At 62.4% G+C, this 57671-nt stretch carries 47 protein-coding genes (1 of these 47 running past the window's edge); 24 read left to right on the forward strand and 23 right to left on the reverse strand.

The window, feature by feature from the left end; translation table 11 throughout:
* Nucleotides 1-2585, reverse strand: a 2585-nt coding sequence (locus VKV28_03045) for an exodeoxyribonuclease V subunit gamma (protein HLH75762.1), incomplete at its 3' end; no start/stop codon positions are given.
* Nucleotides 2586-2809: 224 nt separating this feature from the next.
* On the opposite strand from VKV28_03045, the gene VKV28_03050 reads away from it, so the two are divergent.
* Together VKV28_03050 and VKV28_03055 are read left to right on the forward strand one after the other, a co-directional pair.
* Nucleotides 2810-3391 (forward strand): hypothetical protein, encoded by a 582-nt coding sequence (locus VKV28_03050; protein HLH75763.1) that lies wholly within the window; start codon nucleotides 2810-2812, stop codon nucleotides 3389-3391.
* Between the two features lie 100 nt (nucleotides 3392-3491).
* Nucleotides 3492-4994, forward strand: coding sequence for an acyl--CoA ligase (locus VKV28_03055; GenBank protein ID HLH75764.1), 1503 nt, complete (start codon nucleotides 3492-3494; stop codon nucleotides 4992-4994).
* A gap of 166 nt (nucleotides 4995-5160) precedes the next feature.
* On the opposite strand, the gene VKV28_03060 is transcribed toward VKV28_03055, so the two are convergent.
* The gene (locus tag VKV28_03060) at nucleotides 5161-5589 is read right to left on the reverse strand and encodes a hypothetical protein (GenBank protein ID HLH75765.1); all 429 of its coding nucleotides are present in this window, start codon (nucleotides 5587-5589) and stop codon (nucleotides 5161-5163) included.
* Between the two features lie 291 nt (nucleotides 5590-5880).
* Here VKV28_03060 and VKV28_03065 point away from each other — a divergent pair, with 291 nt between their 5' ends.
* On the forward strand, nucleotides 5881-8109 hold the full coding sequence (locus VKV28_03065; GenBank protein ID HLH75766.1) for a hypothetical protein: 2229 nt from the start codon (nucleotides 5881-5883) through the stop codon (nucleotides 8107-8109).
* Between the two features lie 47 nt (nucleotides 8110-8156).
* On the opposite strand, the gene VKV28_03070 is transcribed toward VKV28_03065, so the two are convergent.
* Nucleotides 8157-9293, reverse strand: a complete 1137-nt coding sequence (locus VKV28_03070; GenBank protein HLH75767.1) for a cobalamin-independent methionine synthase II family protein — start codon at nucleotides 9291-9293, stop codon at nucleotides 8157-8159.
* A gap of 17 nt (nucleotides 9294-9310) precedes the next feature.
* Complete coding sequence (locus VKV28_03075) at nucleotides 9311-10081, reverse strand: SDR family oxidoreductase (protein HLH75768.1); 771 nt, start codon at nucleotides 10079-10081, stop codon at nucleotides 9311-9313.
* A 181-nt stretch (nucleotides 10082-10262) separates the two neighbouring features.
* Here VKV28_03075 and VKV28_03080 point away from each other — a divergent pair, with 181 nt between their 5' ends.
* On the forward strand, nucleotides 10263-11516 hold the full coding sequence (locus VKV28_03080) for a Rieske 2Fe-2S domain-containing protein (GenBank protein ID HLH75769.1): 1254 nt from the start codon (nucleotides 10263-10265) through the stop codon (nucleotides 11514-11516).
* A gap of 338 nt (nucleotides 11517-11854) precedes the next feature.
* Here the strand turns inward: VKV28_03080 and VKV28_03085 are convergent, their stop codons facing one another.
* Complete coding sequence (locus tag VKV28_03085) at nucleotides 11855-12424, reverse strand: cupredoxin domain-containing protein (protein ID HLH75770.1); 570 nt, start codon at nucleotides 12422-12424, stop codon at nucleotides 11855-11857.
* Nucleotides 12425-12662: 238 nt separating this feature from the next.
* Between VKV28_03085 and hisS the strand changes: the two genes are divergently transcribed.
* From hisS to VKV28_03100, 3 genes are read left to right on the forward strand one after another with little or no spacing between them, the layout of a single operon-like run.
* Complete coding sequence (gene hisS, locus VKV28_03090) at nucleotides 12663-13916, forward strand: histidine--tRNA ligase (protein ID HLH75771.1); 1254 nt, start codon at nucleotides 12663-12665, stop codon at nucleotides 13914-13916.
* A 38-nt stretch (nucleotides 13917-13954) separates the two neighbouring features.
* A complete protein-coding gene (gene aspS / locus VKV28_03095; protein ID HLH75772.1) occupies nucleotides 13955-15748 on the forward strand; it encodes an aspartate--tRNA ligase in 1794 nt (597 codons plus the stop codon).
* A complete protein-coding gene (locus VKV28_03100) occupies nucleotides 15745-16461 on the forward strand; it encodes a hypothetical protein (protein ID HLH75773.1) in 717 nt (238 codons plus the stop codon). Before aspS ends, VKV28_03100 begins: the two co-directional genes overlap by 4 nt.
* Before the next feature lie 25 nt (nucleotides 16462-16486).
* On the opposite strand, the gene VKV28_03105 is transcribed toward VKV28_03100, so the two are convergent.
* Together VKV28_03105 and VKV28_03110 are read right to left on the reverse strand one after the other, a co-directional pair.
* The gene (locus tag VKV28_03105; GenBank protein ID HLH75774.1) at nucleotides 16487-17743 is read right to left on the reverse strand and encodes a cation:proton antiporter; all 1257 of its coding nucleotides are present in this window, start codon (nucleotides 17741-17743) and stop codon (nucleotides 16487-16489) included.
* Nucleotides 17744-17878: 135 nt separating this feature from the next.
* Complete coding sequence (locus VKV28_03110) at nucleotides 17879-18784, reverse strand: alpha/beta hydrolase (protein HLH75775.1); 906 nt, start codon at nucleotides 18782-18784, stop codon at nucleotides 17879-17881.
* Nucleotides 18785-19061: 277 nt separating this feature from the next.
* Between VKV28_03110 and VKV28_03115 the strand changes: the two genes are divergently transcribed.
* Nucleotides 19062-19517, forward strand: coding sequence for a KGG domain-containing protein (locus tag VKV28_03115; GenBank protein ID HLH75776.1), 456 nt, complete (start codon nucleotides 19062-19064; stop codon nucleotides 19515-19517).
* 291 nt (nucleotides 19518-19808) lie between these two features.
* Nucleotides 19809-20933, forward strand: a complete 1125-nt coding sequence (locus tag VKV28_03120; protein ID HLH75777.1) for a VWA domain-containing protein — start codon at nucleotides 19809-19811, stop codon at nucleotides 20931-20933.
* Here the strand turns inward: VKV28_03120 and VKV28_03125 are convergent.
* A complete protein-coding gene (locus tag VKV28_03125; GenBank protein ID HLH75778.1) occupies nucleotides 20884-22194 on the reverse strand; it encodes a cbb3-type cytochrome c oxidase subunit I in 1311 nt (436 codons plus the stop codon). The genes VKV28_03120 and VKV28_03125 overlap by 50 nt on opposite strands.
* Nucleotides 22195-22310: 116 nt before the next feature.
* On the opposite strand from VKV28_03125, the gene VKV28_03130 reads away from it, so the two are divergent.
* The 8 genes from VKV28_03130 to VKV28_03165 all read left to right on the forward strand — a co-directional run bounded on the left by VKV28_03130 (nucleotide 22311) and on the right by VKV28_03165 (nucleotide 31238).
* Complete coding sequence (locus tag VKV28_03130) at nucleotides 22311-22937, forward strand: hypothetical protein (protein ID HLH75779.1); 627 nt, start codon at nucleotides 22311-22313, stop codon at nucleotides 22935-22937.
* A 310-nt stretch (nucleotides 22938-23247) separates the two neighbouring features.
* Entirely contained in the window at nucleotides 23248-26220 is a 2973-nt protein-coding gene (glnE, locus tag VKV28_03135) for a bifunctional [glutamate--ammonia ligase]-adenylyl-L-tyrosine phosphorylase/[glutamate--ammonia-ligase] adenylyltransferase (GenBank protein HLH75780.1), read from the forward strand.
* Nucleotides 26221-26289: 69 nt separating this feature from the next.
* Nucleotides 26290-26829: a bifunctional adenosylcobinamide kinase/adenosylcobinamide-phosphate guanylyltransferase gene (gene cobU, locus VKV28_03140; GenBank protein ID HLH75781.1), complete on the forward strand. Its 540-nt coding sequence runs from the start codon at nucleotides 26290-26292 to the stop codon at nucleotides 26827-26829.
* 150 nt (nucleotides 26830-26979) lie between these two features.
* Entirely contained in the window at nucleotides 26980-27375 is a 396-nt protein-coding gene (locus tag VKV28_03145; protein ID HLH75782.1) for a hypothetical protein, read from the forward strand.
* A gap of 276 nt (nucleotides 27376-27651) precedes the next feature.
* Complete coding sequence (locus VKV28_03150) at nucleotides 27652-29331, forward strand: ABC transporter ATP-binding protein/permease (GenBank protein ID HLH75783.1); 1680 nt, start codon at nucleotides 27652-27654, stop codon at nucleotides 29329-29331.
* Between the two features lie 130 nt (nucleotides 29332-29461).
* Entirely contained in the window at nucleotides 29462-29806 is a 345-nt protein-coding gene (locus VKV28_03155) for a hypothetical protein (GenBank protein ID HLH75784.1), read from the forward strand.
* 426 nt (nucleotides 29807-30232) lie between these two features.
* Nucleotides 30233-30940 carry a DUF2848 domain-containing protein gene (locus VKV28_03160; GenBank protein HLH75785.1) on the forward strand — a complete coding sequence of 236 codons (708 nt, stop codon included), beginning with the start codon at nucleotides 30233-30235 and terminating at the stop codon, nucleotides 30938-30940.
* Nucleotides 30941-30971: 31 nt separating this feature from the next.
* The gene (locus VKV28_03165) at nucleotides 30972-31238 is read left to right on the forward strand and encodes a MoaD/ThiS family protein (GenBank protein HLH75786.1); all 267 of its coding nucleotides are present in this window, start codon (nucleotides 30972-30974) and stop codon (nucleotides 31236-31238) included.
* Between the two features lie 734 nt (nucleotides 31239-31972).
* Here VKV28_03165 and VKV28_03170 read toward each other — a convergent pair.
* Entirely contained in the window at nucleotides 31973-32290 is a 318-nt protein-coding gene (locus tag VKV28_03170; GenBank protein HLH75787.1) for an RNA-binding protein, read from the reverse strand.
* Nucleotides 32291-33163: 873 nt separating this feature from the next.
* Here VKV28_03170 and VKV28_03175 point away from each other — a divergent pair.
* Both VKV28_03175 and mtnA read left to right on the forward strand, forming a co-directional pair.
* Nucleotides 33164-33556 carry a hypothetical protein gene (locus tag VKV28_03175; protein ID HLH75788.1) on the forward strand — a complete coding sequence of 131 codons (393 nt, stop codon included), beginning with the start codon at nucleotides 33164-33166 and terminating at the stop codon, nucleotides 33554-33556.
* 91 nt (nucleotides 33557-33647) lie between these two features.
* The gene (gene mtnA / locus VKV28_03180) at nucleotides 33648-34730 is read left to right on the forward strand and encodes an S-methyl-5-thioribose-1-phosphate isomerase (GenBank protein HLH75789.1); all 1083 of its coding nucleotides are present in this window, start codon (nucleotides 33648-33650) and stop codon (nucleotides 34728-34730) included.
* Between the two features lie 190 nt (nucleotides 34731-34920).
* Here mtnA and VKV28_03185 read toward each other — a convergent pair whose 3' ends face one another.
* The 10 genes from VKV28_03185 to yihA all read right to left on the reverse strand — a co-directional run bounded on the left by VKV28_03185 (nucleotide 34921) and on the right by yihA (nucleotide 44779).
* Complete coding sequence (locus VKV28_03185) at nucleotides 34921-35757, reverse strand: class I SAM-dependent methyltransferase (GenBank protein HLH75790.1); 837 nt, start codon at nucleotides 35755-35757, stop codon at nucleotides 34921-34923.
* Between the two features lie 144 nt (nucleotides 35758-35901).
* Entirely contained in the window at nucleotides 35902-36333 is a 432-nt protein-coding gene (locus VKV28_03190) for a hypothetical protein (GenBank protein HLH75791.1), read from the reverse strand.
* 109 nt (nucleotides 36334-36442) lie between these two features.
* Nucleotides 36443-36748, reverse strand: coding sequence for a Rieske 2Fe-2S domain-containing protein (locus VKV28_03195; GenBank protein HLH75792.1), 306 nt, complete (start codon nucleotides 36746-36748; stop codon nucleotides 36443-36445).
* Nucleotides 36749-36771: 23 nt separating this feature from the next.
* Nucleotides 36772-37959, reverse strand: a complete 1188-nt coding sequence (argJ, locus tag VKV28_03200; GenBank protein ID HLH75793.1) for a bifunctional glutamate N-acetyltransferase/amino-acid acetyltransferase ArgJ — start codon at nucleotides 37957-37959, stop codon at nucleotides 36772-36774.
* A gap of 57 nt (nucleotides 37960-38016) precedes the next feature.
* A complete protein-coding gene (secA, locus tag VKV28_03205) occupies nucleotides 38017-40695 on the reverse strand; it encodes a preprotein translocase subunit SecA (protein ID HLH75794.1) in 2679 nt (892 codons plus the stop codon).
* A gap of 67 nt (nucleotides 40696-40762) precedes the next feature.
* Nucleotides 40763-41614, reverse strand: a complete 852-nt coding sequence (gene murI / locus VKV28_03210; GenBank protein ID HLH75795.1) for a glutamate racemase — start codon at nucleotides 41612-41614, stop codon at nucleotides 40763-40765.
* The gene (locus VKV28_03215; GenBank protein ID HLH75796.1) at nucleotides 41614-42708 is read right to left on the reverse strand and encodes a hypothetical protein; all 1095 of its coding nucleotides are present in this window, start codon (nucleotides 42706-42708) and stop codon (nucleotides 41614-41616) included. Before VKV28_03215 ends, murI begins: the two co-directional genes overlap by 1 nt.
* Entirely contained in the window at nucleotides 42698-43243 is a 546-nt protein-coding gene (locus VKV28_03220) for a hypothetical protein (protein HLH75797.1), read from the reverse strand. Before VKV28_03220 ends, VKV28_03215 begins: the two co-directional genes overlap by 11 nt.
* Entirely contained in the window at nucleotides 43233-44174 is a 942-nt protein-coding gene (locus VKV28_03225; GenBank protein HLH75798.1) for a glycosyltransferase family 2 protein, read from the reverse strand. Before VKV28_03225 ends, VKV28_03220 begins: the two co-directional genes overlap by 11 nt.
* Entirely contained in the window at nucleotides 44174-44779 is a 606-nt protein-coding gene (yihA, locus tag VKV28_03230; GenBank protein HLH75799.1) for a ribosome biogenesis GTP-binding protein YihA/YsxC, read from the reverse strand. The genes VKV28_03225 and yihA overlap by 1 nt, the downstream gene beginning before the upstream one ends.
* Nucleotides 44780-45502: 723 nt before the next feature.
* Between yihA and VKV28_03235 the strand changes: the two genes are divergently transcribed.
* From VKV28_03235 to VKV28_03245, 3 genes are read left to right on the forward strand one after another with little or no spacing between them, the layout of a single operon-like run.
* Nucleotides 45503-46732 (forward strand): TolC family protein, encoded by a 1230-nt coding sequence (locus VKV28_03235; GenBank protein ID HLH75800.1) that lies wholly within the window; start codon nucleotides 45503-45505, stop codon nucleotides 46730-46732.
* Nucleotides 46729-48225 (forward strand): FixH family protein, encoded by a 1497-nt coding sequence (locus VKV28_03240; GenBank protein HLH75801.1) that lies wholly within the window; start codon nucleotides 46729-46731, stop codon nucleotides 48223-48225. Before VKV28_03235 ends, VKV28_03240 begins: the two co-directional genes overlap by 4 nt.
* Before the next feature lie 10 nt (nucleotides 48226-48235).
* Nucleotides 48236-51415, forward strand: coding sequence for a CusA/CzcA family heavy metal efflux RND transporter (locus VKV28_03245; GenBank protein HLH75802.1), 3180 nt, complete (start codon nucleotides 48236-48238; stop codon nucleotides 51413-51415).
* Nucleotides 51416-51466: 51 nt separating this feature from the next.
* Here the strand turns inward: VKV28_03245 and VKV28_03250 are convergent, their stop codons facing one another.
* From VKV28_03250 to VKV28_03260, 3 genes are all read right to left on the reverse strand, one after another.
* Nucleotides 51467-51778 (reverse strand): HPF/RaiA family ribosome-associated protein, encoded by a 312-nt coding sequence (locus tag VKV28_03250; protein ID HLH75803.1) that lies wholly within the window; start codon nucleotides 51776-51778, stop codon nucleotides 51467-51469.
* Between the two features lie 322 nt (nucleotides 51779-52100).
* Entirely contained in the window at nucleotides 52101-52334 is a 234-nt protein-coding gene (locus VKV28_03255) for a hypothetical protein (protein ID HLH75804.1), read from the reverse strand.
* A 90-nt stretch (nucleotides 52335-52424) separates the two neighbouring features.
* The gene (locus VKV28_03260; GenBank protein HLH75805.1) at nucleotides 52425-52985 is read right to left on the reverse strand and encodes a hypothetical protein; all 561 of its coding nucleotides are present in this window, start codon (nucleotides 52983-52985) and stop codon (nucleotides 52425-52427) included.
* Nucleotides 52986-53172: 187 nt separating this feature from the next.
* Between VKV28_03260 and gabD the strand changes: the two genes are divergently transcribed.
* Nucleotides 53173-54624, forward strand: a complete 1452-nt coding sequence (gabD, locus tag VKV28_03265) for an NADP-dependent succinate-semialdehyde dehydrogenase (protein HLH75806.1) — start codon at nucleotides 53173-53175, stop codon at nucleotides 54622-54624.
* A 39-nt stretch (nucleotides 54625-54663) separates the two neighbouring features.
* A complete protein-coding gene (locus tag VKV28_03270) occupies nucleotides 54664-55722 on the forward strand; it encodes an alcohol dehydrogenase (GenBank protein HLH75807.1) in 1059 nt (352 codons plus the stop codon).
* 282 nt (nucleotides 55723-56004) lie between these two features.
* Here VKV28_03270 and katG read toward each other — a convergent pair whose 3' ends face one another.
* Nucleotides 56005-57671, reverse strand: partial view of a catalase/peroxidase HPI gene (gene katG, locus VKV28_03275; GenBank protein ID HLH75808.1) — the 3' portion only. 532 nt of this gene lie beyond the right edge of the window; the window shows 1667 of its 2199 coding nt (coding positions 533-2199); its start codon lies off the right edge, out of view; the stop codon is at nucleotides 56005-56007.

Here is a 57671-nt window from a genome sequence, read left to right on the forward strand (position 1 = left end):
AACAGGTAAGCGCGCAAAGCAGAGAGCGGCAGTTCAAAGGCGTTTTCGCCAGGGGCGTTTGCCTGCCGGCGCGTGATCTCAAGCAGTTCTTCCATCTTGGCCCGGACGTGCGGCGCCATAGCGTCCAGCAACCTCGGGAGGGGGCCGAGCAATTGTCCGCCGCAGTGCGCGCGCAAGTGATCACGCAAAGCGGCCAGGCGGGCGGCGCGGCGGGCGGCGAAGCTATGGCTGGCGCTCTCGCGCACGCCGGACCCACCTAGGTCGGGAAAATAAGCCCGATCGTAATTGGTGGGGGGATGTTCGATCGTAATCGCGGATAAGCCCTGCTCGCCCAGCTCTTCGCCCAGCACGAAACCCAGTTCGCTTACCAGCGGACTGGGTTGAATCGTGACTCCGGTAATTTCTTCGCGGGCGACGTAAGACAGAATCAGCCGCTCACGCGCCGCCAGCAATGCCTCCAAGAACAGGTAGCGGTCACGTTGATTTGGGCTGACATCGCCCACTTGCCGATGGGTTGCGCGCAAATCGAAGGGGTCGGAGCTCTCGCACGCGGGAAAGCGTCCCTCGCTCATCCCGGCTACGAACAGAATTCGAAATGGCAACGAACGCAGCGCGCTCATCGAGCCCAGCGCGACGCCGCCCCGTGCGAAACCGCCCGCTTCGGCCTGGACTTGCGCTACTGCCTGCAGGGCCAATTCGCGTGCGGTCGGATAACCCACCGGCTCGCCCTGGGGTTGAGACCCGGCCATGGTGGCGATCGCGGCCAAGGAAGCGGCCAGAGTGCGCGCGCCCTCAGGTTCCTTGGAAGAAAGAAAGCTTGCGAGCAGGCGGCGCAGGACCTGTGCCCATTGCGTCAGCGGCAGACGAGTCCGGCGTATTTCCGAGGCCGCCGCCAGCAGGGCGCGCGCCCGACCAATCATGTTGGCCGCGCCCTCGATCTGGTCCTGTTCGATCGCCAGCGCGGCGAACGCCCCCTGATCGGGAGTATTGAACACTTGTTCGTTGTCTGGCGTCTTGGCGCTCAAAAAAGCGCCCAAGGCCAGCCGCCGCAGCCCCTGGTCCCAATGGTAACTTCCGGGCGGAATGAAAGTGCCCGCCATGTCCCGTTCATCGGCCCCCCAGTGAATCCCCAGTGCTTCGCACCACTCCTGCACCACCTCGCTACTGATGCCTTCCGTGCCACCTAGTGCGGGATGAGTCAGCAAACGGAGGACTTCGTCGCGGCCGCAAGAACCCAACGGCAAGCGCAGCAGCAACTCGATCGCTTCTACCATCGGCTCGGTACCGCGCACCGAGTCGGTCAAGTAAAGCGGTATCGCATGCAGTTCGGCAAACACCGCTTGGAACAGGGGTAGGTAGCTGGCGAGCGCGTGCTCGGGGAGCAGAATACCGATTTCGTGGAAGCGCAGCGGTGGCTGAAAGCCGTGCTCGCCAAGTAGCGACCAGATGGTGTTGGCGATACTTTCGACCTCGCCGCGGATGTCGGGACAGGCGAGCAGGCGCAGGCTGCGATCCTCGACCGGCGCCGAGGGGGGGTAGGGAAGCGTGCGCTGGCGGCGCAAAATCGCTTGCTGCAAGCGGGGTAACAGGCCCTGCTGCGTCTCCGACACGGGAGATCTGAAATGGGGCTGGAAGTCGCCCTCGGTCAGTTCGTTGAGCAGGCGCAGGTATTCGCGTCCAGGCCGGCTCCATAGCACCAGTGCGGGATTTTCGGCCGCCTCGATCTCGAAGGGGTCTTCCTCCTCCAGGGCGCCGGGAGCCAGCCGCGCCCGGCGCGAGACCAGGCGCTGGTCAGGTGCGCTTAACATCCCGGCCGGAACGTCCTCCCAGAATTCCAGGCAAGGGTTGAGACAGTACAGATGCAGCTCGGTGAGCCGGCCCAGGCGGGCGAAGATCCGCACAAACTCGGGCGCGGCGTAAGCCAAGCCGAACAGATGCAGGCAGCGTGGTAGCGCCGCGGCTAGGCGGCGGTCGTCAATCGCGGCCAGTGCATCGGGCAGAAACATCGCGCGCGAAGGCCCCTGCTTGCCATGTTCCTGCCGTAAGCATCCGGTCTCGTCGAACAGCGCCCGACAGATGGCGCGCTGCGCGTTTTGGAGGTCTCGGTCGACGTGAGACAATTCCACTCCTCGCCGCCATTGCCGCATCATCGCCAGGCGGGAGGTCGAATACTCGCGCAACAGGCGGGCAAGTCGACCGCTGAGCTGGAAATAAGCCAGCTCGCGTTGGTCCTCGTCGGCGTTCGCCGCATAGGCTGCAAGTGGCTCCAGCGCGGGTTCCCGCCTCGATGCTCCGCGCAGCCATTCGAACAGGGTCACTTGCAACTCGTCGGCCTCTAAGACGTGCGATTCCAGATCTGCGGCGGCCACCAGTTCGGCCAGATAGCGGCGCAGAAAAGGAAAATTCAAGTTGGCTGCGATCCCACTGGTCTCGGCCAGCCGCAATTTGAGAAATTGCGCATAGGCGCGGTTAGGAATCACGATCAGGCCAGGTTCGAACGGATCGTGCGCGCGGGCCTGGGCCAGCTCAGCTGCGAGCGGTTCGATCAATTCTTCCAGCCGATTGGAGTAATGCAGCGTAATCATTTGCCAGGCGCGCGCATCGGACAGGGTTAACTGTTAGAGAGATGGCGCGTTTGCAAGGAGGCGGCAAGAGTGGATGCTCGCGTCGGGATTTTTCGCCGCGCGGCGCGATGCTATGCTGCCCCCGAGGCTGGCGCGGGCGAGCTCGCCAAGCGTCCCGGGATTGGGCGTGCGGCAACCACCGCCTAACCCTTCAAGCTGGGTGATTCTCAGGCACGCGGGTGAGCATGGAGACCGAAAACATCGCGATTACTAGCGCCGGTGGCGGGTTGCCGGCCGATCAAACGATTCTGACCGCCAAGGGTATCACCGCGGTGGGTACGTTGGGCGTCGGGAACAGCGCCGCGGTGCTCAGTTACGATCCGCCGCGCCGGCGCTTTGTTGGGCTTAACGCTGAGCTGGTGGCGGCGGGCCTGAAAGCTATCGTCAAGGTGCATACCGATAAAGGGCCGTTTTCGGTCGCCGCCGGGCAACAGGTGATGTTGGAGGACGGTAGTTGGATAGCGGCAGCCGAGTTGGAGCCGGGGATGCGCCTGCGGGCGTTTACCACCCAGCCGACCCGGCGCGATCTGGTTGAGGGACAAGGCGATTTCTTTCGCTCCGCCGACGCCTCTCAGCACGAACTGATCGGCGCTGAATGCGCGGTGGCTAACTGGTATCCAGTCTCGGCCGTGACGGCGCAGGGGCAGACCGAAGTTTACACCGCGACTCTTGATGCAGCGATGGCGTTCGCGCCCAACCTAGTGCTGTGGATTCCGGGACCAAGCGGTGGGGTTGGAATCGTGGTGGCGGTGCAGCGAGCGAGCTGAAGGGCGCGCTCGCGCGGCGATACGCAGCGGGAGCGATAAGGTGCCGGCCACGCCGTGCGATTATGAAACAGCCGCGCCAAAGCGCAGCAGGAAAAAAATCATGCCAGAGCGGACCATCCTTGCGGAATTATTGGCCGATCCCACTTCGAAAGCGCCGGCCATCATCGATTGCGCCAGCACACTGACCATCAGCTATCGCGATTTGGCCCAGCAGATCGAACGGCTGGCGGGCCAGCTTGCTGCTGCCGGTCTCAGTCCAGGCCAGCGCGTCAGTATCGTTTTGCCCAACGGCCTGGAATTCCTGGTCGTGTTTTTGGCGGTGGCCCGGGCCGGCTTGGTCGCCGCCCCGCTTAACCCCGCCTACAAGCTCGACGAGCTGCTGTTTTTTATCGAAGACGCGCAGGCGCGCGCAATCGTCGGGCCGCGTAACAACAGCGCGCTGGTGGAGGCTGCGCAGCGGCTTGAGGTGCCACTGTGGCCGACTCGGATCGATCCCGCGGGCCAGGTCCAGATCGATGAACTCGGCGGCAAACGGCCGGTGGACCGCCCCGCGCCCAATCCCACCGACATGGTCTTGTTTCTGCACACCAGTGGCACCACCAGTCGGCCCAAGGGTGTGCCTTTGACCCATGCCAACGTGATGCGATCGATCAATAATATCGCGGCGCATTACGGCCTGAGCCCGGCCGATCGCAGCCTGGTGGTGATGCCGCTGTTTCACGTCCATGGGCTGATTGGCGCTACCTTCTCTAGTCTAGCCGCGGGTGGGGCGGTAATCGTACCGCCGCGCTTCAGCGCTCAGCAGTTCTGGAACCTGGCTCAAACCTACGAAGCCACCTGGTACTCGGCCGTGCCCACCATTCACCAGGTCCTTTTGCTACGCGCCGAAAGTGACGGCGCGCCAGCTCACAGCGGCTTCCGCTTCATCCGATCCTGCTCCTCTGCCCTGGCTGCCAGCACCTTGGCTCAATTGGAGGCGCGGTTCGCCGCTCCAGTGCTCGAAGCCTACGGGATGACGGAAGCTGCCCATCAGGTCGCCTCCAACCCGCTTCCGCCCGCGGTTCACAAACCCGGCACGGTTGGAGTGGGCGGACGGGTGGAAGTCGCGATTATGGACGAAGCCGGCAACCTTTTGCGCTCAGGTGAGGCGGGCGAGGTAGTAATCAAGGGAGCCAATGTAACCAGTGGTTACTGGAACAATCCAGAAGCCAACAGCACCGCTTTTACCAACGGATGGTTCCGCACCGGTGATCGCGGCACCATCGACCCACAGGGTTATGTAACTCTGATCGGTCGCATCAAGGAATTGATCAATCGTGGCGGCGAGAAAATCTCGCCCTTGGAGATCGATGCGGTTCTGCTCGAGCATCCCGCGGTGGCCGAAGCTGCATCTTTCGGTTCCCCCAGCGAACTTTATGGCGAGGAGGTGGCGGCAGCGGTGGTGCTCAAGGGCGAGGCGTCAGCCCAGGAGCTGCAAAACCATTGTCGCGGCCGCTTGGCCGAGTTCAAGGTTCCCAAGACGATATATATCGTCGAGGCCCTGCCCAAAGGGCCCACCGGCAAGGTCCAACGGCGGGAGATGGCGGCCTTCGTCAAACGCTAGCGGTGCTGGGAAAAGGGCGACGGCTTTTCTTGAGCAAAGCGAGCTTTGGCGATAGCGGGACGGGCTGTTGCCCGTCCGTAGAGTGCTTGAACCTGCGTTGAGCCCTAGCTTGATTGCACAGCGCTCAACCGCGCCGATTTTTGCCCGTAGCGTGCTAGAGTATGACTTATTGGACTTCCTGTCCGCCTGGCGGAATATCCTTGGGTTTGCGCACGTCGGCGTCGCTGATCAGGTACCAGATCTGCCCTGAATGCGGTCCGACGAGGACTCGCACCTGCGGTCCGCTGCCGGTCGCTTGAACCCGGGTCCCGGCGTCGAGGACCACCAGATGGCCCGCGGCGCCGAGCTTTTCCAGGCCCTGAGAGATTTGCATCACCGCGTTCTTATCGGCCGCTGGGGTTGCCAGCAAGGTCTGCCCTTCCTGGTATGAGGTATAGCTGTCGGCAGCCAAAGTGTCCTGAGGCAGATTAATTGGGCCGAAAATGTTGGGTTGTTGCTGCCCCGGTGTTTGCTGGGCGTGGGCCGCAGTGGCGCCGATCAAACCGATGAGCGAGCCGATAAGCAGCAATCGGCTCAGTGAAAAGGCTATTCGCATCGTAAATCTCCGCGTGTTCGGGACATCAAGACAACGCTCCTCGCTAAATTTATAAATTTAAGCGCAAAGTTGAAAGTGCTCGGGCTTTTCCTCAGCCGCGCCGCCTCAAAGGCGGCTTGCTGGTCAATTTCAACGACCCCTCACCAATCGATAGTAAGCCAGCGCCGGTTCCGACAATAATAAATAGTGTCGGTCTGAAGCCGCGCCCGCGTTTGCGCCGGCGGCTCCGCTCAAAATCAAAAATCGCGGGTTCGTATCTTGATTAGCAAGAACGAAGCGGGAAGCGAGTGGGTGGGCCTGTTGGTTGTGGCAGTGGCGCTGGCCCTCAACGCCTACGGACTGGCACCCGAAATTCGTATCGAGCGGGTTCCGGTCAACGACCTTGCTTTTCACATACCTGCCGCCCAGGATTTGGGCCGCGCCTTGATTCATCGAGAGCTGGAGCCCTGGACCTCGGAATGGTCGCTGGGGTTCCCGCTGTGGCGAGTCTATCAGCCCCTGCCTCATGTGCTGGCTGCGCTATGGATGGCGGCCGCCAACCCGTTTGCTTCTGCCTCTGCCTCCTTCGCTTGGCTTTACTACCTATTTTTGCTGGCGCTGCCCGCTACCACGTATGTGGGCGCGCGATGGTTTGGGCTGGAGCCGTTGGCGGCGGGTTTGGCCGCCTTGTTGATTTATGCGCCCAGCGAGCCCAACCAGTGGAATCGCTACGGGATCACTTACGGTGCATACGTTTGGCGGGGCTCGGGATTGTATACGCAACTGGTAGCCTTCAATTTGATGCTTCCGGCCTTGGGCTGCACTCGAATGGCGCTAGATTGGGGAGGGCGGCGCGCCGGTGCGATCGTGCTTTTGACCGCGACGGCCCTCTCGCACATCATCTTCGGCTATGCCGCGTTCGTGTCGGTGGCGGTCATTACCCTGGTGGGGCCGGTCCGCCAGCGCAGCCATCGCGTGGTGCGCGCCGCCACGATCGTCTTGCCCTCGCTGCTGCTGCTGGCTTGGTTCGTGACTCCGATGCTGCTGACGGCGGGCGAGGTCAACCGCTCCCACTGGGATCCAAGTTGGAAGTTCGATTCTTTCGGTGCACGCGTGGTGTTGGCCCAACTCTTCTCAGGCCGCTTCTTGGATAACGATCGCTGGCCCGTGCTAACTCTGGCGCTGTTGTTGGGCCTGTTGGTGGCGCTCTATCAAATCGAACAGCCCCTGGCGCGCCGGCTGCTGGTTTTGGTTGTCCTGTGGCTAGGGCTCTTTTTCGGCCGCACGACCTGGGATGGCTTGATGGCGCTGGTGGGTTTGCCCGCTCAATTTCAGGTCAGCCGTTTCGAGGCGGTCTTCGAGCTGTTCGCGGTTTTGCTTATCGCCCACGGTTTGGCCACCCTCTTAGTGGCCGCGTCTGGCGCCGGCCGCTTGGTGCCCGTGGTAGCGGGGGTGGGCTTGGGTGCGATGCTACTGGCGATCGGGCAGGAGCGCGCGGCATTTCTCTCTCAAAGCGCGAATTGGGGCGAGCAAACTCTGGCCGCCTACGCTAGCCAGCGCGCCGATCTCGATGCTGCCCTAGGCGACATCAACCGCATCCTGGCCGTACGTCCGGGCCAGGTCTATGCCGGCAAGGCCGCCCAATGGGGTGGTAGTTTTCGAGTGGGGCAGGCCTGGATGTATTCCTTCCTTAGCCGGGCGCATCTGGATGATCTGAGTTTTCTCTATCACACCCTGCCGCTTTCTTCCGATCTGATGTACGCGCGTACCGACGGCCAGGCCGCCGATGACCGCCTGTACGCCCTGCGCGCGGCGCTGGCACCTATCACGCTGCCGCCCGCCGCCGATTGGCATGCGTATTCGATTCATGGGCCATTCGCCGTCTATCAGGTCTCGCCCGAGGGATATTTCGGCCTGGTCGATATAGTTGCCCGCTATCAAGGAGCCTTGGGCGCCGTATTGCATCAGGACAACGGCTGGCTGCATAGCGCGGCGATGCAAGCAGGTATCACCGTGACGCTAGGTCACGATGGCGAGCGCGCTCGGAAACAATTGTCCAACCTGCCGGCGCTCGGTGCGCTGGAGCCGATCCCTGCTCCGCTGGCCAGCCAGCTCCAGCCGCGCGGAACCATCTTGAGCGAGCACAAGCGCGATGAAGTCTATAGCGCGCGGGTGATTGCGAAACGGGCCTGCTACGCCATGCTCAAGATCACCTACTTTCCCGGTCTGCGCGCTCGGGTTGACGGACAGCCGGCGCCGATCCTGCGCGTGTTTCCCAACTTCTGCGCGGTCGCGCTTGCTCCCGGGGAGCATCGGATCGCTATCCGCTACGCGCCCGGTCCGCTCAAGCCCTTGCTTTTGCTGGCGGGGATCGTTGTGGCCGCGTGGATGATGTGCCGGATGGGCCAGCCTGACTGGGACGCTTTCGAGGAGCGGGCGGCAACCGCGCTGGCGTGGGGCAGGCAGCCCCTGCCGACAGCGGCGCCGCCGTCGCCGCGCAAAGCGCTCAAGCCCCAAGCGCGGCGCCGGCGTGCGCGCTAAGGTTTGCCCGGCCCGGCGATGCGCGCGGCGCCCAAACCGCTATCTCATCACAGCATGCTGCTGGCCAGCCGCGCGCCCTCGGCCAGTGAGGCCAGTTTGCGCCAGACGATCTCGGGAGCCACATGGGTGGCACCGGCGAAGGTCGCGAAGCCGCAGTCCACACCGCCAATCACACGCTCAGGCCCCACCAGTCGAGCCACATTGCACAATCGCTCGGCGACCAATTCAGGATGCTCGATGAAGTTGGTGGTGGAATCGAGCACGCCGGGAATCAAAATCTTGTCGTCGGGGAGCTTGATGTCGCGAAAGATTTTCCATTCGTGGGCGTGGCGAGGATTAGCCGCCTCGTAGGAGATCGCCGCCGGCCGCGCGGTGAACACCACGTCGATGATATCGGCCAGAGCGACGTCATAGTGATGGGGGCCGGGATAATTGCCCCAGCATAGATGCATCCGCATGCGTTGCGGCGAGATATTGGCGACCGCGCGATTGAGCGCTGCGACATTGACCTCGATTTGGCGGCGGAACTGTGACAGGTCGAGTTGGGCGAATTCGCCGTGGCGGCTCATCGCCAGATCGGGACAATCCAATTGCAAGATCAGTCCAGCTTCGACGATCGCTTCGTACTCGGGCTGCATCGCGTCGGCCAGCGCGAACAAGTAGGCCTCGCGGGTAGGATAGTAGCTATTGGGTAAAAAGACGGAAATCACCCCAGGTGAAGCCGCGGTCATGAAGGCTTGGTCGATCGAAGCTTCCGCCAGGGCACGCTTGAAGTTAGCGATGTCGCGGTGCACCTCGCTCAGGTCGCGATACGCAACCGGACCCGAGCAGGCCGGCCGGCGCAGGGTGGCCGAAGGACGGCTGCCCATGTAGCGAGCGAAGTCGGGAAAATCCGCTACGTCGGCAAGCTGGTTTGGTCCGGTGTGTACCTCGCCCTCGAAGCCAGTCAGGCGATCAGTGATATAGGTAGAGTAGCCTACTTTGCTCATCTCGCCGTCGCTCACCAGATCCACGCCGGCCTGTTGCTGGCGGCGTACCACCTCGCCCACCGCGCGTTGGACTTCCGCCTCCAGCCGCTCGCGATCGTAAGGCTGGCGCCCTTCTTTGGCCTTGAGCAATTCCACCAGGGACTCGGGTCGCGGCAGACTACCGGTATGGGTGGTCAGGATTTGTTTGCTAGGCATCGCATTCTCTCCTGCGCTTAGCCGGCCAGGCCGGGATTGAGCGCGCCATCAATCGCCAGATTGGTGCCGCTTACAAAGGACGCCCGCGGCGAGGCTAGAAAGGCTACCACGTCACCGACCTCTTCGGGCCGGCCCACCCGCCCCATCGGAGTGGCGCCACGGGCCTTGGGACCGTTGGGGTCGGCGAGGTCGGGCGATAACCAACGCAACCGGTCGGTTAGAATCGGGCCCGGATGAACCCCGACCACGCGCACCTGAGGCGCGCCCAGACGAGCCAAGGCCTTGGTGAAATTGGCCAAACCGGCATTGATCATGCCGCCGATGGTGTAATTAGCATCGAAGCGAAATGCGGCTACACCGATTATGTTGACGATCACGCCCTCGCCGCGTTGTTTGAGCAGCGGCATCACCGCGCGCGCCATCCGCACATAGCCTAGGGCTTTGAGATTCCAGTCCTCCAGCCAGGCTTGATCCTCCAACTTGAAGAAATCGCCGTTGCGCGCGCTGCCGGCGTTATTGACGAGGATGTCCACGCCGCCGAACCGTTGCTGGCAGGCGGCGACCACCCGTGCGGCGCTCTGCGGCTGCCCGAGATCAACCGCCAGCGCGGCTGTCTGCCCCGCACCGAGGGTCTTGGCGGCACCCAGAAAGTCATCCAGCGTACGCTGCTCGCGTCCGCACACCAGCACGCTGGCTCCTTCCGCCAGCAAGGCCAGAGCGATGGCGCGCCCGATCCCCTTGCTACCGCCGGTGACGATCGCGATCTTGCCTGCCAATCCCAAATCCATGTTTAGCGCTCCTTCGTTAACCACCTATGCGTCGTTAGCATAGCGCGCAGCGCGGCCGCCGCCCAACCGTGAGCTGGGTGTCGTGGACACTCGGCACCGGTGCGTACTACCATTGGCTAGCTTGCGGGGGTCGGTCAGCCCACCCCCTTTGAGACAGCCAGGCCTCAAGGAGAGTACGGCGATGTTGACCCGGGAAGAAAACGAGTTGTTGGTACGTGTGGGGCCGGCCACGCCGATGGGTGCGCTGCTGCGCGAGTATTGGATGCCGGCGGCGCGCTCGGAAAGTCTGCTCGCCGACGGCAAGCCTTTGCGTGTGAGGATCCTGGGTGAGAACTTCGTGGTGTTTCGGGCCACCGACGGTCGCGTTGGCTTGTTCGACGAAGGCTGCCCCCATCGCTGCACCTCGCTGGCGTTGGCCCGCAACGAGGACAACGCACTTACCTGCATCTTTCACGGCTGGAAAATCGACGTGTCGGGTAAAGTGGTGGAAGTTCCCTCCGAACCGCCCGAGCGGCGAGCGGAATTCGCCGCCAAAGTGCGGGTGCGCCATTATCCGGTGCGCGAAGCGGGAGGCGCAGTGTGGGTTTACCTGGGGCGCAACCAACAGCCGCCGCGCTTTTTCGATTTCGAATTCACCGCGCTACCCAGCACGCAGGTGGCTTGCTCCAAGGCGATCCTGCATTGCAACTGGCTGCAGGCGATCGAGACCACGATCGATTCCTCGCACCTAGGCGTGCTGCATGCCTCGTGGCTTAACCTGGGCAACAACGGCAACGCCATTGCCAGCGCCAACAACGGCCCGCATTACGATTATTTGCTGGCGCCCTACGGCTTTCGCGAAGCGGCGCTGCGCGACCTGCCCGACGGCAGCGTCTATCAGCGCATCCGCGAGGTGGTTGCGCCGTTCTACTCCTTTGTCCCCGCCCATTCCGAGCGCCCCCAATTGATGATCTGCGCGGTGCCGATCGACGATCAGTGGACCAACCTGTGGTACTGGGAATACGACCGCACACGCCCGCTGGCGGGGCAGTACCTGTTCTCGCGCGCCAATGCCGACAACTGGGATAATACCGCAGCTCGCCTGGGTTCTGCCGAGCAGGTCTGGGGTCAGGATCGCAAGGCGCTCAAGGAAGGGCATTGGACCGGCATGCCCTCGCTCACTTTCGAGGATTTTGTCGTCGCCGAGGCCCCCGGCCCGATCGCCGATCGCACACGCGAGTACCTGGGTTCCAGCGACAGCACGCCCATTCGTTTTCGCCGCATGATGCTTAACGCGGCCCGCGCCTTTGCTCGCGGTGAGCCGCCGCTTGGGCAGACCGAGCCGGTTGATTATGCCAAAATCCGCGCGGTTGCGCTGCGCGCGCCGCGCGAGTTGGATTGGCGCACGGTCGATCCGCTCCGGCCGCCGCAGTCCCTGCCGATGGGGCCGGGCTGAAAATTCCCCTCCGCGTGCCCGGCGCGCAAGGCAAAGACCGCGGTGTGCCCGACTCGCGGCGCGACGCTCGCACGATGGAGGCTTGGCCCGGTGCAGGGTTATTTCCAGGGCCGACCGAGCAACCCCGCGTCGTGGGCTGGCGCCGCGTGGCGGCGCTTCGAATAACAGCCTCTGGAGCGCGCCGTGACCCGTTCGATCGCTGATATCGCTTAGGGAATTATGGCCGTCCGGTAGGTCGGTGGCGTTGTCCGAATCATCGGGGCCCTAAACGTTTGAGGTGTTAGTCTCTTGGAACTCGGCTACTCCCGAAGTTACATGCACGGAGGAAACATGAATGGCTAGTGGGACGCATGAAGAGCGGGCGCAGCCGCCGGCTGCTCGCCGGGCGGGGCCAGCACCACTATCTGGCCGCTCATGTACGGCTGATGCATTGTGCAGTAGAAGGTAAACAACCCCTGCTGATGAAAAGTCAATGTCAGCTGGGTCTTTTTTAGCTGAGGCAACTCCTGGTGCAGCAACACCTGGCCGCTGCGGTCGGTAATCATGACGTCGTGTGGTTCGTTGGATTGCAAATTCCAGAAATTGAAAGTGGTCGGCTCGTCACGATAAACAAAGATGGTGCGCGGCGAGAAGCCATACAGTAGTCCGAATTTCGCCATCTCGCCGGCGTCGCTCTCGTTACCCGGCAAGGGCAGGGTCAGGATCACGATTTGATTGCGGGCATGGGCGGCCGAAGTGGCGCTGAGGATGCCGGATAGGGCGGCGCTGGGGCCATAGTCCTCGGCGCGGGTTAGTGGCGCGGGCGGCGCCAACACTAATGGCAGTAATAGAACAATCCCGACCCACACCCGCGCCGCCGGCCGTAAACCACGGCGCCGGCGTGAGCGCTCCCGACCGCCTCGCTTCATGATGCTTCCTTTGGGCGCTTGTCGCGGGAAAGCCCACACGACAGGTGCGCCCGTGTTACGGTTTTGGGACCTTATGGCAAATCCGGGTGCGGCCCGCAAAGCCTCTTTGTTATCCAACTTTGCGCCCTGCCGCCCGCCATCATATGATGGCAGCCATGGGTCCGGGGGTGGAGGCCGCGCGACATGAGCGGCGGTTGCTCCGCTGCGGGCCGTTTGTTAACCCGATAATACCTTGGAATTGACACGGCTTAGAGGCTTTCAGGATCTCCTCGGGCAGCCCGCAGCGGCGGCCACGATGATCGAGAATTGCGCGCGCCAGTTGATGGCGCGCTACGCGGTGCGCGAAATCCGCATCCCGCTGTTGGAGCGGGTGGAACTCTACCAGCGCTCCAGCGGCGAGACCTCCGACGTGGTTACCAAGCAGATGTACGCCTTCACCGATCGCGACGAAGGGCAAACCGTGCTGGCGCTACGGCCGGAGGGGACGCCCGGAGTGGTGCGGGCCTATGTCGAGGCAGGACTGGACAAGCGCGACCCGGAGCAGCGATTTTTTTACGGCGGGCCGATGTTTCGGCGCGAGCGGCCGCAAAAAGGGCGCTATCGCCAGTTCTATCAATTCGGAGTCGAAATCTTCGGTCGCGCGGATCCCGCTTGCGACGCCGAGCTGATTACAATGGTCGATGACCTGTGCCGCGAACTCAAGCTGGCGGTGGACTTCGAGATCAACTCCCTGGGGTGCCAGGAATGCCGGCCGGCGTTTCGTGCCGCCCTGCTGGCCTACGGGCGCGAGCATTGGGCACACCTATGCCACGATTGCCACGAGCGCCTGGAGCATAATCCACTGCGCCTGCTGGATTGCAAAATTGACGTCGAATTGGCTGCGGCCGCGCCTAAGAGCCTGGATTTTCTGTGCCCCCAATGCCGGCACCATTTCGACCTCGTCCAGCAATTGCTTGCTGCCGCCGGGGTCGCCTACAAGGTCAATCCGCGAATCGTGCGCGGCCTGGACTATTACGTCCGCACCACCTTCGAGGTCTATTGCCAGGCGCTGGGCGCGCAAAACGCGATCGCCGCCGGCGGGCGTTACGACGGCTTGGTGGCAACGCTGGGCGGAGCTTCGGTGCCGGCTAGCGGCTTCGCCATCGGGGTCGACCGTCTGGCCCTGGCGCTGGAGCTTGTCGCCCCCGGCTCAGCGCGTCGGGTGGCGCTGATTGCGCTGGGCGAGCAGGCCGTGGTGCGTGCGGCTGAGCTAGCCCGCCAACTGCGCCAGTACCCGTTCGAGGTAGAATTGCTCTCGCCCGAACGCAGCCTCAAAGCTCAGCTCAAGCGTGCCAATCATCTGGGTAGCCGCTATGCGGTGATCCTGGGCGAGGACGAATTGGCGCGCGGGCGGGCCCAACTACGCGACTTGGAGCGCAGCCTGCAGCACGAGGTGGCCCTGGAGGATTTGGCCCAAACCCTGTGCGCGCAGCGCCGTGAGGATGCTATTTAGTCCGTGCCGCACCCCAGCTATTGTCGACTGCACCTGTTATGAATGAACAAGCCATCTTCTCGCCGCTGCCGCCGTGGCCGCGGACCGATTATTGCGGCGCGCTGCGCCCGCCCGATCGCGGTCGCGAAGTCGCCCTGTGGGGCTGGGTAGCCACCCGGCGCGACCATGGTGGCCTGATTTTCATCGATCTGCGCGATCGCGAGGGCGTCGTCCAACTGGTCTTCAGCCCCGAACAGGCCCCCAAGGCCCATGAGGTCGCGCGTGCGGCGCGGGCCGAGTTCTACCTGGCAATCAAGGGCGTGGTAGTCGAGCGCTCGGCGGCCACGGTTAACGCCCAGCTGGCTACCGGCGCTATCGAGGTGGCGATAAGCCAGGCCGCGGTCCTCAATCCCTCCCAGCCGCCACCCTTTCCGCTGACCGAAGGCGAGGTTGGCAACGAGGAGGTGCGGCTACGCTACCGCTACCTGGACCTGCGCCGGCCTGAAATGCAGCGCAACCTGCGCCGCCGCCATCAGGCGGTGCGAGCGGTGCGCGATCATTTGGACGAGCAGGGTTTTGTCGAGATCGAGACTCCGATTCTGTGGCGGGCCACCCCCGAAGGAGCGCGCGATTATCTGGTCCCCAGCCGGGTCAATCCGGGCAAGTTCTATGCCCTACCGCAGTCGCCCCAGTTGCTCAAGCAATTGCTGATGGTGTCGGGCTTCGACCGCTACTACCAGATAGCACGCTGCTTTCGCGACGAAGATTTGCGCGCCAACCGCCAGCCCGAGTTCACCCAGATCGATATCGAGATGACCGGACCGCGTCCCGACGATATCGCCACCCTGATCGAAGGGATGCTGGCCAGCGTCTGGCGCCGGGTGCTCGGAGTCGAGGTGCCCATCCCGTTTCCGCGGCTCAGTTATGCCGATGCCATGGAGCGCTTCGGCAGCGACAAACCCGACCTGCGCTTCGAACTGGAACTCAAGCGGCTAGACCAGCCGTTGGCTAGCACAGGTTTCAAGGTTTTCGCCGAGGCCTTGGCCCGGGGAGAGAACATCTATGGTTTGCGCTTGCCCGGCGCTATGACGCTCAGCCGGCGCGAGCTTGATGAGATGGTCGAATCGATGCGCCAGCGGCAGAACCTGGGGTTGGCGTGGACGCGCTTTCAGGACAACGGCTGGCAAGGTCCGGTGGCGCGCCATCTGGGCGAGGCTTCTCTAGAACGGATGCGCCAGGCGCTGGCGGTTGAAAGCGGCGACCTGGTCCTGCTGATGGCGGGGAGGGCGGCCAAGGTACGCCCGGCGCTGGGCGATTTGCGCCTGCAACTGGGCGACAAGTTCGGTTTGCGCTCGCCCGAGCGGCGCGCCTTCTTATGGGTCGTCGATTTTCCGCTCTTCGAGTATAGTGAGCAGGAGGCTCGCTTGGTTTCGGTCAACCATCCCTTTACTGCGCCCCAGCCCGCCGACCTGCCTTTGCTCGACAGCCGGCCGCTGGAGGCCCGTGCCCTGGCCTATGATGTAGTGCTCAACGGCGAGGAACTGGGCGGGGGCTCGATCCGTATCCACAACGCCGACTTGCAAATGAAGATCTTCGAGCTGCTGGGCTTCTCGCGCGAGGAAGCGCGCAGCAAATTCGGCTTTCTGCTCGAAGCGCTGACCTATGGCGCGCCGCCCCACGGTGGAATCGCGCTGGGGGTGGATCGGATTGCGATGATTTTATCCGCTACCGATTCGCTACGTGATGTCATGGCGTTTCCCAAGACCCAGCGTGCCACCGATTTGATGACCGGGGCGCCCTCGGAAGTGGATAATCGCCAATTGCAGGAACTGTCGATAAGGGTGGTCAAATGAACACAGCCTTTCGCCGCTGGCCAATGTGGGGGGTGTTCGCATTGCTCGCGGCCGCCTGCGCGCCGGCTTGGGTTCCTGTGATCGGCAAAAATCCCGAGGTTCAGACCCATGCGGTGCTAGGGATCAAAACCGTGCGCATTCATCGCATCGCCGTGCTTCCCCTCATTAACGCAGCCGGCGTCCCCGACGACGCCGGCGACACCATCACCGCGGAGCTGCAGGCGCGAATGGCGCTGGAGGCGGAATGGGATCTGGTGCCAGCCTCCGACGTGGATGACGCGCTTTCAAAATTACCGCCCACCACGGCCAACAATCTCCAAAGCAACGCGTTGGCGCTGGGCAAAGCCGTGCAGGCCGACGGCGTTATTTACGGCAAGGTTCAAACCTATCGCGAGCGCGTGGGAGCCGATTACGCTGCCGCCAGCCCGGCCGAGGTAGCCTTTTCACTCGATCTGGTAGCGTTGAGCAACAAACAAGTCATTTGGTCGGCGCGCTTTGAGCGCGAACAGCAATCGCTGACCGAAAATGTGTTCGAAGTCTACGACTTCATCAAGCATCAGGGACGCTGGCTGCTGGCCCATGAAATTGCCCAGCAGGGCGTTGATCAAGCGGTCAAGAACCTCCACAGCAAGCTCAATTTGCAAGAGCAGATCGAGCACTTCAAGGTGCCTCAATACGAAGGCCCGTTCGATGATAACAGCACGATGAATTAAAAAGCCGGCAAATTGGACCAGGCTCTTACGGCGCCCCCAGTGCACGAGCGTGCTTGGCGCCGGAAACCCATTCGCCATAACGTGCCAAGCCCAGACGCAGGGGGCGTGGCGTGGCTTGGCGCAACAGGCGGGTGGCGGGAAGGGAAAGCGTAATCAGGAAGGGGGTGAGGAAGGCGCTGATGGTGGAAACTGCCACCGCGACCGAATAGAGAAATTCCCCGGTCGCGCCGGCCTTGTGGCCGACTTCGGCCATGATGAAGGCGAATTCGCCAATTTGGGCTAGTGCAAAGCCAGCCTGCAGCGAGGTAGTGGGGTGCTCCCCAATGAGCAGCGCACCCAAGGTTACGCCGACGATTTTGCCGGCCACCACCACTGCGAGCAGGACCAGTAGGGCGGGCCAGAACTTGAGTAGCAAGGAGGGATCAATCAGCATCCCCACCGAAACGAAAAACAGCGCGCCGAACATATCGCGCACCGGCGCAATCACGTGCTCCACCTGCTTGGCTTCGCCCGAGCCCGCCACCAACGAGCCAGCTAGAAAAGCCCCCAACGCCACCGAATAGCCGGCGCGCTCGGCCAGCAAGGCGGACAGAAAGCAGACCCCCAGAGCGCTGATCAAAAGAGTTTCCTGACGATGCATGCGAGCGACAGCACGGATCAGGTAAGGTACGGTCAAGCCACCGCCCACCAGCAACGCGGCCAGAAAGAGTGCAAGCCGCCCGCCCACTGACATTAGGATGGCGGGGGCGAAGGTGCGATCGCGTGCTACCACGGTCAGCAAGCCCAGCAGCAGGATAGCCATCACGTCCTCGGCCAACAGGACGCCAAAGCAAAGCTCACGCAGGCGTGAATCGACATGCTTTTCGGCGAACACCTTGGCCACGATGGTTGTGCTGGAGATAGAGACGATCGCGCCGGTGAAAATCGACTCAATGGGCGACCAGCCCAAGCCATGAGCCGCCAGGTAGCCCAGCACAAAGAGCAATCCGACTTGGATCAGGGTGATCAAGCCACAGGTGGGTGCCAGCCGCAGCAGGCGGCGCAGGTCGAATTCCAGCCCGATCGAGAACAGAAGCAGAACCACACCCAGGTCCGCGACCGCCTGAATACGCTGCACGTTGGCAAAAACCGGGACGGCGACGTGCGGTCCGACGATCATCCCGGCGACCAGGTAGCCGACCACCAAGGGCTGACGCAGGATTTGGAAAATCACGGTGGCGATTGCCGCCACGCACATCACCAGCGCCAAATCTTCCAAAAAATTGTGGCCTACAAGCACCATCGCAATAACCTCGCTGACATCCCGTTATCCCGCCTCTGGCTCCGCCATTCGCCTTGACTGGCCGCCATGCCCAGCCGGCAGGTACTGCGCCTCACGCTACGCGCGAGGGGCCACGTTGCAACCGGTTTGAGGCTATTACGCCAGGAATTCCTCAATCAGGCGGTTGACCCGCTGGGGCCGTTCCTGCTGAACCCAATGACCCGAATCGGGAACGTACTTCAGCTCGAAGCGGCCGGTAAAGTATTGTTCCATCCCGTAGGTCAACTCCTTGCCCAGAGCTACATCCTGCTCGCCCCAAATCAGCAGGGTAGGCAGCGCGATTTTATTGGCCAGCCAGCGGATTGAAACGCCCCCGGCCAAGTCGCGCCGGCGCAAGGCGCGATAGTAGTTGAGCGCCGCGGTCAGGGAATAGGGGTGGGCAAATGCCTGGCGGAAGTAAGCCAGGTCGGCGGCGCTGAACGCGGTGCGGTTGACCGCGCTACGCCGCATCAGGGCAACCAGCGGCGCGCACCCGCGCCTGCCCAGCACGCGCTCTGGCAGCCAGGGGAGCTGGAAAAACAAGATGTACCAGCTTTTGCGCCACTGCCGCGGGTTGGATCGGAGATGGCGACGAAAGGCCAGCGGATGGGGACAATTGAGGACGATCAGCCGCTCCAGGCACTCAGGATGCATCAGGGCGGTGGCCCAGGCGATCGCCCCGCCCCAATCGTGCCCTATCAGGGTAGCGCGCCCGTGGCCCAAGCGCTCGATCAGTCCGACCACGTCGCCCACCAACTCCTCAAGCCGGTACTTGGCCACCCCGCGCGGTGCGTCGCTACCGCCGTAGCCACGCAAGTCCGGGGCCACGCAGGTGAAGCGCGGCGCCAGGGCGACGAGCTGATGGCGCCAGGAGTACCAGCATTCGGGAAACCCGTGCAGCATCAGCAGCAAAGGCCCCTGGCCGGCCCGAGCCACGCGCAGGTTCAAGCCCGAGGGCAAGCTGATTTGCTCCAGGCGCCAGGGTTGATCCAAAGCTTCGGGGTGAGGCGCGGATAGCTCCATTGGCGTGCTTCTCGATAGGCTCGTGGCGCTGCTTATCCCGCTTAAGCGGTAAGTGAAATCCCTGACAAGCGATCCGGGGCAGTACGACAACCGTCCTGCTTTTATTTTTCTGGCACTCCAAACGGTAGCGGTTAATCTCTTTATACATACGGACTGGTTACAACCATACCCGGCTGCTGCTCGATCCGTCACCCCGCGTCTTTAGGTCTGAACGCCAATACTCAGCACGCGCCACTCTAAGCCTAGGGCTTGGGAAGCGTCACAAAGGAAGTGCGAAATGGTTGACATACATGACCACGACATTTCTTCCAACAAGGGTAAATCCGGTAAGAGTTCGCGCGGCTTTGCTTCCATGAGCGTGGAGAAGCAGCGCGAGATCGCCAGCAAAGGCGGTCGGGCGGCTCACGCCAAGGGGACTGCGCACGAGTTTACCGCTGACCAGGCTCGCGAAGCCGGCCGCAAAGGCGGCGAGACGGTCAGCCATAACCGCGATCATATGTCCATTATTGGACGTAAGGGCGGGGAGGCAGTCAGTTCCAACCGTGATCATATGGCTGCGATCGGACGCAAGGGCGGGGAAACGGTCAGCTTCGATCGCAGTCACATGGCCAGTATTGGGCGCAAGGGTGGCGAGGCGGTCAGCTCCAATCGCCAGCACATGTCGCAGATCGGACGGGAGGGCGGGGCCCATTCCCAAGGCGGCCATCCGGGTCACGTCGAGCGGCGGCCGTGAGCGTCCAAGCATTTTTCGGGCGGACGTAATCCGAGCCGCGCGCGCCGCGGTCCCGACCCTTCGGGCTACGCGAGCTGACCCGCGCTGGTCCATCAGGAGGCCGCTTCATCTTGAGCCACCGCCAAGGTCGTCTGAGCGCTTGGATGGCAGGTTTCGGCCTCCAACCGACGATGGGGCGAACGCGATGGAGTGCAGCCCAGAAGGGGACGGAGAAACGCCTTGCTAGTGGGCCTCGCAAGTAGCAAGATTAACCATGAGGTAGTGTCTTTGGAAGCCAGCAGGCGCAGCGCAATGCGGGCGGTGTGGGCCATCGTGGCCGTACTGCTGGCGTATGGGGCAGGGCCGGCGCGGGCTCAACAGAACGTCAGCCCGATGCTGATCCCAAACCAGCGCGGGAATCAGAGTGGCGAGGTGCTGGAAATCCCGCGTACCAACAACCAGACCCAAATCCTTCCTCCGGGCGCGCCGCCTAATCTGGCTCCGCAGCCGGGCGTCGAATTGGAAATCCCCGGCCGGCAACTGCGTAACCAACCCGGCTATGCTCAGGTCACAGTCACCGTGACCAACAGCTCGGGGGTACACATCACCGACCTGACCCAAAAAGACTTCAGGGTGTACGAGGACAATCAACAGCGTTCTATTGCCTTCTTCCGGCGCGATGTTAACACCCCCGTCTCGGTCGGAATTTTGGTGGATACCTCGGGCAGCATGGAGCCCAAGATCCCGCAAGCGCGGCTTGCAATTGCCAATTTCGTGCGTGACCTGAACGCTCAGGACGATGTCTTTTTGTTTGCCTTCTCGGATCGCCCCTTCCTGCTCCAACCCTTCACCACCAATCACGATGCGGTCTTAAGCCGCTTGGCATTGCTGCACGCCTACGGCCGCACCGCGCTCTACGACGTGATCCTCGACGGTCTGATCATGGTCTCGCGTGGACGCTATGATAAGAAGGCGCTGCTGGTGGTCACCGACGGGATGGATACCGCCAGCGCCTCCGAGCTGCAGCAGGTAGTGACTCAGGCGCGCCGACAAGGGGTGCTGATTTACTCGATCGGCATCGGCGATCCCAACACATCGGGGTCATCCATTGGTATTGGCGCATTCATTTTCGGGGGCAGCGACCTCGACCGGGTTGACGCGCAGGTCCTGCAGACCTTGTCGGCGGAGACCGGGGCTAAGACTTTTATCGTGCGCCAGGTGGGCGACGGCGACCTGCTCAATGCCGCCTGCGAGGCGATCAGCAACGAGTTGCGCGAGCAATATACGCTGGGTTTCCTTTCCAACGACCCGTCGGCGGGCGGCTATCGCGGGATCAAGGTCGAGGTACCCTCGCGCCCGGAGCTGAAGGTTCGCGTGCGCAAGGGGGTCACGGTGGGGCATAATCCGACCTACGCCGCGGGATCTGGTCCAGGCTGATCCGCCCGCGGCGATAGGCGAAGGACAAGATCCAAACGGCGACGGTACCGCAGCCCAGGCCGCTAGTGGCCAGGAGCAGCGCGGCGGCTTGCGCGATCCAGCCTGCCTGGGCCAAAACCCCGGTCAGCATCCCGCTCAAGGCTAGGTTGAAGCCCCAAAACAGCGCCGACTGAAGCGCCCGGACTTGGCTCAGCCGGCGAACCGGCCATCCACGGAGCCTACGGACGCGCGCCACCGCGGCCGGCAGCATATGGTAGGAGGCGGCGATGATGAGATTACCGATCCAGCCCAGCAGGGCCGCGATTCCGTAGGCGCTCGCCAGCCGATTGCCTAGCTCGCTCTGCGCCCCGCTCAGGCTCAGCATCAGCCCCAGCATTAGAACCAGTGCCAAGCTGGCCAGGCTTGCGACCAGATGGCACAACGGCCAAGTCACCGGCAATCTCGAGGCACGCACGAATCGGCCCATCGCGACGAGATAGACCGCCAACGCCAGCGCGGCGCCCATCGTCCATAGCGTTAGGCCTGGAACTGCGCCGGCCAGCGCTAGGGCCAACCCGACCGTGGCCACGCCCAGTGCGCCGACCTGGGCGAAAGCCGTCCGGGGTTTGAGCGGGAGGCCGAGCAAACGCGGCACCAAGCGATACGACATCGCGCACAGCGCCACGCCTATCCAACCCAGCGCGGCCAGATGGGCATGTGCCGACACATTGCGGAGCACGTCGCCACCCAGGAAGTTGAGGCTCTTGTCCAAGGCCAGCAAGACACCCACGCTGCCGGCGAACGCAAAAAAACTCAGGGCGGCAAGCAGCGCCAATTCCATTGCGCCCAGCCGCGCACGCCAAGCCAGAGCTGGTATCAAGTTAAGCGCAAACAGCAGTATGCTGACCACGACCACCACGCCTGCCATCCAAACTCCATCCCAGCTTCCCAGTAAAAAATGCGAGACCACGCCGGAGGCACCAATCAGGTAGAGTATGAACTGGAGCCCGACCAAGCGCGGGAAGCGGGGCGGGCGGCTGAAAGCCGGAACGTAAATCAGGATGGCGCCGATTATCGCCGAGCTGATCCAGCCCAGGGTGAAAGTGTGGACCCAGGCCAGCACCGGCGGTTGGTAGAAGAAATCGCGCGTGGCGGGTAGCGCCCATGGTGCCGCCAGCGCTCCGGCAACAAAAGACAAGCTGGCCAAAATCAGAAAATTGACCGCCGCCCGCGCCACGGCGAGTCGCGGTTTAGGCCGGCCGCGACTGAAGCCAAACTTCATTCGGGCGATTAAATCCCGGCGCGGCGAGCGAGGCCAGAGCGTAACTTGAGCACAGGACGAGCCGAGGTTGCCCTTCAAGCCGCGATTGGCTCAGACTACAGCCACGGGGTTGCGGCATGGCCATTGAACTAAGCCAGGAGGCGTTTGAGCGGCTGGATGAGCAAGACGATCGGCTCTTCTATGCCTTCCCCCGCTTTACCGTTCATATCGACTCGCGCGCGATTCGAATCGCAGGCGAAATCTTCGCCCGCTACCTGCCGGTGGGCGGCAGGTTGTTGGATCTCATGAGCAGTTGGCGTTCGCATCTGCCTGACACTCTGACTCCTGCCGCCGTCGTCGGAGTGGGACTTAATCGACTGGAGATGGAAGACAATCCGGCGTTGACCCAAATCGTGGTTCACGATCTCAACCGCGCGCCCCATTTGGAATTGGAAGATCGCACCTTCGATGGCGCGATTCTGACCGTATCGGTGCAGTACTTGACCCAACCGGTGGCGCTGTTTGCCGATACTGCTCGCGTTCTGCGCGTCGGCGCGCCTTTCGTCGTTTTGTTTTCCAATCGCATGTTTTGGGATAAAGCCGTGCGGATCTGGCGCGAGAGCAGCGAGTCTCGGCGGATAGAGCTGGTAAAGACCTATTTTGAGCAAACCCAGTGCTTCGAGCGACTGGAAGTAGTGGATCGCAGCGAAGCCGCCGGCTTCGATCCGGTGTACGCGGTGGTCGGCTGGCGCCGCAACAATTAATTCTTTAAGTTGCCAATCAGAGAACGCGGGTTTCATCAGGGCAGAACAAAACGCGGAAGCGCTGTCGCGGTGGTTGCGTGGATAAAGCGCGAAATCGGCGGCGACTCAACTGTCCCTAGCCTTGTCGATCAATAGCCAGGGTCCCATGGCCCAGCCGGAGTGAACCAACGTCCCAGGAATGCTCCGGTTCGTTAACCGGAACGTGTCGCCCGCTTCGGTAAATTAAATTTTCCTGCCTGGGTTCTTCCAACGGCTGAGGCCAGCTAGAGTTGGGATGCGGCGGTTCACTTGGGCCGCGCGGACCGGCTCCATGGCAACGGTCTTAACTCCATTGGATAGCCACCTGCGGTCGTTAGCGGTGCGGCTAGGCCAGCAAGTGGTCGATCCCCAGCTGGCGGGGCGCCTGCTTGAGCTAGTCAAACAACGCGCTCCCGACGAAGGGCTGGCCTTGGTCGGCCTGATCAAATTGGGCGAGCGCTCGGCTTCCGGGATGGCCCGGCTGGGCGCCGATCTTGACTTCGCCTCCGACCTGATCTTCTGCCTGGGCAGCTCGGAAAGCGTGGGTAATTACCTTGCTCGTCGCCAGGATTGGTGGGAAGCGGCCGCGGCGGTGCGAAACGCCGATGCAGCGGCGTTGGCCCGAACGATTGAGTTTGTTCCCCCAGCCATGGTCGAGCGCGAAGCCGGCGCTGCGCTGCTGGCGGAGTTTAAAGAGCATCACTTCGTCCGACTGGCGATGGCCGATCTGCTGGGGCGTATCAGCGTGGTCGAAACCATGGAGCTGATGTCGCAACTGGCCGAACAATGCGTCGCCGGCGCCCTGGCGATGGCGCGCAAGCTACAAGCCCAGCGGCTCAATCCCGCGCTCCAATTCTGCGTCATCGCGCTAGGCAAGCTCGGGGTGTCGGAATTGAACCTCAGCTCCGACGTTGACTTGAGCTATCTTTTCGACGCGCCCGATGCTCAGGCGGCGCAGGACAGCGCCCATCGCTTGGGCAACCTGCTTAGCGAATTGCTGGCCGGTGCCTTCAGGGTCGACCTCCGCTTGCGTCCGGGCGGCTCGCACGCACCGCTAGTGAGCTCACTGGAAAGCGCGGTGAACTTCTACCAGAACTTCGGCCAAACCTGGGAGCGCGCGGCGTTGCTGCGGGCGCGGCCAGTGGCGGGCGATCTGGCGCTGGGAGCGCGCTTGATAGCGGAGCTCAGCCCCTTCATCTATCGCCGCTTTCTGGATTTCGAAACGCTCCATCAACTGCGCACGATGAAGCAGATGATCGAGCAGGAACTGCGCTCGCCGGCGGCGGTGGAAAGCAACATCAAGCTGGGACGAGGCGGAATTCGCGAGCTGGAATTCATCGTGCAAGCGCTAACCCTGGTCTATGGCGGGCGCGATCCACGGCTGCGCTATCCGCGTACCCTCGATGCGCTGGCGCGGCTGCAGGAGGGAGCTTATTTGAGTGCCGCGCGCGCGCGCCAACTGAGCGCGGCCTATCTGTTCCTGCGCGACGTCGAGCACAAGCTGCAGGTGGTCGCCAATCTGCAAACTCATTCTCTGCCCGCCGACCCCAGAGCACTCCGCCAGTTGGCTGCGCGCATGGGTTTTGGCAAGGAGGCTGGGGGACTCGCGCGCTTCGAGGCGGTCCTGACCGAGCATCGCCGCCTGGTTGCCGAGCTGTTTCGTGAAATGCTGCCGGGAGGAGAGGGTAATGGAGCGATGGCAGCCTCCGACCTGGCTCGCCAGACCTTCGCCGCCGCGCTGGAGCCCGAGGCTGCGGCCGCGGGCCTACAGGCGCTGGGCTTCGCCCAAGCCAGCGAGAGCGCCGGCCATCTGCTTCTGCTCGCGCGTGGTCCCGCTGGCGCTTTAGCCAGCCCGCGCCGGCGCGAGCTGCTGCAAGCCTTGGGCCCGTTGCTGCTGGACGAAATCAGCGCGTTGCCCAATCCCGACCACGCGCTGGCCAACCTCGCCGCCTGCATCGCGGCGATCGGTGCGCGTACCTCTTTTTTGACCATGCTGCAGCAGCACCCGGCCACCCGCCGGATGTTACTGAGCCTATTTTCCTCAAGCCAGTATCTGTCGGGGCTGTTTATCCGCCATCCCGAGATGCTGGACGTGTTGGTGCGGTCCGATCTGGCCCGCCTGCGCCGCTCGGCGTTGGAGATTCGGGCCGAGTTAAATGGTCTGCTGGCCCATTGTGTGGACTTTGAAAGCCAGCTGGACGCGATGCGCAGCTTTCGCCATCAGGAATTTTTACGGGTCGCGATCGCCGACGTCGCGGGCCAACTAGATCTGGCGGCAGTGGCGGCGGAACTGAGCACCGTGGCCGAAGCCGTATTGGTGGCGGCATTGGAATTGGCACGCCAGCAAGTGGCGTCCAGCTATCCCAGCGCCCGCCAGTTACAGCTGTGCGTGCTGGCGATGGGACGGCTGGGGGCGGCAGAAATGGCTTACAACTCCGACCTTGACCTGATTTTCGTCTATGCCGGGCAGGACAACCGCGACCTGGAGGTAGCCGCGCGCGTCGCCCAAAAACTCATCGCCATCCTAGAGGCGCGCACTCGCGAAGGCTATTTATACAAATGCGATCTGCGCCTACGACCCTCGGGCAACGCCGGGCCCTTGGTCACCTCTCTGGCCGGCTTCATCGACTACCATCGCAATAGTTCGGCGACCTGGGAGCGGCTGGCATTGATTCGCGGTCGCACGGTGGCGGGTGCCCCAGAGCTGGGTGTGGAGGTAGAGAAAGCCCGCCAGCATTTTGTCTTCAGGCGTGCTCTGAACGCCGCCGAAGTGGCAGAAATCGCCGCTATGCGTGCTCGAATCGAACACGAACTGGGCGCTGAAAACGCTTTCCAGCTAAATCTCAAGCAGGGGCCGGGGGGCTTGATCGATGTGCAATTCCTGACCCAGATGATGGCGCTACGTTACGGACACGACCATCCGCAATTGCGCGGGCGCGGGGTGCGCCAGCTCCTCGCCGGGTTGAAAGCTACCGGGCTAATGGATGGGGTCGAGGTCGACCTGCTGCGCCAGAATTACGAATTCCTTGAACGGCTAGAAAGCTACCTGCGCATGGACACCGACCAGGCCGCGTGGGCGGTTTCCACTCAGCGTGCCAAGCTAAGTCCTCTGGCGCGGCGGATGGGCTTCGAGGGTGAGGATGGGGCCGAGCGAATGCTGACGGAATTGGGCGAGCGTCGTGCCCAGATCCGTGCCAGCTTCGAACGCCACTTCCAACGCGAAGCAGCCGCCGCGGCGCGGGAAGCCAGTGGTCAAGGTGCATAACGTCGCGCCGGCTTGCTTCTTTTGTCGATGGTTACGTTTGGGAGCCCAAACCCTGGAATGTCACAATCAATGGACTACCCTCATCTCGTTCTGGTTACCGGTGGCAGTCGCAGCGGTAAAAGCGCGCACGCGCTGGAGCTGGCGGCGCAGGCTGCCGACCGCAAACGCGCCCCCGCTTTTTTTATCGCCACCGCTCAGGCGCTCGACGAGGAGATGGCGGCGCGCATCGCGCGCCATCGCGCTGCCCGGCCGGCGCGCTTTCGGACCATCGAGGAGCCGGTGGCTCTCATCGAGGCGTTGGGCGGAGTCGAGGATAACCCGGGCTCGGTGGTGGTAATCGATTGCTTGACCTTGTGGCTTTCCAATTTGATTGCGCGCGCGCTGAGCGACGAGGCGGTTGTGTCGCAAGCCGAAGCGCTGGCCCGCACCCTGACTTTGGCGCGCTATTCGAGCGTAGTGGTAAGCGGCGAGGTCGGCTCTGGTCTGGTCCCGATCGAGCCGCTGGGGCGGCGCTTTCGCGACCTTTTGGGCTGGACCAACCAACTCGTGGCACGCGCTGCCGACCGGGTCATTCTGATGGTCGCGGGCTGTCCGCTGGTCATCAAGTAAATCTCGCGGCTGCTCGCCGCGCTCCGCCGCGAGCGTGCTACAGGCCTATATCTGTGCTTTGATGTTGGGCACGGACCGATCACTCATCAAGTTTAAATTGAGGCCCAGGCTTGCATGCCCTCCTCGCTCAAGCGCTTCTATAAAGGCTCCGTGGCTCTCCAACTTCTGCGCTGGCTGGTGCAAGCGCTACTGCTCCTGGCGCTCGTCGGTAGCGTGGCGTTACTGCTGGCCGATGCTGCTTCGGCTCGGGCCTGGGCTTTTTCAAGGTTTGTAGCGCTTGCGTCCGGTCATGCCTCGCTATCGGCTCTGCCGCTGTTGGCTGCCGGTTTATGCTATCTCGCTTTACAAGTAGTGTTGCGGCCCAAACCCTGGCAGTTGTTTAAGCGCTTGATGCTGGGTGCGGCCTTCGTGCTGTGGGGTGTCGTGCAACTGATGCCTTCCGGTACCCTGGCTACTCATCTGGGCGATATCGTCATCGCGCTCTACGTTTTTGACCTGGGTTTGATGATCCACTCGGAGTTGGCCACTGCCACCCCAGCGTCATGAGTGGCCGCCACGCAGCGGATCGACCCGTTGTCAATGGCACCACCGATTTTCTCAATTCCCGGGCAAAGCTGAGGCGAATCCTTTTGCCACCGTCACTTAGCCCCCCCTGGCGGTCGGCCAGGGCGAAGGTGTTTGCTCGCGCTCGGGACACTCCGGCGCGCCGGTTGAAGCGCCGAACTGTAGCCGCTTTCGGCAATCGAACAAATCGGCAGGCTCCAACGTATAGTTAACAGGGTATGTCGCCGCGCGAAGGCGCAATCCTGAAAGGGAGCAACGGTGGACCGATTCGATCGTCAGTTCTGGCATCGCTTGTGGCTGCTGACCAAGCCCTATTGGGTTTCGGCGCGGCGGCGGCGAGCGCTTTGGCTGCTGTTTGCGGTGACCGCCTTAAGTCTGGGTGCAATCACCATGAGCGCGGTGTTCAGCTACGTATCTCGCGACGTGATGAACGCCTTGCAAGCACGCAATTCTTCGCAGTTTTACCATCTGATGCTGCTTTACGTGGCATGGATCATCATATACGTCCCAATGGCCACCTATCAGCCCTATTTGAGCGGAATCCTTGGTATAGAATGGCGAGATTGGATGACCACCGATTATGTGGCGCGCAGCCTGCGCAACCATGCGCTATATCGCGTCATGCGCGATCGGCGGGTCGACAACCCCGACCAGCGTATTAGCGAGGACCTCAACAGCTTTACCAGCGGAGCCCTGAACTATTCTAACGCAATTCTCAGCGCGGTGGTTACCGCGGCCACTTTCTTCGGTATTCTTTGGTCGATTTCCCATTGGCTGGCGCTTTGCCTAATCCTCTATGCGCTATTAGGCACCTGGGGCGCGATCATAATCGGCCGCCGCTTGGTGCATATCAATTTCGATCAGCAACGCTATGAAGCCGACTACCGGTTCGCCCTGGTACATGCCCGAAATAATGCCGAAGCAATCGCGCTCTACCAGGGTGAGCAGCAAGAAGCTGGGCATCTCGGCAGCCGCTTTTCGCGGGTGGTGAGTAATTTCAAGCTGCTGCTGCTGTGGCAGCGCCACCTGACTTTATTTACCCATACCTATAATAATGCCGCGGGGCTGGTGCCTTATTTCGTGCTGGCTGGAGCGTACTTCTCGGGCCGCTACAAGCTGGGGGAATTTACTCAGGCCGCCTTCGCGTTCGAGATGCTGCAACATTCGCTATCATTGGTGGTGAATCGGTTCGAGGGGCTGACCGAGTACGCCTCGGTGGTCAATCGACTGGCCGACTTCAGCGAGCAATGCGAGCGGGCCGCGGCGCCGATCAGGGAAGGGGAAGAAGCGATCGCGGTGAGCGAGGGCGATTACCTGGCGGCAGCGGATTTGAGCGTGCTGACTCCTGACCGCAGCCGCCTTCTGCAAGACCGCTTGTCCTTCCGCGTCAACCCGGGCCATAGTCTGCTGATCCTCGGTCCGAGCGGGGCGGGGAAAACCACGCTGATGCGGGTGGTGGCTGGTCTATGGCGCCAGGGAAGTGGCCACATTGTGCGGCCGGCGCTTGAGCAAATCCTTTTCCTGCCGCAGCAGCCCTACCTGGTCTTGGGTTCCTTGCGCGAGCAGCTGCGCTACCCACGCGCCGGCCAGTGCGACGATCGAGCACTGCTGGCGGTCTTGGCTGCCGTCAATTTGGCCGAGCTACCGGCACGCTGGGGCGGGCTAGATGCCCAAGCGGACTGGGCTGTAGTCTTGTCGATAGGTGAACAACAGCGCTTGGCCTTTGCCCGTTTGTTGCTTAATCGCCCGCGCTGGGCCTTTCTGGATGAAGCCACCAGCGCTTTGGACCTCGAAACCGAGGCTCTGCTCTATAGCCAGCTGGCCCGCCTGCCCACCACCGTCATCAGCATTGCCCATCGCACTACCTTGCGCCGCTACCATCGGGAATGTTTGCAACTGCGGCCCGTTCTAAGCGAATTGTCCGCGAAATCGACCTGATCGGATGGCCGGCGGCCCAGCTCCGAGCATGTGCGGCCAGGTTTTGTCGTGGGTCCAGCAGCTAGGAGCTAGTCAGGGGGGTTTGTACCAAAAGAAGCATAGCCAGCAAACGGCACGCGAATTGCGGTGAATGCAGAACGTGGAGCTCAACGGAGGTTCGAGGTTCAATGAAGCGTCTGTTAACGGTAGCATCGGTTTCGCTTCTGCTGTTGGGCTTGCTACTGTCCCCGCGCTTTGGGCGCAGAGCGGCAAACAGATCTTCAACTCGACTAACAACAACCCGCAGGTCGGTCACGCCGTGGCGCTAGCCAATCCTTCCGAGCATCCGGGCAACACCATGGAAGAGTTTGGAGGAGAGGTGCAATGGCCCGGTACGCTGGCTAACTTCGTGGCCGAAAAAATTTCCGAAGCCAAAGCCAAGGGAATGGACACGCGCGAGGCCGAAGTACAGGAGCGCTTGGCGGTCAACTGGTAGCGGATGGGAAAGAATCTCAACGCTGCCCAGCATTTCGATACAGCTTTGTGCTCGCTGGGCATTTAGCCCAATGTTTAGGGAGAAAACGTAGGCGAGACGACCGCCGCGCATCAACCAATGCCCGGACGAAAAACGATACCGGGAGAGAGCTCATCACAACCCTCGCACTAATCGGGACGGATTTTCTAAAAGCAATGATGCCGATGAAAAACGCCGGCATCATTGCTTGAATCGAACGGGTATTTACCCAGTGGTCCGCTATCGTTGTCGGGTGAGAAAGGCGGGTGCCCACGGGGGCGTGTGCATGTAGCCGACTTTACCAAACTGGCCCGGTGTCACACCACCACAAAACCAGTATCATGTGCTGGTTGTTTTCCCTACGCGTATTGCTTGGGCAGAGCGCCTGCCACCGAAAGGATCTATCTTATGAGGCCACAGCGCGACGACTTTGCACTTGAATTCACCGCGGTGACGGCGGCCGGTGAGAGTCCGATGCGGGCTCGGATCGAGAGTTTGGTGATCGCGGGTTGGACCGGACGCGATCTCCATGCAGTTACTCGACATATCGAAGAGCTGGCTCGGATGGGTGTCGCGCCTCCCACGACCACCCCGATCTTCTATCGCGCCGCCACTCGATTATTGACTAGCGCGGCGGAAATCCAGGTGGTGGGACGCGACTCTAGCGGGGAAGTTGAACCGGTGTTGGTAGCGGTGGGCGATCGCTTATGGGTAGGCGTAGGTTCCGACCACACCGACCGCAAATTGGAGACGGTGGGCGTCACAGTGGCCAAACAACTTTGCGCCAAGCCGCTAGGCGCGCAACTATGGGCCTTTGACGAAATCGAGTCGCATTGGGACAAGCTGATCATCCGCTGCTTTGCGCTGCTTGAAGGTCGCCGCCGGCTATATCAGCAGGGCACGCTCTCAAGCTTGCGCCCGGCGCGTGAGCTGATAGCTCTTTACCGGGGCGACGAAGGCCTACTGCCGGCGGGTTACGTAATGTTTTGCGGCACGGTGGCGGTGGAAGGGGAGATCGCCTTCGCCGACGCCTACGAGCTTGAGCTGGAGGACCCGGTGCGCAGACGCAGCCTCAGTCATCGTTACCAGGTTCAGTCGCTGCCAGTGGCGGGATAAGCTGAAAAAATAGTATGGATAGAGGTGAACGATGGCCACAGTGTTCATCCCGGCATTACTGCGCAATTATACCGGGGGGCGGGAAAGCGTCACGGCGGTAGGGCGCACGCTCGGCCAGATCATCAAGGACCTGGATAGGCAGTTTCCCGGCCTGGCCAGCAAGCTGGTGGAAGCGGACCACTTGAAGCAGTCGCTGGCGGCCTCAGTCGATGGCGAGCTGGCGGTGGCGGGATTGTTCGAGGCCGTGGAAGAGCAAAGTGAAATTCACTTTCTACCCGCGATTTCCGGAGGCTCATAGGCTAGCCACTGCTTCACCGTTTTTTCTTTTTCCAGGCTGGTGGGGTTGCTCATTCTACCCGCGGAGACGAGGGAGGACGGTGGATTACGCCGAAGCTGCGACGGTTGAACACCGCCATGCTTGGGTGGGAATTGTTGACCCCGTACACTGCTTTCAGGATGAGGCAGGACTGGCGCAACCAAGCTTACTCTTGGCGCGAAATTGGGACTTGGAGTCGAGACCCAACGTGCCAGCGTCAGCCTTGTGCGGGAGTTTCATAAAGCAGCTTGAGGAAGGCAGCCAGCTTTCAGGGTAGGCTGGTTTAAGCCGCGGGTCGATCTTGCCCGGGCCGAGTTATTCAGCACCTGGCAAAACGCATCGGGGCTGGGGCGCAACAATGGGTTCGGCTGAGGTGCTTCACGAAGGCTTAAATCGGCACCGCTTTGGCTCGCCCTGAGCTGCTCAACTATGCGAAACACTTGGCATTCGGTGCCTGATGACACGGAGTTGGTAGGGCTTGACAGGCCCAGGCTGCACGGTGGAAACGCCGTGAGTTGCGCTTCGCGCCGAGGGCAAGAGAAATCGTTGCCCTCCCAAGCCATTTGCCGGAGTATAGACTTCGGTCGGCTGGGATTTGCCCCCCTTTTCCCGGCGGCCAGAGGGGTCGGTCGGGGAAACTTGACCGACTCCTTGCCTCTTACCCCGGTGGCGACGAGCGGCGCATTGCCGCGCCCCTGGGCGCGGCCACGGCCAGCTTACATGCGGTCGCGGCTGCCGCCGCCGCCCGACCAGCGTTCGCCCCCGCCCCCGCCGCCTCCGCCTGCGGTACGGGCTTGCGCCTCATTGACCCGGATTGCGCGCCCCTTGAGATCGCGGCCGTTGAATTTCTTGATCGCCGCTTCCGCCCCCTCGTCAGTGGCCATTTCGACAAAACCGAAGCCCCGCGAGCGGTTGGTTTCGCGGTCTACGATCACCTGGGAGTTCTCGACTTTTCCGGCTTCCCCGAACAAGTCGCGCAGATCCTGATCGGTCACAGCCCACGCCAGGTTCCCAACATACAATCGACGTCCCATTCACTTCTCCTTGCTGCGGTACCCGCCCTTCCCCCTGTGCCTGCTGCCTTCTCGTCCGGCTCACAGGTCAGTAGCAGCGCAGTACCCGCGCTAACGCGAATCTTATAGCACCGACTGATCGGGATGGGTAGCGGGAATATAGGTCCAATCCGGCTCGGCCACCGTTCGCCATTCACACTTCGCGCGTTCCGGCTGACCGCCCAAAATCAATCTCCCTGCCCGCTCTCACCTCCTCCTGACTGCCGCCCCAGACTCCCATCGCGGCGTGTGCAGCCAAACCATGGGCCGAGGCCACGCGTGCTCTCCCATCTTCTGGCCAGGCTGAAAACCCTGTCCGCCAGCAACTTTCACCCAGTCCGTCGTTTAATCCGTACGCCTGGGTAACATCTTGTTTGGTTTTCCGCCTGGTTGGGTGGCACAGCGGACAAAGCTCCCGGCGCAATCACGCTGTTCTGTTACGCTGGTCACTGTTAAAGCATCAGAGCAAGAGCGACGATGTCTGACATGGCAATGAAAAACAGAGCGAACCCTTTTGCTCGCGACTGCGTCGGTGACGACAATAAGGGCGCAGCGATCTCCCAGCCAATTTCAACTTCTCACCAGTTGCGCTTGCGCACGAGATGACTACCGGCCAATAGTTTTTACTAACTGAGCGGTAGCAAAACCTATTTTCCAGGCAGGATGGCGACGATTATGCAGCGGTCCGATTACCGGTCCACACACACGGCTCGCGGTCGCGCGCTTGCATCGAGCCAAGTCAATCCAATAGATATGAACTTTTAGGTTTTTTGCTTGTAAAGCATGGTTGCTCTGGATAGATTCAATAACTATCCGGACACTAATATGGCCTTTTAGACAAGGAGTGTCACCCTAATGCCACGACGCAGCACCAGCGGATTGGGCTCAGCCTTCCAACAAGTACAGCAACAGGCGCGCGAGTTGCTGACCACTTTGCATCAAGAAATTCGCGCCAAGGAGATGGAGCTCAACCGGCTGAAGGAAGAAGAGGTTCAACTCAGCCGACTTACCGGGCGAGTCGTCGAAACCGGCTCTTCGTCACGCCTGGCGCGCAATGGCCGCTCGGGTCGAATCAACTGGCGTGCGGTGCTTGAGCAACTTCCCAAGCAGTTCAAAGCCTCCGATATACGCGGTGTGCGCGGCCTGCGCGACAAGCGCCCCTCGGAGATCTTTGCCGCGATTACGCGCTGGATCGAGGCCGGCATGGTTAAACGCAAGTCGCGCGGACTCTACGAGCGCACCGCTTGAGCGGCCGCGTCGGTCTATTTCGGTTGCGAGCCGTTATCCCTGAGCATCAAGCCTTCCCTGACAACGGCGTCATGGCCGATTAATTTAATCGATGGCGATAAAGACCCTTCGATGGAGTGGCGAGCGCGTACTTCTGCTCGATCAACGGCTGTTGCCCGAGCGTGAAGTATACCGCGAATACAGCGATTACCGCGGTGTGGCGCGTGCAATCGCGACCATGGTCGTACGCGGCGCCCCTGCTATTGGGGTGGCGGCAGCGATGGGCGTGGCCTTGGGGCTGCGTGGCTACAGCGGAAGCCAAGCGCCAGCGCGTTTCGCCACCGTCAGCCGGGTGCTGATGGCTACTCGCCCCACTGCGGTTAATTTGGCGTGGGCGGTGGCCCGAATGGGCGCTTTGGTGGAAGCCAGCCGCGCGCTGAGCTCGGCTGCGCTGTTTCGTCGCCTGCGCCAGGAGTCGCTAGCGATCTATCGCGAGGATATCGCCGCCAACCGCGCCTTGGGCCGGTTGGGGGCCGATCTTATTACGGCCAACCCGGCTCGCATCCTGACCCACTGCAACGCCGGCGCGCTGGCCACCGCCGGTTACGGTACTGCACTGGGAATCGTACGCGCTCTGCGCGAGGCGGGACGAGCGGTTAGTGTGTTCGCCGATGAAACCCGCCCTTTTCTTCAGGGGGCGCGCTTGACCGCCTGGGAGTTGCGCCAGGATCGGATTGCTGTCACGGTCCTGGCCGATAACATGGCCGGTCTGTTGATGGCCCGCGATATGGTCGATTGCGTGATCGTGGGGACCGACCGAGTTGCGGCCAACGGTGACGTTGCCAATAAAATCGGCACCTATCCGCTGGCCGTGCTGGCCCGTCGCCATCAAGTGCCGTTTTACGTGGCCGCTCCGCTGTCATCGATCGATCTGAACTGCCCCAGCGGGGCTCATATTCCTATCGAAGAGCGCGCCGCAGCCGAACTAGCCACCTTCATGGGGCGAACGATTGTGCCGGCCGGCGCCCGGGTATTCAATCCCGCTTTCGATGTCACGCCGGCTGCCTTGGTCACCGCCATCGTCACCGAGCGCGGGGTAGCGCGTTCGCCTTACAGGCGGTCGCTGCTCGCCCTCAAGACCGACCAAATGTCCGCCAGCACGCCGGCAAAAGCGCCGCGCTCAGTGGCCCAATAGCGTGGCCCGATCGCGAGCGTGACGGTTAGTGGTTTGTTCCGTCCAATGCCTGCCAAACCCGAACCGGTTCACTGGTACAGGTAGCTCAGGACTGGAATTGGCCGAACTAGACATCCTCTCACAGGCGATTTCTCTTTTGGACTATTGCTAAGCGATGCAGAGCTGCAAATTATTGGTGGGCGATCGCACGCTAAGGTCCGACCCGCGCGTAGGCCACCAGACAATCCATCCAGCGCGCAGCGTCGGGCTGGCGCAGATAGTAAGCCTTAAGCCAACGCCCGATAATCCCCCGCGGTCGCATCCGCTTGCCGCGCCGTAGTGGGCCGAGCAGCGCGGCCAGAGGCGCCGGCAGCGGTGGTTCGCGATCAAGCCGCTTCTCCAAAAGCAAAGGCTTGAAGCCCCCCAGTTCTAGACATCGTAGCAGGCTGGTGGGCCCGAAGTAGGCGATGTGAGCGGGCGGTACGAACCACACATTGCCAGGAGCGTTATTCTCGGCACCTACACCCTCGAAGTTCGGGGTGGACACCGTCAATAGACCGTCGGGCGCGAGCAGCGGAACGAGCCGGCGCAGCATTGCCGGCGGATCGGGCAGATGCTCGAGCACCTCGTACATCACCACGCATTGGTAGCGCCGACCGGCGGCTTCGATCTGTTCCAATGAACTGTAGAGCTGACAACCTACGCGCTGCGCGCATACTGCCCTCATCGGCGCTCCAATCTCCAAACCCTCGACCTGGTAACCCGCTGTGCGGGCCATTGAGAGGAAATGACCCGAGGCGCAGCCGATTTCCAAAAGCGTGCGCGGTGGTGGCGCAAAGGCTGCAAGCTGGCGCAGCCGCTCGGCGAACATTTTGGTCATTATCGCCGGCGCCAATTCGGCATAGTCGCTGGGATAGCCGTGGGCGGTGCCGCCGCTCCAATAGGCGTCATCCTGATAAATAGTGTTCAGATCGAGACCGGGAGGCAGCACGGCGAAGCTGTAGCCGCAGGCGGGGCAGCGCACGATCGCAAACCCTTCGCGTTCCATCCGATACGCGGTCGCCCAGCCGCATAAAACGCATGGGGGCCAGGGCGTAGTCGGCGACGGCGGAGGGGTCAAACTGGGCATCGGCGAACGTGCCGGGGGCAGGCTAACATCGCCAATTCATAATCGGCGGGGTCTAAGTCCTGGTCAAGAGGGGGCCAGCCTGCGCCGGCGCTGCTCACTCCACCATCGTTGCAGCCGTCGGATCATAACCCGCGACAAGGGTTGGCTGAGCTCTGAAAATCCTGGCGCTGCTGTGGTGTCAAGGGCTTCCACTGCTCCCTCCAGCATGCTGTTAGGTGTATTGCAGATCGGCTGCAGTTCGATACGCAACTGCTCCAAGCGCTGGGGGCGTTCGCTGTAAGGCACCAGCTCGAAGGTAAAGCCCAGCGGATGATGTTGGCTGATGCAGGGCCGCAGGCCCCAGAAATGGCTGAGCAGATGGGCCTGGATGTCATCGCTTTGCCCGAGGTAGATCCACTGCTCGGCGAAAATTCCGTAGATCCCCGAGCTGGATGGGGTGTGGGCGCGGATTGAAACCAGCGACCAGGGATAACTGTCTGGATTGAGCACGGGCATCGAAAAACGCCTTGTGCCGATGTCGATAAATTGTAGGCTGCGGCGCTGGCGCTGGCCAGAGGGGCGCTTAGCTCATCCGTGAACCCCCAAAGGCTTCCTGGGAAGAGTCCTATACTTCGACCAGAATGTCGCCGTTTTCAATCTTAACGGGAAAAATGGTGAGCTTTTTGTTCGGGTCGCGGGTATAGCAGCCGGTAGTTAACTCGAAAGTCCATCCATGCCATGGGCATTGCAGGCGAGTCCCGCGCAAATAACCGTCGGCCAGCGGTCCGCCCATGTGGTAACACCAGGCCTCAATCGCGTAGAAGTTACCCTCGACATTGAACAGCGCGATCTCCTGTTCGCCGACCTTGAACTGCTTGCCCTGCCCGACCGCAACGTCCTCGACTCGGGCCAATTTGACGAAGTTGCCCACGCGCTCTCCTTTGGTTGACCAGCTCAAGTGGTATATTCGGCGTTGATCTTTACGTAGTCGTAACTCAAGTCACTGGTCAGCACGGTAGCCACCGCGCGCCCCTGCTTTAGATCGACGGTCAGAGCGAACTGGCGCTGCTTCATCCGCAGCGCCGCGGCGGGCAGCGCCGCCACCAGGATCTTGCCGCGAGCCGCAATCCGCACCCGATCGATCCACAGCTCCAGTCGCTGGGGATCAAACGTGACTCCGCAGGCACCCGCCGCCGCGGCGATCCGCCCGACATTGGGATCGCAGCCGAAGAAGGCAGTCTTGACCAACAGGGAGTTGGCGATCTGCCGCGCGACTCGCTCCGCGTCTTCGCGCCGGCGCGCGCCGCGCACCTCGATGGAGACCAGCTTAGAGGCCCCCTCGCCGTCGAAGACCATCTGGCGGGCCAATTCCCCAGCCAGCGCGCTAACTGCATCGGCGAAGGCCTTGATCTCGCGCGGGCGCAGCGCTCCGTTGGCGGCCGCACCGCTGGCCGCGAGGATCAGACTGTCGTTGGTAGACATATCGCCGTCCACCGTAATGGCGTTGAAACTGGGAGCGGCTGCCTGGCGCACGAGGTGGCGCACGGTGGCCAGTGGCAGCGCGGCATCGGTCAGGATAAAGGCCAGCATGGTTGCCATGTTGGGCGCGATCATGCCGGCCCCCTTGGCCACTCCCGTCACCGTTACGGTGGTGCCGCCGGCGCGCAGCGTGGTGGTCGCCAACTTGGGTCTGGTGTCGGTGGTCATGATCGCCTGGGCAAACGCACTGAGCCCATCGGGAGCCAGGGCGGCGAGCGCAGCGCGGATTCCGTCACGATAGCGCTGAAGGTCGTAGAGATGGCCGATCACGCCAGTGGAGCAGGGAATTACCAGCGCGGGAGGGCAGCCCAGCGCGCGCGCCAGCGCGGTGCAGGAAGCCTGGGCCAGCTTCATCCCGGGTGCGCCGGTGAAACAATTGGCGCTGCCAGAGTTGGCCGCAATGGCCCGCAAGCTGCCGGCGCGTAGGCGTGTTTGTGCCAAGCTGACCGGCGCGGCCTTAACCCGGTTGGTGGTGAAGACGCCAGCGGCGACCGCTGGCCGATCAGCCACGATTAAACCTAGATCGGGGTTCTGCGAAGTCTTAAGTCCGGCTCGGACTCCGGCCATTCTGAAGCCTGCCACTACCTCCGCCCGCGGTTCCATTGCATCTACCTCGCCAGCGGCGATTTAAACCGAGCCGCGGACGGCGAGCAAGTGTGTTCAGCGGCCGTGGCAGCGTTTGTATTTTTTGCCCGAGCCGCACGGACAGGGATCGTTGCGGCCGACCTTGTCGCCGTCGCGCCGGACCGGAGCGGCGGCGGCCTGCTCGCTCTGACCGCCGTGACTCATCACCACCTGCTGCGGCCGTTGCTGTTGGGCTTGCTCCAGCCGTTCGACTTCCTGCTCGCGTGCGACCTGGACCGAAAACAGCTTCTCGACCACATCCTGCTGCATTACCCCCAGCATCGCCTCGAACATCGAGAAGCCTTCCTTCTGGTACTCGACCAAAGGGTTTTGCTGGGCGTAGCCGCGCAGGCCGATCCCCTCTTTGAGATGGTCCATCGCGAGCAGGTGATCCTTCCACAAGGCATCCAGGGTCTGGAGCAGGATGATCTTCTCGACCTGCCGCATCACGGGCGGCGTGAAGGCCGCCTCGCGCTCGTCGTAAAGCTTGCGCACCCGCTCGATGCAGGCGCTCTTTAGCTGGGCGGAATCGGCGGGCACGCTGCCATTATTGCGGAACTCGGGACGAAACTTGAATTGGCGGAAAAACGCGTCTTCCAACGCTTTCCAGTCCCAATCCAGCGGGTCCAGCTGATCGCTGGCGTGGGCATCGACGATGCTCTCGATCAGTTCCTCGCACATGTCCAAGACATCGTCCTTGAGCGAGGCGCTGCCCAAAAGCTCGCGGCGGCGATGGTACACCACCTCGCGCTGCTTGTTCATCACGTCGTCGTATTCGAGGAGATGCTTGCGGATATCGAAGTTATGGGCTTCGACCTTCTTTTGTGCGTTTTCGATCGCCCGGGAGATCCAGCGATGCTCGATCGGCATGCCGTCTTCCATCCCGATGCGGCCCATCAGCCCCTTGAGGCGGTCGGCGCCGAAGATGCGCAGCAGGTCATCCTCCAGCGAGAGATAGAACTGCGAGCTGCCGGGATCGCCCTGGCGCCCGGAGCGCCCGCGCAACTGGTTGTCGATGCGGCGCGACTCGTGCCGCTCGGTGCCCAGGATATGCAGCCCGCCGGCTTGCAGCACCCGCTCGCGCTCGGCCGCGCATTGTTCGCGAAACTTCGCTAGCGCCTCCTGAAAGGTAGGATCAGTGGGATCACGCGTGCCGGCCTGATCGGCGGCCATGAAGTCGGCATTGCCACCCAGCACGATATCGGTGCCGCGGCCGGCCATGTTGGTGGAGATCGTCACCGCGCCCAGACGCCCGGCTTGCGCCACAATCTCGGCCTCGCGCTCGTGGTTCTTGGCATTGAGCACGGCGTGTTTGACCCCGGCGCGCTTGAGCAGGTTGGAAACCCGTTCGGATTTCTCGATCGATACCGTGCCCACCAAGACCGGCTGGCCGCGCTCGTGACAATCGCGAATTTCCTCGACTACCGCGTCGAATTTCTCAGCTTCGCTCTTGTACACCAGGTCCTGGTTGTCCTTGCGAATCATGGGCCGATTGGTGGGTACTACCATCACCTGCAAGCCGTAAATCTGGTTGAACTCCACCGCTTCGGTGTCGGCCGTCCCGGTCATTCCGGCCAGTTTCTTGTACATGCGGAAGTAGTTCTGGAAGGTGATCGTGGCCAGGGTCTGGTTTTCGGACTCGATCTTGACGTTTTCCTTGGCCTCGACCGCCTGATGCAGGCCGTCGCTCCAGCGCCGTCCCGGCATCAAGCGGCCGGTGAATTCGTCAACGATGATGACCTCGCCGTCTTTGACCACGTAATCGACATCGCGCTTGAACAGGGTGTGGGCCTTGAGTGCCTGATTGACGTGATGGATGAGCAGGATATTGCGCGGATCGTAGAGATTGTCCACTCCTAGTAGCTTCTCGACACGCGTGACGCCCTCTTCAGTCAGCGCCACGGTACGCAACTTTTCATCGATCGAATAGTCGGTTTCGGCCCTCAGCCGGGGCACCACCCGGTCGACCACGTAATAGGTATCGGTGGATTCTTCGGAGGCACCCGAGATGATCAGCGGCGTGCGCGCCTCGTCGATCAGGATTGAGTCGACCTCGTCCACGATCGCGTAGTTGAATTCGCGCTGGACGTAATCGTCGAGGTTGAACTTCATGTTATCGCGCAGGTAGTCGAAGCCGAATTCGTTGTTCTGGCCGTAGGTGATGTCGCAGGCGTAGGCCTGCTTGCGCTGCGCGTCGGACAGGCCGTGTACGATCACGCCCACGCTCAGTCCCAGGTAGGTGTAGACCCGCCCCATCCATTCGGCGTCGCGCCGGGCCAGGTAATCGTTGACCGTGACCACGTGTACGCCGCGCCCACTGAGCGCGTTGAGAGTGGAGGGCAGGGTGGCAACCAGGGTTTTGCCCTCGCCGGTTTTCATCTCGGCGATGCGGCCTTCGTGCAAGACCATGCCGCCCAGCAATTGCACGTCGAAATGGCGCTGCCCCAGAGTGCGCTTGGCCGCCTCGCGCACGATCGCGAAGACTTCGGGTAAGGCGTCTTGCAGCGCTCCGGCTTGCTCTTCGGCCTCTTCCAGCGGCGCGATCCGTTCGCGCCAGGTGGCGATGCGCGCGCGCAACTGCTCGGCGCTTTCGGCCTCCAAGGTGGGCTCCAGCCGGTTGATTTCTTCCACCAGCGGGCGCATCCGCTTGAGTTCGCGATCGTTTTTGGAGCCGAAGACCTTACGTCCCAGGCGCGTGAAAATATCCACAGCCATGTGCTTTCCAAGTTTACTAGCGGAGGATGCCGCGCGAAAGCCATGCTCGCCGCCGCGGGTCCCGGCGCTATCGTTCGATGCGCACCGAAGATTCCACCTCGGGGCCGAAAAACCGCCGCCCCACCTTCACAAATCTCTCCGGCGCCTCGGTTACAAAGAAACTGCGCGTGCCGGCCCCGGCTTTTGCCAGCAGACGATGATTACCCAGCAACTCACGCACCGCCGCCGCGGTGGCCGCGGCCGAATCCACCAGCTTTATCTCCGGCCCCAAGGCGTGCGCAATCACCTCGCGCAGTAACGGATAATGAGTGCAGCCTAAGAGCAAAGTATCGATGCCACTGGCTTTGAGGCTGCCCAGATAATGGCGCACCGTGAGTTCCGCCACTTCATTGTCGGTCCAGCCCTCCTCGGCCAGTGGCACCAGCAGCGGGCAGGCTCGAGTATAAAGTTCGGCATGCGGGCGCAATTGCCGAATCAGCCGGGTGTAGGCGCCCGAGGCGATCGTCGCTTCGGTGCCGATTACCCCAATCTTGCCCGTGCGCGAGGCCTTGGTCGCAGCCCGCGCCCCCGGTTCCAGCACGCCTACCACTGGAATCGTGGTCTGAGCCGCGATCGACTCCAGCGCCACCGCGCTGGCGGTGTTGCACGCAATCACTAGCAACTTGATTCCCTTGGCCAGCAGAAACTCGGTGTTCTCGCGCGAATAACGACTGATTACCTCGTTGGATTTGGTGCCATAGGGCGCGCGCGCGGTATCGCCTAGATAAATAAAATCTTCGTTCGGCAATACAACGCTCAGCGCCTTGAGCACCGTCAGACCGCCGATACCGGAATCGAAGACCCCGATTGCTCGTCGGCTTAAGCCGTTGGTGCTCCGCTTGCCGCCGGCGCGGCGGCGGGACGTGACGTTGTTCGCCATCAGCCGCTCGCCAGCCGCGCGCCCAGCAACCCCGCTCGTGCCGGCGGTGCGCCCAAGACCCGTTCGCTCATGGTGGCCGATTCCATGCACAAGTAGGTGAGTAAATCGGCTCGGCGGGCGCGAATGTGTTGGGCCAAGGCGCTCAACAATGCGGCGCGCAAGGGCACAAAGGTCCGATAGCGGCCATCGGGAGCCAGCACCTCTTCGCCCACCAACATTGCATCGGCCGGAAAGCGCCGGCGCGCGATCGTTCGCAGGCCTGGCGTCATGCGCAAGCCGCCCAGGCTGATAAAGGCTATCCGGCCCGGATCGATCGTCTCAAACAATTGGTCAAGCAGCGCTAAATAATCGCACTGCGCTTGCTCGTAGGCGATCACAGGGTCGAGATGGAAGGCGATCCGGTAACCGGCTTCGCAAAGCCGGCGCGCGGCGGCGATACGGGCGGACGGCGGCGCGCTACGATGCTCGCAGCTTTGATGAACGGCGGGCGGTGACAAGCTCCAGGAGACCAGCACCTGCCCCTTGGGATCGACGGTCAGCAGGTTGTCGATCTCGTCGGTCTTGGTCTTGAGTTCCAACGTCAACCTGCGCTGGCGCGAGAAGAAGTCCACTAGCTCCAGGCTTAAACCGGTAAGCTTGTCCCAGGCCAGCGAATCCGCCCATTCGCCGGTGCCCACCCGCAGATGGTTACCACCGGCGCGCTTACCCAGGGTGGCGAGTTCGTCAAAAGCCTGGGTGTAATTGGCGTAGATTTGGAAGCTGGGGTTGTTGGCGACATACTCCTGCAGGAAGCAGTAGCTGCAATCCATAGGGCAATTGGAGGCCAGTGCCATCACCAGGTAGCCGCAGCAGGCGAATTCCCCTCCGCCCGCCGGGCAGGCCATTACGAAGGGGCTGCGCCGGCGCATCAGCACCAGCCGTCGCTTACCCGCCACGAAGGGATCGGCGAACTGAGTGTCGGGCCGAGTCGCGGCACGCCCGTCATCCACATACTCCACCGCCACGCCCGCGGGCAGCCCCGCGAGCACCCGGCGCGCCAGGGCGCCGGAGCGAAATTCCTGTTCAATTACAATTCGGTCCAGCTCAAAATTCATCCGAACCACCAAGCCCGGCTATCACCCGCTTAAGCTGGGCGGCCTGCGCGCGCAGCGCTTCGAGCTGATGGTCGAACTGGGCTGGCGTGCGCGGGTTAAGCCGAATCTGCAGCTCATCAGAGCTTAAATCACGGGGCAATACCACCGTTACGCCGCTCGGTAGCTTAAGCTCCCCCAGCGCGGCCGACAGCCGCTCGCGCATCCGATGCAGTCGCGGATAGCGCAATTCGGTCAAGCGCGCCAGGTAGGCGCTGGCCCGTTCGGGTCGCGAACCGGGAGCGTCGATCAGCTTTTGCAACTCAGGCTGACGCATCACCGTGCCCACCTCGGTGCCCTGGCGCAGCGCGATATCGCTGAGCAGATCGAGGGCTGAGAGCAGCTGGCCAGTGCGTAGTTTGAGGACTTGCGCCAACTCAAGTATCGCTAGCCCATCTGCTTCGCCCATCGCCAGCCACCGCTCCAGCGCCGGTGCGGAGATGTGATGAGCGCTGGCATAAGCGCGAATCGCCGCCTGGGCGCCCGCTTCAGACATCATCAGGACACTCCAACGGCTGGGCGCGGAGCAGGCCTGCCACTAAGTTGCGATCCAGCGTCAGGTTGTGCTCCAACTGAATTGCAATCTGGCCGGCCAAGCCACGATAGAAATCGGCCTGGCGTTCGTGCCGACGCCGTTCCAATCCCTGTGCATAGATTCCGCATTTTTGCCTGAGCACCAGCGCGGTCTGACGCTGCATCGCGGCGTCCAGATCACCCGCGGCCAAGAGCTTGAGCAGGCTGCGAATCCGGAATCGATCCAGCGCCGGAGTCAGTGCAGAGAGCTGGCCATGAGGGCCGGCGCGCCGGATCACCAGCGGCGCGTCGAGCAAACCGACCGGATGCTTGATCAGCACGCGCAGCCACAAATCGTAGTCTTCGCAGGCCGCCAGGCGCGGGTCAAAGCCGGCCAGGGCGGTGAACAGATCGGCCCGCATCATCACCGCCGAAGGGCTGATCAGGCAGGTGCGCAGCGCGGCCACGAAGAATTGCCCCTCGGGCTTGCGATGACGGCGGCCAGGATTGACTGGCCGCCCCTCGCGCAGCCACAACTCCTGCGTCTGGGCGATCCGCAGATGCGGATGATTGGCGAAGTAGGCAAGTTGGCGGGCCAGCTTGTCCGGCATCCATAGATCGTCGGAATCCAAGAAGGCCAGATATTCGCCGGTGGCCACGGCCGCTCCGTGATTGCGCGCAGCTGCTGGTCCGCGATTTTCCTGGCGCAACAGCTTAACCGCGCAGCCCGAGGGCGCTTGGGCCAATGCCGCGGCAAGTTCACCCTCGTTAAGGTCCTCCCATGTGCCGTCATCGGAGCCATCATCGACCACGATAAGCTCGAAGTTGGCCCCGCGCTGTGCCGCGACCGAGGCGATCGCCTCCTTGAGCATCGCGCGGCGATTGTATGCTGGGATTATGACACTAACCGCCGGCATCACGCCTCCACCGGGCCGCCGCGCCGTGAGCTGGCTGCTGAACGCCCCACGGCCAACAGCGCGCGCCGCAGCGGCTCAATCCCTTCATTGTTTACCACCGAGCAGAAATTGATGGAGCTGCCCAGGGCGCCGAGGCGAGCCCGCGCGGCGACCCTTTCGGCGCGCCCGACTTTGTCGCATTTGGTGGCTACGACGAGGAGCTCGAGGCGGCGGCGCGCGGCCGCGATCGCCAGATTGCGCTCGACTTCGCCCGGCTCGCGGCGAATATCGACCAGCAGCACCATCGCCGCCAGCGTCGCGCGCCGGGTCAGAAACTCTTCCATCAAGGCCCCCAGTTTTGTCGCTTGTTCGGCAGGCATCCGGGCATAGCCGAAACCCGGCAGATCGACGACCGCTAAATCTTCGCCGACGGTGAAGAAATTCAGCGCCTGGGTACGACCGGGGGTGCTGCTGGTGCGGGCGAGCCCTTTGCTCCCGGCCAGCGCATTGATAAGCGAGCTTTTACCGACGTTGGAGCGGCCGACGATGGCGATCTCGCGCCGCTCCCAGCGGGGACATTGGGCCAAGGAATGGGCGGCGGTGGCGAAGCTCCACAGTAGTTTCACGCCATTACTCTTAGCATGCCGGGTGCCTGGCTTCCTGTACTCCGCCCCTTATTCTTACCGCGGAAGCAATCGGCCTGCGTGCTCTATATTTACCTGGTTGTGCGCCGCTGTGCGGCGAGGGTAGAGTCGTTGGTGCGATGCGCTACGCGATGGGTATTGTGCTCGCTTTCGTGCTGACCTTTCCGTTAGCTCCGAAATGCGGCCTGGTGCGGGGGGCGAATGTCGCCCCGGCCACTTGCTGTGCCCGGCCCTGTTCGATGCCGGCGGGACAACGGGCCGCCGACTGTTGCGCGAGCGCGCCTTCTTCCATAGACACGCTGGCCTATCACGGTACGCCGCCAGTTTTTACCGCGGCCCTGCCGCTTGGACGAATTCAATCGCGGCTCCTGCTATCGCCGTCGTCGCGGCCGTACTTGCCGCGCCTGCTGCCCTCGTCGTCGCCGCCCCTGCGCGACATCATCTGTTCCCGTCAGATCTGATCTTTCCCTCGCTCTTTGGTCGTTGAGTCAGCGAGTCAGCCGCCAGCGCGCGGTCCGACGCTGACAGGTCAAGGTGGGTGATGGATCGCGCCTGCGGCGCGCGCCGCGGCGGCGCCTCGGATGGGTCGCGTGAGGCGAACGAAAGGGGTCTGATGCCATGGAGTATCGACAAGCCAGAGGCCAGAGGGAAGCTCGAGCAAGAATCATAATTTTCAGTTTGGGATGCTTAGGATTATGTGCCGCCGTGGCGCGGGCGCAGCCACGGCCGGCGCTTGCCGGCGACGGCGCTGCCGCCCAAACCCTACCCTCCTTGGTCGCCGAGGCGCTCGCCGACAGCCCGCTTATCATCGCCGCGCGCCACAAATGGCAGGCGGCGCAGAAAGTTCCGCTGCAGGAAGCTTCCTTGCCCGATCCGCAGGTCACGTTTCAGAACCTGGCGGTGGGCAATCCGATTCCCGGCCACGATCTGCAGAGCAATAACTTTGCCTATCTAGGCTACGGCGTTACCCAGGAGGTTCCTTTCCCGACCAAGCTGGGTCTGCGCGGCTCGATCGCGCGCGAGCAGGCTCGCTGGGCCTGGGAAGCTTATCAAGCACAGCGGCGCGCGCTGATCGAGCAGGTGCGGGAGAGCTATTTCGAACTGTTCTACCTGGCCAAATCCCGGGAGCTTTTGCACCGCACCTACCAGCAGTTCCGCGGGATCGCCAACATCACCCGGGCCCAATACGAGGTCGGCACCGCCCGACAGCAAGACGTGCTTAAGGCGCAGCTCGAAATGACCTCGATCCTCGACGAACTGCAGACCGCGCGCGAAGGGTTTGAGCAGGGGCAGGCCAACCTCAAGGCGATGGTGGGGCGCGACCCCGACTCGCCCGACATCGCGATCGGCGAGGTCACGCCGACGCTGTTCAAGCTGGACCAGCATCAATTGCGGCAACTGGCCTTGGCGGCCTCGCCGGTACTCAAGCAGGCCCAGGCGCTGGAGGACAAGAGCGAGCAAGCCTTGAGGCTGGCCCGTCAGAGTTACATTCCCGATCTCAGTCTTTCCTACATGTACCAGAACACCGGGTCACGGTTCCCTGATTACTACATGGCGACCGTCGGCCTGAGCATTCCCTTGTACTTCTGGCGCAAGCAGACGCCGGCAATCGACCAGGCTGGGGCGGAGCAGGAATCGGCACACGCTCAGACCTTCGCCACCCGGCTGGAGGTATTGGCGCAGGCGCAGAACCAGTGGGTTGCGATTCAGACCACGCAGCGCGTCAGCAAAATCTACCACGATGGCCTGCTCCCCCAGGCTCGGGCAACTCTGCAATCCGCGCTAGCCGCATACCGCGTGGGCAAGGTCGATTTCCAAACCCTGCTTAGCGCCGAGATCGACCTGCTGCGGCTGGAGCAGGAGTACTACCGCGTGGTCGCCGACCATGAGATCGCGATTGCCCGGATTAGCCAGATCATCGGAGAGGTGCCATGAGCTTGTCGGTACGCCAGTTCAGCCTGACTTCGCGCGGCGACCGCGGGCCAAGCCAAGCGTGGGCCGCGGCGCGCTGCTTGCTGGCGCTCTCGATAGTGTTGGGCGCCGGCGGCGCGCGGGCCCAGGCGTCGCGCGCCGCCATCCAAGTCTCGGTGCGTCAGCGCCAGCTAATCGGCCTGCAACTAGCGACGGTAGAAGAAAGGAGGCTGCAGGACCTAATTCGGACTACGGCGATAATCGAACCCGACGAGCAGCGTGAAGGCTACGTGCAGACCCGTTTCGCGGGCTGGATCCGGAAGGTCTTCGTCAATCAGACCTATCAATACGTAACCCGAGGGCAGCGGCTGTTCACCATCTACAGCCCCGACCTGGTCAACGCCGAGCAGGAGTATCTGCTCGCCTTGGCGACTACCAAGGAGTTGCGTACCAGCGATATTCCCGACGTGGCCAGCGGCGCTCAGTCGTTGGTCGGGGCGGCGCTGGAGCGCCTCAAGCTCTTCGGCGTATCGCCCGGCGAGATTGTCCGCCTCCAGCGTCAGCGCACTATTCGCGATGCAGTCGCGATCGACGCGCCGATGAGCGGCTACGTGGTCGATTGGTCGGCCCTACCCAACGAGTACGTGCAGCCGGAAACCCGGCTCTACACTATCGCCGATCTCAGTAAGGTTTGGATCTACGCCGCGGTGTTTCAAAACCAGTTGGCCGAGATCAAGCTGGGTGATTCGGTCGCGGTCACTATCGACGCCTATCCTGGTCGCACTTTCACGGGCCGAGTGGACTTCATCTGGCAAGGGATCGATCCGACCACGCGCACGGGACGGGTGCGCTGTGCTTTTGCCAACCCCCAGGGGCTGCTCAAGCTGGGCATGTACGCCAACATCACGCTGATGGCGCGGCTGGGCCAAGGGTTAGTGATTCCCGATACCGGGGTGCTGCGTACCGGAACTCACAATGTGGCCTTCATCGATCGTGGTGACGGTTACCTGCAACCGGTCGAGGTGGAGCTGGGACCGCACCTGGGCGACGTTTTCGTGGTGCGTGCGGGGCTGCGGGCCGGTCAGCGGATCGTCAGCTCGGCCAACTTCCTGATCGATTCGGAAAGCCAGTTGCAGGCCGCGCTGGGCACTTTCCAACCGCTGCCGCCGGGCGCCAGCACGGCGGCCGGCGCGCCCGCGGGGACGATCGAGCTTGCGACCAAGCCGACGCCGCCGCGCAAGGGCAGCAACCAAATCCTGCTCACGGTGCGCGACCGCGCAGGCAAGCCAGTTGCCGACGCCGCCGTCACGCTGGTGTTTTTCATGCCGGCGATGCCCGCGATGGGGATGTCGGCGATGCGGCAGACGGCAATCGCCAAGCCGCTGGGCGGCGGCAATTATGTTGCCGACGTGAACCTGGAAAGCGGCGGCTCCTGGAGTGTGACGCTCTTGGCAACCAGGGGCGGCCAGGAGATAGCGCGCAGCCAAATGACGCTGTTGGCCACGGATGGGATGTAGTGGTGAGGCCATGATCGAAGCAGCCATCGATTGGTGTAGTCGCAACCGCTTCCTGGTCGTGCTCTTCGCCATGGCAACGGTTCTGGCGGGGGTCTGGTCGTTGCGGCGCACCCCGCTGGATGCGCTGCCCGATATCTCCGACGTTCAGGTCATCATTCATACTCCATGGACGGGCGAGCCGCCCGAAGTGATCGAAGACCAGGTGACCTATCCGATTGTTACCACGATGCTGGCGGCGCCGCGGGTCAAGGCGGTGCGGGCCCAGACCATGTTCAACGACTCCTACGTTTACGTGGTATTTCAGGACGGCACCGACCTCTACTGGGCGCGCAGCCGGGTGCTCGAATACATGCAGCAGTTGCAAAGCCTGCTACCTGCAGGCGTCCATCCCGCGATCGGGCCCGATGCCACCGGCGCGGGCTGGATTTACGAATATGTCGTGCTGGACCGCCGTCACAACCTCAGCTTGGCCGACCTCGACACCCTACAGCGATGGTATATCCGCTACCAGCTCGAAACCGTCCCTGGGGTGGCCGAAGTCGCAAGTATCGGCGGATTCGTCCGGCAGTATCAGGTCAAGCTGGACCCCAATCGGCTGTTGGCCCTGCACGTGTCGTTACAAACGGTGATTGACAAGATTCGCGACAGCAACAACGAGGTTGGCGGGCGGGTGCTGGAGATGAGCGGCGCCGATTACATGGTGCGCGGCCTGGGGTACATCAAGACCCTCGCCGAGTTGGGCAACGTGCCCGTGGGCAGCCACGACGGCACGCCTATTCTGGTGCGTGACCTCGGTGTGGTGAGCTTCGGCCCCGACCTGCGCGAGGGAATCGCCGAATGGAACGGCGAGGGTCAGACCGTGGGCGGGATTGTCGTGATGCGCTACGGCCAGAACGCGCTCAGCGTCATCAATGGGATCAAGGCCAAGCTCGCCCAGATCCAGTCGAGCCTGCCTGCGGGAGTTCAAATCGTGGCGGGCTACGACCGCTCGGGCCTGATCGACGCTTCGATCGCGACCCTGACCCGCGACCTGATCGACGAAGCGATCATCGTAAGCCTGGTGGTGATCGTCTTCCTGTTCCACTTCCGCTCCGCGCTGATCCCGATCCTAAGCATTCCGGTCGCCGTGCTGGCCTCGTTCATTCCGATGTTCTACCTGCAGGTTAGCTCCAACATCATGTCGCTGGGCGGCTTCGCGCTGGCGATCGGCGTGTTGATCGACGCCGCGATCGTGATGGTGGAGAACGCTTACCGCCATCTGGCCGAGCAGACCCGCGAGGGGCGCCGGCTTACGCCCCAGGCACACAAGCAGGTGGTAATCGGAGCCGCCAAGCAGGTGGGCCGACCGCTGTTTTATTCGCTGATCATCATCGTGGTCTCCTTTCTGCCGGTGTTCCTGCTGGAGGCGCAGGAAGGGCGGATGTTCAAGCCGCTGGCCTATACCAAAACCTTCGCCATCGCCTTCTCCTCGCTGCTGGCGATCACGATCGTGCCGCTGCTGATGGTCTGGCTGGTGCGCGCGCGGCGCTACCGGCGGGAGCAGGAAAACCCGGTGGCGCGCTTCTTTCAGATGCTCTACCTGCCGGTCATCCGCGTCTGCCTGCGCCATCGCATAATCACCCTGGGCGTAGGCTTGCTGTTCCTGGCGGCCACCTTTCCCCTGGCCGGGCGAATCGGCACTCAATTCATGCCGCCGCTGTTCGAGGGCTCGATGCTCTACATGCCCACGGCCTTGCCCGGAATTTCGATTACCACCGCCGGCCATCTGCTGCAGGAGCAGGACCGGATTCTGAAATCGTTTCCCGAGGTGGAAAGCGTCTTCGGCACCGTGGGGCGCTCCGACAGCGCCACCGATAATGCGCCAATGGACATGTACGACACCACCGTGACGCTGCGACCGCGGGCGCAGTGGCCGGCCGGGATGGACTACGACCGCCTGGTGCAGGAAATGAACGCCAAGCTGGATTTTCCCGGCCTCGCCAATACCTGGACGATGCCGGTGGAGAACCGGCTCGATATGGAACTGACCGGGATCAAGACTCCGGTCGGGCTCAAGGTTCAGGGCCCCCAGTTGGGCGAGATCGAACGTATCGGCGGCGAGGTGGAACGAATCCTCAGCGGGGTGGCTGACACCCGCGGAGTTTTCGCCGAGCGCGTGGCCGAGGGTTTTTACGTCAATATCGAGGTCGATCGGGCGCAAGCCGCGCGCTACGGCCTGACCGTGGGCGACGTGCAGCGGCTGGTCAGCTCGGGAATGGGTGGAGAGAATATCGCGCTCACCGTACAGGGCCGCGATCGCTTTCCAATCAACGTGCGCTACCTGCGCGACTATCGCCAAAATTTGTCGGCGCTGCGCCAGATGCTGATTATGACGCCGCAGGGCGCTCAGATTCCCCTGAGCGAAGTTGCACGCGTCACACTTGGCCAGGGACCTTCGATGATTCGCGACGAGGGTGCCCAGCTCACCGCCTACGTCTTTGTCGATCTGGCCACGAACGACTACAGCGGCTATGTCGCACGCGCCCAGCGCGCACTCGATGCCAAACTACATCTGCCGGCGGGTTACAGCATCAAGTGGTCGGGCGAATACAGCTTCGAACTGCGGGCCAAGCAACGGCTGAGGGTAATCGTGCCCATCGTGATCATGGTGATTTTTGTCTTGCTCTACGTGCTATTCGATGCGCTGTCAGAAGCCTTGATCCTGCTTTTTCCCTGCGCCTTTGCGCTGACTGGTGGACTGCTCCTGCAGTATATGTTGGGAATCAATTTCAGCGTGGCGGTCGCGGTGGGCTATATCGACCTGTTCGGGATCGCGGTCGAGACTGGGGTGATAATGATCATCCTCCTGGATGAGGCGCTGGATCTGCGGCTTGCGAGAGGTCCGGTTGACCATCTCGACATCGAGGCTGCCACGATAGAGGGTGCGGTTCATCGCCTGCGGCCCAAGCTGATGACGGTGTTCGTAGTAATTTTCAGCCTGGTCCCGATTTTCTTCCAAAGCGGGATCGGCAACGACGTGATGAAGCCGATCGCGGTGCCGATCGTAGGCGGCATGATCACTTCTTCGATCGCCGTCCTGATTCTGGTGCCGGTGCTGTTCGCGATGGTCAAGGAGCGCGCGCTGGGCCGCGGCCTGCTGCGCCCCCCCGCGGCGGGCGCGCCGCAGGGGAGCGCGGCTCCTTATGCCTGATGCGGCATGTGCTCGTCGCCGTCGGCGACGGGCGCATGCAGGTGGTCCGCTTTAGTGCTGGCGATGCTCGCGCACGTAATCTTCGAGCTGGCGCTTAATGGCGGCAAAGGATTCTTTCAGGGTCAGACTGAAATCACTGTCGTGTCTATGATCGGCGACCAATTCCTTGTTGGGCACTTTAAGTCGTATACGAACGTCGAAGGGGCCACCTTTACGATGATGGCCAACCACGCCGCCCAAGGTGACTTCGCAGGCCGTGATCCGGTTGTAATAACGGTCCAAGGTCGCCATTTTTTCCCGCACTTCGCTGTCGATTGCAGGGGTCAGATCAAAATCACGCGCGGTAATCTGCAGCCGTTCCATGAAACCTCTCCTCTTCGGTTGTAGCCCGAGGCGGCGGCTACCGCGCCGCCGCCCCCCCTTCTATTATGCGCCATTGCAAGAGGGCGGCCAGCCTCCGCGGAGAGTAACGATAAAAGACCGATCGGGTAAAAAACCGCCGCCTGGTGAGAGGCGGCGGCTTTTCCAACTATTTGTCTTTCTATCGGAAATCCGGCAGAAAGTCGGGTCAGTTGGCAACCTGAATCTCAGTCTAAAACATTCGGCCGATGCGCGCCGTTGAAAAAATCCGGTAGTACGCTGCTACTTGATTTCGCGGACTAGCCGGTCCATTTCAAATCCTTGTTCAGGCTCGGTCGCGCACCTCCGCCATGCCCTCCTGCTTGGCGCAGTTGGCGCAGCAATAGATGCGCCCGCCCTGCTCCACGCCATGGCCGATGATTCGGCAATTACAATGGGTGCACAGCGGCGCCAACATCTGGATGGCGCACTCAAAACTGTCAAAGGTCAGGGTTCGTCCACGCAGTGAGATTTGAAAGGTCTTGTCATACTCGTTGCCACATACGTCGCATTGGGCCATGGCTCCCTCCCGGGCGGCGAGCCGCCGGTGTTTTGCCCTTTATGCTAGCAGCGGAAAATGGCCTTGGCGCAGCAAATTTTGCACTTTCCATCAATGCGCGGCCGAGGGTTCGACCGCGACCCGATCCAACTGCCATTCGCCTTGCTCCAACAAGGCGCCGCCCTGATAGCAGCTATAGCGGCCGCGCGCGGTATTGGGGGTCGTGCTGGCACCGCTATAGCGGCAATTGGAGAGATCGGCGGGCAGCAGGACGCTGATTGCAAGCTGATTGCCCGACACCCAGCCGGATTGAACTGTTCCATATGTGTCAGCATTGCCGTTGCGGCAAATCGTAGTGCCGACCGCACATCGGTACTCGCCGCTCAGATTTTCGTCATTTTGCACCAAGGTGAAGACGATTCGATTGACGGCGTTGCACCGCCCCCCGTTAGCTGTGTAAGCAGTATTGCAGGGAATGACGCGGATGGTTCCCGTCCAGGTGCCGGTCAGATCAACGGCCGGAGGTTCCATGGTCGCGGGGCGATTAAGGCCGTAACCGCTTGCACAGCCCGCCAGCAGCCCGGCCAGGAGCAGCAGGCCGCTGGCCAGCATCATCGGATAGCCGCCAAAAGGCAGCGTTTGGTCCGCCAGCGTGCGAGTGGTTGTGGTCATAAGCGATCTTTATCCTCTTCCTGCGCTATAAAACTTGGGTCGTCCGATAATAATCATTTTGCCTAGGTTTGTAACTATTAATGCTTTCTTTGGCCTGTCTCAGGTAAAAACCAAGCTAGCTTGAACCAGCTCGTGCGATTTACTAGGGCTGGAGTTCACACCGCGATTTGCCAAGGAGTTTTGCGCCATGACTCTCCAAGATAGCCGGTTGTTTCGCCAGCAATGCCATATCAATGGCGAATGGCTCGATGCGGATTCCGGCCGCGCCAATGCGGTCATCAATCCAGCTAACGGTCGCAAACTGGGAAGCGTGCCCGAGATGGGGCAGGCCGAAACCCGGCGGGCTATCCGTGCCGCCGCCGATGCTTTTCCGGGCTGGCGCGCGATGACGGGCAAGGAGCGGGCGGCCCTGATGCGGCGCTGGTTCGATCTGTGCATGGCAAATCAGGACGACCTGGCGCTGTTGCTGACCTTAGAGCAAGGCAAACCGCTGGCCGAGGCGCGCGGCGAGATAGCTTACGGCTCGGCCTTTATCGAATGGTTCGGCGAAGAGGCCAAGCGCGCGTACGGCGACGTGATTCCCGCCCACACCCGCGACCGCCGGATTGTGGTGCTCAAGGAACCTATCGGTGTGGCTGCCGCCATCACGCCATGGAACTTCCCCAATGCCATGATTACGCGCAAAGCGGGCGCGGCGCTGGCGGCCGGCTGCACGGTGGTGATCAAGCCCGCACCTGCAACTCCCTTCTCCGCCCTAGCCTTGGCGGAATTGGCCCAGCGCGCCGGCTTTCCCCCCGGCGTGATCAACGTGGTGACCGGCGACGAGATCGCGATCGGGCGCGAGCTTACCTCCAATCCCACAGTGCGCAAGCTGTCCTTTACCGGATCGACCCAGGTCGGCCGCCTGCTGCTGGAGCAATGTGCGCCCACGGTCAAAAAAGTTTCACTGGAGCTGGGCGGCAACGCCCCCTTTATCGTCTTCGACGACGCCGACCTGGACCAGGCGGTCGCTGGCGTGGTCGCCTCCAAGTTCCGCAACGCGGGCCAGACCTGCGTGTGTGCCAACCGAATTTTCGTTCAGGCCGGGATTTACGACGAATTCACCGCCCGTTTGGAGAAAGCGGTCAAGGCTCTGGTCGTGGGCGACGGCCTGGAGCGCGGGGTCACCATCGGGCCGCTTATCGATGAAGCCGCGGTGGCCAAGGTCGAGGAGCATATCAGCGATGCGGTGCGGCTGGGGGCACACATCCGATGCGGCGGACAGCGCCATGCGCTGGGTGGGACCTTCTTCCAGCCCACCATCCTGACCGACGTGGCGCCTGAGGCTAAACTGATGAACGAGGAGACCTTCGGCCCAGTGGCACCACTGATTCGCTTCTCCTCCGAGCAAGAAGTCATCGCCCTTTCCAACGACACCGAATACGGCTTGGCCTGCTACTTCTACAGCCGCGACGTGGGTCGATGCTGGCGCGTGGCGGAGGCCCTGGAAAGCGGCATTATCGGTATCAACGAGGGGATCATCTCTACCGAAATAGCGCCTTTTGGCGGGGTCAAGCATTCGGGCATCGGCCGCGAGGGCTCCAAGTACGGAATCGAAGAGTACCTGGAAATCAAATATCTGTGCTTTGGCGGGGTCTAATGCTCGCCAGCCGGACCAAGAATCGATTGGGTGAGGCTGATGCGCAGCTACGATCTGATTGAGTTCAACGCCCCGCTTCGGATGGTAGAGCGGCCAACGCCTGCGCCCCAAGGCAGCGAGGTGTTGCTTAGGGTCCTCGCGTGCGGCGTATGCCACAGCGACGTGCATCTGTGGGAGGGTTTCTATGACCTTGGTGCCGGCAAGCGGTTGGGATTGGCCGATCGAGGCCTGCGCCTACCCTTGACGCCCGGCCATGAAAACGTCGGCGAGGTAGTCGCGGTGGGGCCGCGGGCGCAGGGCGTTAAGGTGGGCGAGCAGGTCTTGGTCTTTCCCTGGATCGGATGCGGCCGATGCTCGGTTTGCGCGCGCGGAGAGGAGCAGCTCTGTTTGCAGCCGCGATCCTTGGGCTTGTTCCTGCCGGGCGGCTTCGCCGACCATCTGCTGGTCCCTGAGGCGCGCTACCTGTTCCCGGTCGGCGACCTCGACCCGGTCAAGGCAGCGCCTTACGCCTGCTCGGGCCTGACCACCTACGGGGCGCTCAAGAAAGTCGGGCGCGAGCTGATGGCCGCGCAGCCCATTTTGATTATCGGCGCCGGCGGCCTGGGGTTGATGGCGCTGTCGATTCTCAAGGCGATGGGCGGACGGGGAGCGATCGTAGCCGAGATCGATCCGAGCAAACGCCAAGCCGCGCTAGCTGCCGGCGCGCTGGCAGCGATCGACAGCGCAGCGCCTGACGCGGCGGCGCAAATTATCGCGGCGGCGGGCGCTCCGTTGTGGGCCGCGGTCGATCTGGTCGGCGCGCCCTCTACTGTAAGGATGGGGCTGGATAGTCTGGTCAAGGGCGGCAAATTAATCATAGTCGGGCTGTTCGGAGGCGAGATCACTTTGCCGCTGCCGCTGATTCCGATGCGCGCGACTACCATCCAGGGCTCTTACGTCGGCAGCCCCGGTGAGCTGGGCGAGCTTATCGAGTTGGTCCGCCGCACCGGGCTGCCCGCGGTTCCGGTCACGACTCGTCCACTTGATCAAGCCAGCGACGCGCTGGCTGATTTACACGCAGGCAGGCTTATCGGGCGCGCCGTGCTGCGCCCAGAGTAGGTTGAGTTCGTTGCTGCACGCTAAGGGATGAAACGTACGATTCGGCCAGGGCTACCTCCTGAAGCGGCTGGTGGCGGTCGTCGTCACAGAGCCCGCCGCGATTTTGCAATTTGATTCATGTTCGCGGGTTCGCGGCGCATGGCCGCGCCGCGCGCGGAGCTCTGCGGACCTAAGCTTTAGCGCAAATAACCGCCCGGCGCGCTGGTTGCCAAGAGCTCGCGACCAGCGCGCCGTTTAAGGCGTGGGCGAGGGGAATACAAAAGCCCTCCCACGCGAGAAACTTCAGGTCAGATCGAAGCGGTCAGCGTTCATCACCTTGTTCCAGGCGGCCACGAAGGCCTGTACAAACGGCAGTTGCGAGTCCGCGCAGGCATAGGCTTCCGCGATGGCACGAAGCTGCGAATTCGACCCGAAAACCAGATCTACGCGGGTTGCTGTCCACTTCAATGCGCCGGTGGCGCGATCACGTCCCTCGAACAGGTCGCGAGCCTGCGCGCTCGGTTTCCACTCGGTGTTCATGTCAAGCAGGTTGACAAAGAAGTCATTGGTGAGCACCTGTGGTCGCTTGGTCAAAACGCCGTGTTGAGATTGTCCAAAATTGGCGTTGAGAACGCGCATCCCGCCAATCAGCGCCGTCATCTCGGGCGCCGTTAAGGTCAGCAATTGCGCCTTGTCCACCAGCAGCGCCTCCGCTGGTATCGCGTAATCCCGCTTGAGGTAGTTGCGAAAGCCATCAGCGACCGGCTCGAGCACGGCAAAGGACTCGACGTCGGTTTGTTCTTGGCTTGCATCGGTACGACCCGGCGCGAAGGGAACCTCGACATCGTGTCCGGCCTGTTTGGCCGCCTGTTCAATGGCCGCGCAACCGCCCAGGACGATTAGATCGGCCAGTGACACTCGCTTTTCACCCGAGGAGCGGGCGCCGTTGAAGCTGTTGCGGATACTTTCGAGGGTGGCCAGCACCTGGGCCAAGCGAGCGGGCTCATTGACCTCCCAATCCTTCTGCGGGGCCAGCCGCAGGCGCCCACCATTGGCCCCCCCGCGCTTGTCGGAACCGCGAAAGGTAGCCGCCGCGGCCCAGGCAGTTGCAACCAGTTGCGAAATCGACAGGCCCGAGGCGAGGAGTCTGGCCTTGAGCGTCGCGATATCGCGCTCGTCAATCAGCGCGTGATCGAGCGCGGGCACCGGATCCTGCCACAATAGCTCCTCCGCTGGAACTTCCGGGCCCAGATAGCGCGAGCGCGGCCCCATGTCGCGATGGGTCAGCTTGAACCAAGCGCGCGCGAAGGCGTCGGCCAATTGTTCGGGATGCTCATAGAAGCGTCGCGAGATTTTTTCGTAGGCCGGGTCCATGCGCAGCGCGAGATCGGTGGTCAGCATCGCAGGCGCGCGGCGTTTGGAGGGATCGTATGGGTCGGGCACGGTGCCGGCCCCGGCATCACCCTTGGGCTTCCACTGATAGGCGCCGGCGGGGCTCTTAGTCAGTTCCCATTCGTATTCGAACAGGTTTTTGAAAAAATTGTTGCTCCACTTGGTCGGGGTTGCGGTCCAGATGACTTCCAGACCGCTGGTAATCGCGTCGATGCCCTTGCCCGTGCCAAAAGCGCTCTTCCAGCCCAGTCCCTGTTGCTCGAGGGCGGCGGCTTCGGGTTCGGGCCCCACCAGTGAGGCAGGACCCGCGCCATGGGTCTTACCAAAGCTGTGGCCGCCAGCGATAAGAGCGACGGTCTCTTCGTCGTTCATCGCCATCCGCGCGAAGGTCTCGCGGATATCCCGGGCCGCTGCCACGGGGTCGGGCCGGCCGTTGGGCCCTTCGGGATTGACATAGATCAGCCCCATCTGCACGGCCGCAAGGGGATTGTCCAGTTCGCGGTCGCCGGAGTAGCGCTTGTCCTCCAGCCATTTGCTCTCCGCGCCCCAGAAGACCGACTCGTCAGGCTCCCAGGCGT

This window comes from Candidatus Binataceae bacterium (assembly GCA_035294265.1).
Classification (GTDB): domain Bacteria; phylum Desulfobacterota; class Binatia; order Binatales; family Binataceae; genus DATGLK01.

Coding starts and splice junctions, on each gene's coding strand:
- VKV28_03050 (HLH75763.1), top strand. CDS start 2,810: ATGGAGACCGAAAACATCGCGATTACTAGCGCCGGTGGCGGGTTGCCG.
- VKV28_03055 (HLH75764.1), top strand. CDS start 3,492: ATGCCAGAGCGGACCATCCTTGCGGAATTATTGGCCGATCCCACTTCG.
- VKV28_03060 (HLH75765.1), bottom strand. CDS start 5,589: ATGCGAATAGCCTTTTCACTGAGCCGATTGCTGCTTATCGGCTCGCTC.
- VKV28_03070 (HLH75767.1), bottom strand. CDS start 9,293: ATGCCTAGCAAACAAATCCTGACCACCCATACCGGTAGTCTGCCGCGA.
- VKV28_03075 (HLH75768.1), bottom strand. CDS start 10,081: ATGGATTTGGGATTGGCAGGCAAGATCGCGATCGTCACCGGCGGTAGC.
- VKV28_03080 (HLH75769.1), top strand. CDS start 10,263: ATGTTGACCCGGGAAGAAAACGAGTTGTTGGTACGTGTGGGGCCGGCC.
- VKV28_03085 (HLH75770.1), bottom strand. CDS start 12,424: ATGAAGCGAGGCGGTCGGGAGCGCTCACGCCGGCGCCGTGGTTTACGG.
- aspS (HLH75772.1), top strand. CDS start 13,955: ATGAATGAACAAGCCATCTTCTCGCCGCTGCCGCCGTGGCCGCGGACC.
- VKV28_03100 (HLH75773.1), top strand. CDS start 15,745: ATGAACACAGCCTTTCGCCGCTGGCCAATGTGGGGGGTGTTCGCATTG.
- VKV28_03105 (HLH75774.1), bottom strand. CDS start 17,743: ATGGTGCTTGTAGGCCACAATTTTTTGGAAGATTTGGCGCTGGTGATG.
- VKV28_03110 (HLH75775.1), bottom strand. CDS start 18,784: ATGGAGCTATCCGCGCCTCACCCCGAAGCTTTGGATCAACCCTGGCGC.
- VKV28_03115 (HLH75776.1), top strand. CDS start 19,062: ATGGTTGACATACATGACCACGACATTTCTTCCAACAAGGGTAAATCC.
- VKV28_03120 (HLH75777.1), top strand. CDS start 19,809: ATGCGGGCGGTGTGGGCCATCGTGGCCGTACTGCTGGCGTATGGGGCA.
- VKV28_03125 (HLH75778.1), bottom strand. CDS start 22,194: ATGAAGTTTGGCTTCAGTCGCGGCCGGCCTAAACCGCGACTCGCCGTG.
- VKV28_03130 (HLH75779.1), top strand. CDS start 22,311: ATGGCCATTGAACTAAGCCAGGAGGCGTTTGAGCGGCTGGATGAGCAA.
- glnE (HLH75780.1), top strand. CDS start 23,248: ATGGCAACGGTCTTAACTCCATTGGATAGCCACCTGCGGTCGTTAGCG.
- cobU (HLH75781.1), top strand. CDS start 26,290: ATGGACTACCCTCATCTCGTTCTGGTTACCGGTGGCAGTCGCAGCGGT.
- VKV28_03155 (HLH75784.1), top strand. CDS start 29,462: ATGCAGAACGTGGAGCTCAACGGAGGTTCGAGGTTCAATGAAGCGTCT.
- VKV28_03160 (HLH75785.1), top strand. CDS start 30,233: ATGAGGCCACAGCGCGACGACTTTGCACTTGAATTCACCGCGGTGACG.
- VKV28_03165 (HLH75786.1), top strand. CDS start 30,972: ATGGCCACAGTGTTCATCCCGGCATTACTGCGCAATTATACCGGGGGG.
- VKV28_03170 (HLH75787.1), bottom strand. CDS start 32,290: ATGGGACGTCGATTGTATGTTGGGAACCTGGCGTGGGCTGTGACCGAT.
- VKV28_03175 (HLH75788.1), top strand. CDS start 33,164: ATGCCACGACGCAGCACCAGCGGATTGGGCTCAGCCTTCCAACAAGTA.
- mtnA (HLH75789.1), top strand. CDS start 33,648: ATGGCGATAAAGACCCTTCGATGGAGTGGCGAGCGCGTACTTCTGCTC.
- VKV28_03185 (HLH75790.1), bottom strand. CDS start 35,757: ATGGAACGCGAAGGGTTTGCGATCGTGCGCTGCCCCGCCTGCGGCTAC.
- VKV28_03190 (HLH75791.1), bottom strand. CDS start 36,333: ATGCCCGTGCTCAATCCAGACAGTTATCCCTGGTCGCTGGTTTCAATC.
- argJ (HLH75793.1), bottom strand. CDS start 37,959: ATGGAACCGCGGGCGGAGGTAGTGGCAGGCTTCAGAATGGCCGGAGTC.
- secA (HLH75794.1), bottom strand. CDS start 40,695: ATGGCTGTGGATATTTTCACGCGCCTGGGACGTAAGGTCTTCGGCTCC.
- murI (HLH75795.1), bottom strand. CDS start 41,614: ATGGCGAACAACGTCACGTCCCGCCGCCGCGCCGGCGGCAAGCGGAGC.
- VKV28_03215 (HLH75796.1), bottom strand. CDS start 42,708: ATGAATTTTGAGCTGGACCGAATTGTAATTGAACAGGAATTTCGCTCC.
- VKV28_03220 (HLH75797.1), bottom strand. CDS start 43,243: ATGATGTCTGAAGCGGGCGCCCAGGCGGCGATTCGCGCTTATGCCAGC.
- VKV28_03225 (HLH75798.1), bottom strand. CDS start 44,174: ATGCCGGCGGTTAGTGTCATAATCCCAGCATACAATCGCCGCGCGATG.
- VKV28_03240 (HLH75801.1), top strand. CDS start 46,729: ATGAGCTTGTCGGTACGCCAGTTCAGCCTGACTTCGCGCGGCGACCGC.
- VKV28_03245 (HLH75802.1), top strand. CDS start 48,236: ATGATCGAAGCAGCCATCGATTGGTGTAGTCGCAACCGCTTCCTGGTC.
- VKV28_03250 (HLH75803.1), bottom strand. CDS start 51,778: ATGGAACGGCTGCAGATTACCGCGCGTGATTTTGATCTGACCCCTGCA.
- VKV28_03255 (HLH75804.1), bottom strand. CDS start 52,334: ATGGCCCAATGCGACGTATGTGGCAACGAGTATGACAAGACCTTTCAA.
- VKV28_03260 (HLH75805.1), bottom strand. CDS start 52,985: ATGACCACAACCACTCGCACGCTGGCGGACCAAACGCTGCCTTTTGGC.
- gabD (HLH75806.1), top strand. CDS start 53,173: ATGACTCTCCAAGATAGCCGGTTGTTTCGCCAGCAATGCCATATCAAT.
- VKV28_03270 (HLH75807.1), top strand. CDS start 54,664: ATGCGCAGCTACGATCTGATTGAGTTCAACGCCCCGCTTCGGATGGTA.